This is a genomic window from Inhella proteolytica (genome assembly GCF_016093275.1).
GTDB lineage: Bacteria > Pseudomonadota > Gammaproteobacteria > Burkholderiales > Burkholderiaceae_C > Inhella > Inhella proteolytica.
Genome location: NZ_JAEDAK010000004.1, coordinates 1 through 56,650, shown reverse-complemented (window position 1 = coordinate 56,650; position 56,650 = coordinate 1). Strand labels below are relative to the sequence as shown.

Below are 56,650 nucleotides of genomic sequence, written 5' to 3'. Positions count from 1 at the left end.
CCAGCCACGCCGCGCGGGACGCGGCGTGTCCTTCGATGGGCGTCAGACAGCCCTCAGAGCTGTCCTCGGTCCCATCTCAGCCCTTAACGCACACCACCTGCTTCAAGGTATGCACCACCTCCACCAAATCCTCCTGCGCCGCCATCACCGCATCGATGTCCTTGTAGGCCATCGGGATCTCGTCGATCACGTCGGCGTCCTTGCGGCACTCCACGCCCTCGGTGGCCTTGATCTGATCGGCCACCGTGTAGCGCTTCTTCGCCGCGGTGCGGCTCATCGTGCGGCCGGCGCCGTGTGAGCAGCTCTCGAAGCTTTCGGGGTTCCCCTTCCCTCGCACGATGTAGGAGCGCGCCCCCATCGAGCCCGGAATGATCCCCAGCTGCCCCTTCTTCGCGCTCACCGCGCCCTTGCGGGTCACGAACACGTCTTCACCGAAGTGGCGCTCCTGCTGCACGTAGTTGTGGTGGCAGTTCACCGCTTCGATGTGGCTCTCGAACGGCTTGGTGATGACCTTCTTCACCACGGCGATCAGATTGGCCATCATCACTTCGCGGTTCTTCTGCGCGAAGCGCTGCGCCCAGCCCACGGCCTGCACGTAGTCGCCGAAGTACTGCGCGCCTTCGTCGAAGTAGGCCAGGTCCTTGTCCGGCAGGTTGCGCTGGTGCAGCTCGGCGTCCTTCTTCGCCAGTTCGATGAAGTGGTTGCCGATGGCGTTTCCCACCCCGCGCGAACCGCTGTGCAGCATGAACCAGACGAAGCCCAGCTCATCCAGGCAGACCTCGATGAAGTGGTTGCCGGTTCCCAGGGTTCCGAGGTGCTTGCGGTTGTTGGTGTTCTTGAGGCGCGGGTGCTTCTCGCAGATTTGCTCGAACTCGCCCACCAGGCCGGACCAGATCTGGTCCACCGTCTCGGGCGGGGTGTCCCAGGCGCCCACGTCGCGCGGCCCCGGGGTGCGGCCGTGCGGCACGGCGCGCTCGATGGCGCTGCGCAACGGGGCCAGGTTGTCGGGCAAATCTTCGGCACGCAGGGTGGTCTTGCAGGCCATCATTCCGCAGCCGATGTCCACCCCCACCGCGGCCGGAATGATGGCCTTGAGCGTGGGGATCACCGAGCCGATGGTGGCGCCGATGCCGAGGTGCACGTCCGGCATGGCGGCGATGTGCTTGAAGACGATGGGCAACTGGGCGGCGTTGGCCAGTTGCTTTTGGGCGTCGGCCTCGACAGGGACGCCTTTCGTCCACATCTTGACGGGCACGCCGCCGGCGGGTTTGAGTTCGTTGTAGTTCATGGGGCTCCTTGGGCTTCTTGTGGGATTGTTCTCAGAGAGTCAGGTGGTCGAACACGGCGTCGACCATGGTGGCGATGGCGGTGTGGCCCCAGGGCGGGTGCTGGGCAACCCGGGCCAACAGATCAGCGTCCATCAGCTTGCGCGTGAAGGCGGCCTGGGTGGCAGGGCTTTCCAACCACTCGCGCATCAGGGCCCGGAAGGCTGGGCGGTCACCCGCGAAGGCCGAGCCGATGTCACCGGTGGGCAGGTAGTCCCAGTAGACGGCGTGCACGAAGGCCAAGGTGGACTGCGGGTGCTCCATCGCAGCCCAGTGCTGCAGCAGGGGGCGCACCTCCAGCCCGGCGTAGTCCGCCATCAGCAGCAGGCCGATCGGATCGTCGGCCCGGTACCACTGGCCCTCCCTGCAGGCCTGCCCGCTCATGTGGGCGTCGAAGTAGGCCAGCATGAAGTCGTTCAGTACGGCGCGCTCGGCCTCGGTGAACGAGTCAGCGGGGCAGCAGCCCACCCGGTCCAGCGTGACCTCGATCGAGTGGCGCAGATCGTGCCCCTCGGCCAGCAGCTCCAGCCAGCGCGGCAGCAGGTACTTGATCTCCGCGGCGGGCTGAACCCCCATCGCACCATCGGCGTACTCCCAGAAGTGGCGGGCGCTCAGTTGCTGTAGGGGCAGGCTGCGCATCTCCTGCTCCAGCTCGGGTGGCATGCAGCAGCCCGTGCAGACATTCAGCGGCAGGGTGGGCGCAGAGCGACGCCCGAACACGCGGTAGGCGTTCTGAACGGCAGCGAGAAGCGAGGGCGTGGACATGGGGCTTTGCATGGATCGGTCAGTGGTCACCCCCGGCGCCTGGCCGGCGCAGCCGAACCGTGGTGAAACGGTGCTGCGCCGGCCCGACCGTCCGAGGCTCCGGGCCCCGGCCGCTTGGGTTGCCCTTGTTTGGCAGGGGCCGCCCAGGAGGTGGTTTCGATGCCTTCTTCATTGCAGGAGCTGTGCCAGTCCGGCTCAAGTGCGTCACGAATCTTGTAAGTCATTGATTTGATTTGGTCGTGCCTCCGGTCTCGGTCACTTATCGCCGAGCCAGCTCCAAGGAGGCTATCTATGGAGCTCGTAAACTAGCCAAATGGCTAGCCCGAAAACCGTCGTCATCGGCTTCCTCGGCTCCCAGCTCGACGCCGGCCAGGGTGCCGGGCGCTGGGAGAAGTGGCGGCCGACGCTGTCCATCGTTCAGCACGAGGACATGGCGGTGCAGCGCTTCGAGCTGCTGTATTCGCCCCAGCACCGCAGCTTGGCCGAGTTGGTGGCGGCGGATGTGCACACGGTCTCGCCCGAGACGACGGTGAACCTCGTGGAGATGCCGCTGAAGGACCCCTGGGACTTCGGCGAGGTCTACGCCGCGCTGTACGACTGGGTGCGCGCCTACCGCTTCGACACCGAGCGCGAGCGCTACTGGGTGCACATCACCACCGGCACCCATGTGGCGCAGATCTGCATGTACTTGCTGGCCGAGGCGCGCTTCATCCCAGGCCCCCTGCTGCAGACCTCGCCGCCGCGCAAGCAGAAGGCCGGCAACCCCGGCAGCTACGCGCTGATCGATCTGGACCTGAGCAAGTACGACCAGATCGCCCAGCGCTTCGAGCGCGCGCACGCCGATGCGGTGAGCTTCCTGAAGGCCGGCATCGCCACCCAGAGCCCGCGCTTCAACGCCTTGATCGACGAGGTGGAGCGTGTGGCCGTGCGTTCGAAGGCGCCGGTGCTGCTGATCGGGCCCACGGGCGCGGGCAAGTCGCATCTGGCGCGGCGCATGTACGAACTGAAGAAGGCGCGCCACCAGCTCGCCGGGCCCTTCGTGGAGGTGAACTGCGCCACCTTGAGGGGCGACGGCGCAGCCTCGGCGCTGTTCGGGCACAAGAAGGGCGCCTACACGGGCGCGCAGGCCGAGCGCGCGGGCTATCTGCGCAGCGCCCACCAGGGCCTGCTGTTCCTGGACGAGATTGGCGAGCTGGGTCTGGACGAGCAGGCCATGCTGCTCAAGGCCATCGAGGAAAAGCGCTTCTACCCGCTGGGCAGCGACGCCGAGGTGGAGAGCGACTTCCAGCTGGTGGCCGGCACGCACCGAGACCTGCGCGCCGAAGTGGCCGCCGGGCGCTTCCGCGACGACCTGTTCGCGCGCATCAACCTTTGGACGTACGCGCTGCCGGGCCTGGCCGAGCGCAGCGAGGACATCGCGCCCAATATCGAGCACCTGCTGCAGCTGCACGCGCGCGAGACCGGCCAGGTGGCGCGCTTCAACGTGGAGGCGCGCGAGCGCTACCTGCGCTTTGCGCGCAGCGCCGAGGCTTGTTGGCGCGGCAACTTCCGTGATCTCTCCGCCTCGATCACCCGCCTGGCCACCTTGGCCGAGGGCGGGCGCATCGGCCTGGAGCTGGTGGAGGCCGAGATCGAGCGCCTGCGCTGGCTGTGGCGGCGTCAGAACGAGGCCACGCAGGGGCGTGCCGAGGCCTTGCTGGGCCCTGAGGCCTGGGCGGCGCTGGACCACTTCGACCAGCTGCAGCTGGACGCCGTGCTGGCCGTCTGCGCCAAGGCGCCCAGCCTGAGCGAGGCCGGGCGGCAGCTGTTCAATGTGAGCCGCACCCAGCGCAGCGTGGTGAACGATGCCGACCGCCTGCGCAAGTACCTCGGGCGCTATGGCTTGAGCTGGGAGCGCGTCGCAGGTCGCTGAGCGGGCAGCAGCGCCGTGTGCAGGGAGGCTGCACCCACGCGGCCGCCGGCAGGGTGCAGGCGCGCGAGCAGCTGGCGGGCCAGGCCTTGCACCAGATCGTCCGGCTCATGCGGGGGCGTGGGGTCCACGTCAGGCGGGGGCTGCATCCACATCAGGCTGTTGCCCTCGCTCAGTTCCGCACGGGCCAGCGCCTGGGTGGGCAGCTCCACGCGCGGTGTGACCACCACCCAGGGGCAGGGCAGACCGAACTGGACGTCAAAGTGCTGGGCGGCGGTTTCGATCAGCAGATGCCCCGCAGCACAGACCACATGGCCATCCCAGGTGCCCGGCTTGTGGCGCCCGCCGATGAAGCCGATCACATGGTTGTGGTGCGGGCCGAGGTGCCAGAGCTGGCAGGGCTGCAGCTGGGCGGGCACACCGCAGGCCTGCAGCACGCGCAGGCACACCCCGGCCGTGACGGCGCAGTAGGTCTTGTAGCGGGCCGGAACGACCTGGTACAGGCTGTGCGCCAGGCGGTCGACCAGCGCGACCTGCTCGGGTGTCAGGTGCTGCATGCGCGGCGGGTGGGCGGGCGGGGACGGAGCAAGTCTAGGCATCACGAGGACCCTTGGGTGTCAGCAAACGTGCGGCGCCCTGCGCGGGTGAGGGCGTGGGCTGCCATGCTGGCGGCGCGCGGTCTGGCGTGTGTGACCTTGGCGTCATGAAAGGTAAAGCGGCGGCCCGCCCGCCAGGGCTTTGCGCCCGAGCAAAGCCCCGAGCGGCCCGGCAGCGGCAAGATGCGCCCCCATGACGCAAAGAAGACGATGGTTCGCGCTGCTGGGCGTGCTGGTGCTGCTGGTGGGGGGAGCGTGGGCCTGGTGGGCCCGGCCGGCGCCGGTGCAGTTGGTGGGGGCCACGCGCGGCGAGGCCATCGAGGCCGTGTTCGCCACCGGCAGCGTGGAGCCGGTGCTGCAGCTGCCGGTCGCACCGCGGGTGGGCGGGCGGGTCATCGAGCTGTTGGTGGACGAGGGCCAGGCGGTGAAGAAGGGCCAGCTGCTGGCGCGCCTGGAAACCGCCGAGCTGGAGGCCCAGCTGCAGGAGCTGGCGGCGCGCGAGCGCCAGGCCCAGCTGGCGCTGGACCGTGTGGAGACCCTGGTCAAGCAGAACTTCATGGCCGCCAGCGAGGCCGACCGCACGCGCGCCGAGCGCGACGCCGTGCGCGCGCAGATCGAGCGCGTGCGCGCCCAGCGCGCCTATGCCCTGCTGCACGCGCCGGTGGCCGGCCTGGTGCTGAGGCGTGACGCCGAACCCGGCCAGTTCTTCGCCGCCGGCCAGCCCCTGCTCTACCTGGGTGACGCGCTGAAGCTGCGCGTCAGCGCCGAGGTGGACGAGGAGGACATCCCGCGCGTGCAGCCCGGCATGCCCGTGGTGCTGCGCGCCCAGGCCCTCGGCGCCCAGGTGTTCGACGGCAAGGTGGACAGCATCACCCCGCGCGGCGACCCGGTGGCACGCAGCTACCGCGTGCGCATTGCCCTGAGCGCACCGCCTGCCGCCCTGCGCGTGGGCATGACGGTGGATGCCAACCTGATCGCCGCGCGCCGGGCCGATGCGCTGCTCCTGCCGACCGCCGCCGTGCTGAAGGGGCAGGTGTGGCAGGTGGTGGAGGGGCGGGCGCGGGCTTTGAAGGTGCAGGTGGGGGCGAGCGGCAATGGGCGAGTGGAGGTGCGAACCGGCTTGCCGGCCGATGCGCGGGTCATTGCGAAGCCGGAAGGGTTGGTGGAGGGGCAACGGGTGCGGGTGGCGCCGTGAACGTTGGTGTTCTCTCGTTGCAGCCCGCAGGGGTCTTCAACCCCTGCACCCCGACCCGCATTTCTTTGCTGCGCCAAAGAAACGCGGGGAAAAGAAAGGCGCCAATGCGCACAGTCGCCCTAGGGGCGAACTGTGATGGCGGTGCTTGGGCTCACACTGAGACGAGCCCTCATCTGACTTCGACGGGCAGGACAACGAAGGCGCCCGGAGTACCGGTCGTCCCGGGCACCGCAGACCATCACCCGCTGCGCTCCGAAGAACAGACCCCCAATGAGCACCAAACCCTTCCGTTCGCCGGTTGGGGCTCCATTCATCGCAGAGAGCCCGCAATGGTTTGCGGTGGTCTAGACGGCCGGTACTCCGGCCAGCTTAGCGGGCAGTTTTTCCCAGTCCCAGGAGGGGTGTGGGAGCCCTGTGAGCCAGCCGTGCAATCGCGGCCGGCCCGAGGCCGGCTGCGTGCATTGGCGCCTTTCTTTGCCCTGCGTTTCATTGGCGCAGCAAAGAAATGCGGGTCGGGGCTTGGGGCTGAAGCCCCCAAGGGCTCGTTGCAAGGGGCGCCCAAGTGAGCGTCGTCCTCTCCGTCGCCTGGGCCCACCTCATCGGCCGCAAGCGCCAGACCCTGGTCGCACTCGGCGGTGTCATCCTCGGCGTGGCCTTTTTCCTGGCCACCTCCAGCCTGATGCGCGGCTCCGAGCGCGACTTCCTGCAGCGCCTGGTGGACAACGCGCCGCACATCACCGTCTACGACGAATACCGCGAAGCCCAACCCCAACCCGCCGCGCTGCGCTGGCCCGCCGCCGCGCTGGAGCTGCCGCGCGTCAAGCCGCAGCGCGAGAACCGCGGCATCCGCGGCTGGCCGCGCATGCTGGAGGCGCTGCGCCAGCAGCCCGGCCTGCGCGTGGCGCCGGTGCTCAACGGCGCCGTGGTGCTCAGCTTCGCCGGCCGCGTGCAGGGCGTGCAACTGCAGGGCATCGAGCCCGAGGCGATGCGCGGGGTCTCGACCATCGAGTCCAAGATGACCGAGGGCAATCTGGACAGCCTGAATGCCGACCCGAACGGCATCGTGCTCGGCGCCGGGCTGATGAAGCAGTTCCAGCTGCGCGTGGGTGGCACCGTCAGCGTGGTGGCGGCCTCGGGCCTGGCGCGGCAGATGAAGGTGGTCGGGGTGTTCTACACCGGCAACCAGGGCTACGACGAGGGCCAGGCCTTCGTGAAGCTGCAGCGCGCCCAGGCCCTGCTGGGGCGCGAGAACCGCGCCAACCGGCTGATCCTGCAGCTCGACGACGTGCAGGCCGCCGGCCAGCTGGCGCCGCGCATCGAGGCCGAGTGGGGCTACAAGGCGGTGGCCTGGAGCGAGGCGAATCAGGACATCCTGGCCCTGCTCGTCATCCGCAACCTCATCATGTACACCGTGGTGTCGGCCATCCTGGTGGTGGCCAGCCTGGGCATCTACAACACCCTGAGCACCGTGGCGCTGGAAAAGACCAAGGACATCGCCATCCTCAAGAGCATGGGCTTTCACGCCAACGAGCTGCAGCGCATCTTTTTGCTGCAGGGCGCGGCGGTGGGCGTGGTGGGCAGCCTGCTCGGCCTGGCCCTGGGCGCCCTGCTGATGCATGCGCTCGGGCAGGTGGCGGTGAAGCCGCCCGGCGCGGTGGAGGTGACGAACCTGCCGCTGTACTGGGGGGCCGAGCAGTTCGCGCTGGCGGCCGGCTTCGCCCTGGCTTCGGCGCTGGCGGCGGCCTGGCTGCCAGCGCGCAAGGCCGCCCGCGTGCACCCGGTGGACATCCTGCGGGGGGCAGCGTGAGCAACGGCCTCGCCAGGCCGCTGCGCCGGCGCGCGCTGGCCCGCGTGGCCGTTGCCGCGGCGGCGGGGAGCTGGCAGCCGGGTGGTGCCAACACGTCGGTGCTGGAGGTCGTCTACCCCCGGCTGGCGGAGCGCCCGGTCGATGCCTATGGCTACCGCCTGCTGGAGCTGGCCCTGCAGCGCTCGGGCGAGCCCTTCCAGCTGCGACTGACGGATGCGCCCCTGTCCTCGCGCCGGGCGCGCGAGGAACTGGCCGCGGGCCGCGTGCAGGTGCTCGACGGCGGCATCTCCCGCGAGGCCGAGGCCGCCTTCGACCTCGTGCCCTTTGCCCTGGATCTGGGCCTGAGCGGCCTGCGCCAGCTGCTGGCGCGGCGCAGCCTGCTGCCGGTGCTGGCGGAGGTTCGCACCCTGCAGGATCTGAAGGCGCTTCGCTTCGGTCAGGGCGATGAGTGGGTGGACACGCGCATCCTGCGCGCCGCCGGCCTGCGCGTGGACACCAGCCAGTTCCTGAACCTGTTCCGCATGCTCGAAGCCGGCCGCTTCGATCTCTACCCGTTGGGGGTGGAGGAGATCCATGCGGCACTGCGCCAGCACCAGGCCCTGGCGCCTTCGGCCGTGTTGGTGCCGGGGCTGGCCCTGCACTACCCGCTGGCCCGCAAGTTCATGGTGACGCGCGGCCACACCCGGCTGCGCGAGGCCCTGCTGCGCGGCCTGCAGCAGGCCCACGCCGAGGGCGCGGTGCTGGCGGTGCTGCAGCTGCAAGCCGGCCTGGCGCCGCTGCTGGGCCCCCGCGCCCAGGTCCCGGAGCGCATCGTGCGCCTGCCCAACCCCGAGCTACCCGCGGTCTACCGCCAGGTGCCGGCCAGCGCCCTGCACCCGCTCGTACGCCCGCTCGCCGGGGGGGCGGCATGACGGCCCTGCTGCAGGCCCGCGAGCTGACACGCACGCTGCCGGGCGATGTGCCCGTGACGCTGGTGGAACGCGTCAGCCTGGACATCGAGCGCGGCGAGTTCGTCTCCATCGTCGGCCCCTCCGGTTCGGGCAAGAGCTCGCTGCTCTACCTGCTCGGCCTGCTGGACCGCCCCAGCAGCGGCAGCCTGGTGCTGGACGGCCAGGACACCCATGACCTGGACGACAACCGCCTGGCCGACACGCGCCTGGCCAAGCTCGGCTTCGTGTTCCAGTTCCACTTCCTGCTGCCCGAGTTCAGCCTGCTGGACAACGTGGCGCTGCCGATGCGCCGCCTCGGCCGCCTGAAGGAGCCCGCCATCCGCGCGCGCGCGCACGCCCTGTTGGAGCGGCTGGGCCTGCAGGGACATGGGCACAAGCGCCCGCACCAGATCAGCGGCGGGCAGCGCCAGCGCGTGGCGATTGCGCGCGCGCTGGCCAACGAACCCCTGGTGATCCTGGCCGACGAGCCCACCGGCAACCTGGATTCCGCCAGCAGCGCCAATGTGCGCAGCATCCTGCGCGAGCTCTGCCGCGAGCAGCAAACCACCGTGGTGACGGTGACGCACGACCCGCATTTCGCCGAGGCCGCCGACCGCGTGCTGACCCTGGTGGACGGGCACCTGCAAACCGACCAGAGCCTCTTAGACTGAGCCTTCCCGATCCATGGAGGGCGCCCATGCAGCGTCGTGCCCTGTTCGCGCTGAGCCCCGGCCTGGGCCTGCTGCCGCGCGCGCAGGCCGAACCGCTGGAGGTGGTGTACCCGCGCGTGGATGAACGTGGCGAGCAGGCCTATGGCTACCGCCTGCTGGACCTGGCCCTGCGCAAGAGCGGCCAGCCCTACCAGTTGCACATGGGCGAAGAGACCTTGGGGCCGCAAGGCCTTCGCCGCGCCCTGGGCAGTGGTGCCGTGGACGTGATGGACATGGGTACCGGCCCCGAGCTGGAAGACCGCTACGAGCCGGTGTTCTTCCCCATCGACCTGGGCCTGAGCGGCTGGCGCTGCCTGCTGGTGCGGCACGACCGCGCCGCCGAGGTGGCGGCCGTGCGCAACCTGGCCGGCTTGCGCCGCTTTCGCGTCGGCCAGGGGCCCGGCTGGGCCGATCAGCGCATCCTGGAGGCCGCCGGCCTGGCGGTGGACACGGCCCCGTTCAAGGCCCTGTTCCGCATGCTGCAGGGCGGCCGCTTCGATGTGCTGCCCCTGGGCATCGAAGAGGCGCAGGAGCAGCTGCAGCGCCACCGGGCGCTGGCGCCCGATTGCGAGGTGTTGGAGCGACCCCTGCTGCATTACCGCTTTGCGCGTCTGTATTTCGTCGCCCCCGGCCGCCTGGCCTTGCGCGACGCGTTACAACGCGGGCTGGAGTCGGCATTCGAGGACGGCAGCCTGCGCCGCCTGCTGGCGGCCAGCCCGGGTTTCGCGCGCTGGCTGCAGCGCACCGAGCCCTTGCGGGCGCAGGTGCTGGAATTGCCCAACCCCGGGTTGTCGGCGCGTTTTCGCGCCATGCCCGAGCGCTATTTCGCCCGTCTCTGATGGAGGACTGAATGGCTTCGGCCCACCCCGTATTTCCATCCAACTTCACGCCATTGCAGGGCAGCGCCGCCGACTGCGAATCCTGCGCACGCGGCGATGCGCTCGGTTTTGACTTCCGCTTCGCCTTCCAACCCATCGTGGACCTGGGCACGCGCAGCGTGTTCGCCCGCGAAGCCCTGGTGCGCGGCACCGAGGGCCAGGGCGCCGGCTGGGTGCTGGACCAGGTGCACGACGGCAATCGCTACCGCTTCGACCAGGCCTGTCGCGTCAAGGCCATCAAGATGGCCGCCGAGCAGGGCCTGAGCGAGCGCATCTCGATCAACTTTCTGCCCAACGCCATCTACCGGCCCGAGGTCTGCATCCGCACCACCCTGGCGGCGGCGCGCACCCACGGCTTTCCGTTGGAACGCATCATTTTTGAGGTGACGGAGGGCGAGCAGGTCGAGGACGGCGCCTGGCTGGCCGAGATCCTGCGCGAGTACCGCCGCACCGGCTTCCTGACGGCGATCGACGACTTCGGCGCCGGCTATGCCGGGCTCAAGCTGCTGGCCGATTTCCAGCCCGATCTGGTCAAGCTCGACATGCACCTGGTGCGCGGCATCGATGCCGACAAACCGCGCCGCGCCATCGTGCGCGGCCTGCTGGCCACCTGCGCGGAGCTCGGCATCCAGGTGATTGCCGAGGGCATCGAGACGCGGGCCGAGCGCGATGCGCTGGCCGATCTGGGTGTGCGCCTGATGCAGGGCTACTGGTTCGCCCGCCCCAGCCTGGACGCCGTGGTGGCGCCGCTGGCGGGCAGCTTGGACTGAGCCGGCGCCATCAAAGCGTCAGCGCCAGCACCACCTCGCCGCCGTCCACCTCGCCGGTGGGCGTGAAGCCCAGGCGCTTGTAGAAGGGCTCCGGGCAGCCCGGGCCGGGCACATAGGAGGTCAGCAGGCGCTGGAAGCCGCGTGCGCGCAGCTGCCCGATCACCTGCCGCAGCGCCGCGCGGCCCACGCCCAGGCCTTGGTAGCGCGCGTCCACCATCAGGCGCCACAAGCCGGCCTCTTCGCGGTCCTTGGCCTGCGCGTCGGGCAGGCCGCTGCGGTCTTCCAGCATCACGAAGCCGGCCGGTTCGCCATCCACATAGATGGCTCGGTACCAGGCCTCGGGGTGGAACAGAGCCTGGGCGAGCGAGACCGAGTTGGGCGCCACAAAACCCTGCTGGGCCGGAGCCACCTGCAGCTTGATGATGGCGATCACCGTCTCGGCCGTGATCTCGCGCAGCTCGATGTTCACGGTCGCGGGTAGTTCACCGGAATCCATTCGTAGCCCTTGCCGTCGGCGCGCAGCTTGCCGATGCCCGGGAAGCTCACGTGCGTGACGCCGACGTAGTAGCCGCCCTCGGCCGCGGCCTTGTACTGGCCCTCACGCTGCGGACGCGCGGCCTTCTGGTCGCTGTCGAAGGCGATCGTTACCTCGGGATGGGCGAACTGCACGGCCGCCACATGCATCAGGTCGCCCCAGAGCACCATCTTGTCGGCGCCGGACTCCACCACATAGATGCTGTGGCCGGGCGTGTGGCCGTAGGCGGGCACGGCGCGCACGCCCTTGACCAGCTCGGTGGCGCCATCGAAGGGCTTGAAGCGGCCTGCGTCCAGGTAGGGCTTGAGCACGCGCTGCGCGTTGGCCATGCCGCCGCGGGCGGCCTGCGGGGCCTGCGCCGGGTCGCTCAGCCAGAAGCCGGACTCGCGCTGGTCCGCGCGTACCACGGCGTTCGGGTAGGCGGGCTTGCCGTCCTTGTCGACCAGGCCGTTCAGATGGTCGCCGTGGAAGTGCGTGATGTAGACCTCGTCCACCTGCTCGGGGCTGTAGCCGCTGGCCTTCAGATGCGCGAGCACGCGGCCGGTGGCCTCGCCGCCCTGGCCGGCGTGGCCGGTGTCGATCAGCACCAGCTTCTCGCCGGTGTGCACCAGGAAGGCGTTCACCGAGGTTTCCAGCGGCAGGCCCAGGTAGTGGTGCTGCAGGCGGCGCGCCACCAGGGTCGGGTCGTCGGTCTGCAGCAGCTTGTCCACCGGCAGGCGGAAGAAGCCGTCGTAGAGCGAGGTCACCTCAAAGCTGCCCAGCTTCATCCGGTACCAGCCCGGCGCCTGGCCACCGGCCTGGGGCGGGGCAGCGTGGGCCAGGGTGCTGCCCAAGAGCGGCAGGGCAAGGGCGAAGGCGGCAAGGCTGTGGCGCATGTCTCGGGCTCCGTTCTGGGAAAAGCCGGCAGCCTAACGACAATCGCAAGACCATGTCTTCTGCCACACCGAAACAACGCATCGTCGTCGGCCTCTCCGGCGGCGTCGATTCCGCCGTCTCCGCCGCCCTGCTGAAGCGCCAGGGCCATGAGGTCATCGGCATCTTCATGAAGAACTGGGAAGACGACGACGATTCCGAGTACTGCTCCTCGAACGTGGACTTCGTCGACGCCGCCGCGGTGGCCGAGGTCATCGGCATCGAGATCGAGCACGTGAATTTCGCCGCCGAGTACAAGGACCGCGTATTCGCCGAGTTCCTGCGCGAGTACCAGGCCGGCCGCACGCCCAACCCGGACATCCTCTGCAACGCCGAGATCAAGTTCAAGGCCTTTCTGGACCACGCGATGCGCCTGGGCGCCGACGCGATCGCCACCGGGCACTACGCGCGCCGCCGCGTGCTGCCCAGCGGGGAGTCGCAGCTGCTCAAGGGACTGGACCCGCTGAAGGACCAGAGCTACTTCCTGCACCGGCTGAGCCAGGCGCAGCTGAGCAAGGTGCTGTTCCCGGTGGGCGAACTGCCCAAGACCGAGGTGCGCCGCCTGGCCACCGAATGGGGCCTGCCCAACGCCAAGAAGAAGGACTCCACCGGCATCTGCTTCATCGGCGAGCGGCCCTTCCGCGAATTCCTCAACCGTTACCTGAGCCACGCGCCCGGCGACATCGTCGACGAGCGCGGCCGCAAGCTCGGCCAGCATGTGGGCCTGAGCTTCTACACCCTCGGTCAGCGCCAGGGCTTGGGGATTGGCGGCGTGAAGGAGAAGGGTGCGCCGCGCGGCGGAGGCGAGCACGCCCCCTGGTTCGTGGCGCGCAAGGACCTGGAGCGCAACCGCCTGGTGGTGGTGCAAGGGCACGACCACTCGCTGCTGCAAAGCCCCGCCCTGGTGGCGGACGACTGCAGCTGGATTGCCGGTCGCACGCCCGCCCCCGGGGTTTATGGCGCCAAGACGCGCTACCGCCAGGCCGATGCCGCTTGCCGCTTTGAAGCCGCCCCGGCCGGCTTCGCGCTCGACTTCGAGCAGCCGCAGTGGGCGGTGACGCCCGGCCAGAGCGCCGTGCTGTACGACGGCGAGGTCTGCCTGGGCGGCGGGGTGATTGCCCAGGCCGCCCCGATGACTTCGTGACGAATGGTGTCTGGCCGGCCCGCCCCTAAGCTCGCCGGCTTTTTGAGAGCCTCCCGCCCTTGAGCCCCGCCCCGCGCCGCCCCTGGATCGACCGCTTCACCGAGCCGGCCGTGGCGCTGCGCATGGCCGCACTGGTGATCTGCGCGCTGGAGCTCTATTCGGCCGTGGCCACGCTGGCCGGCGCCGCCACCGAGCCGTATGACGGCCTGATCGCCCAGGCCTGGGCCGCGCTGGGCGGCGCGCCGCGCAACCCCACGCCGCTGATCCTCTCGCTGATGCTGCTGGGCGCCTTCGGCTGGCTGCTGTGGCGCCTGGCGCGGCCGCAGCACATGGACAACCCGCCGCGCCACGCGCTGCGCTGGCTGGTGCTGCTGGACGTGCTGGCCTTCGCCGTCACGCCCGGCCTGCCCTTTCTCGTCACCGCCATGGCCGCGGTGCTGCTGCGCGCGCGCGCCGCGCTGATCTTTGCCGCCCTGCAGGTGTTGCTGGCCCTGGCCAATTACCTCTGGCTGCCCAATGCCGGCCAGCGCGACGAGCAGTTGCACCAGGGCCTGCTCTACGGCGTGACGATGACGGCGATGTCCATGCTGGCCCTGCACGGCCTGGCCTATGGCCTGGGCCGGCTCACGGCCTCGCAGGCCGAGAAGCGCCGCTGGCTGCAGGCCATGCTGGCCGAACGCCTGAGCGCCGAGCGCCTGCACGACGAGCAGCTGCGCTATTCCGAGCGCCTGGTCATCGCGCGCGAGCTGCACGATCTGATGGGTCACCACCTGGCCGCGCTGAACCTGCAACTGCAGCTGGGCGAGGCCCTGGCCGCGCGCGGCGACGCGAACGCCGCCACGCCGGCCCTGGGCAAGGCGCGCGCCGTGGCGCAGCAGCTGCTGGCCGATGTGCGCGCGGCCGTGAGTGCCCAGCGCGACGAGGCCCGCATCGACCTGCGCGCCGCGCTGCAGGCCCTGCAGGCCGGCATCGAATCACCGCGCATCGTGCTCGATGTGGCGGCCGACGCCGTGCAGGACCTGAGCCCGCGCTGTGCCCACGCCCTGCTGCGCTGCGTGCAAGAGGCGGTGACCAACTGCGTGCGCCACGCGCGCGCCCGCCAGGTCGAAGTGGCGATGCGCCTGCTCAGCGTCGAATCCGGCGACCAGGTGCTGGTCCGCATCGAAGATGACGGCGTGGGCGCGCCCCGCCTGCAGGCCGGCAACGGCCTGACGGGCATGCGCGAGCGCGTAGAAGAATTGGGGGGCAGCCTGACGGTGCTGCGCCACCAACCCGGTTTTTGTCTGGAACTGCGCATCCCGCGCCAAGAGAGGCTCTAAGTGCAAGCTGCTGCCCCGAATCCGATCCGAGTGCTGCTGGTGGAAGACCAGCAGCTGGTGCGTGAAGGCCTGAAGGGCCTGCTGGCCCTGTGCGGCGACATCGAGCTCGTCGGCGAGGCCGAGGACGGCGCCAAGGCGCTCGAACTCATCCCCACGCTGATGCCCGATGTGGTGCTGTCCGACATGCGCATGCCGCGCCTGGACGGCATCGGCCTGATCCGCGCCCTGGCCGCGCGCGCGCTGGCCGTGCCGGTGCTGCTGCTCACCACCTTCGACGACCGCGAGGCTTTCGACGAGGCCGTGCGCGCCGGTGCCAAGGGCTTCCTGCTCAAGGCCATCAGCGTCGAGACCCTGGCCCAGGCGCTGCGCGACGTGGCCAGCGGCAGCACTGCGCTGCGCCCCGGCCTGACCGAGCGCGCCACCCGCCCCGGCGCCACCGAGCGCGCCTTCGAGGGCCTGCCCGACCCCGAACCGCTCAGCCCCAAGGAGCTGCAGGTGTTGCGCCTGGTGGCCAGCGGCCGCTCGAACACCGAGATCGCCGGCCTGCTGGGCAATAGCGAGGGCGTGATCAAGAACCACTGCTCGTCGATCTTCGCCAAGATGGGTGTGCGCGACCGCACCCAGGCCGTGCTGCGCGCGATCGATCTTGGTTGGATCTAAGGAACTCCGGCCGCTGACGGCCGGCCTGGCGCTGGCCTGCCTGGCGCCCACGCTGCTGGCCTACAACCTCGCCCCCTCGTCCACGCTGTTCAACCAGCTGCTGGCGCTGGGTGCCTGGGGCGGCGTGCTGCTGCTGGCGCCGGCCGGCTGGCCGGCGCGCGCCAGCCTGGGGCTCAAGCTGCTGCTGGCCGCGCTGGTGGCCTTGCTGGTGGGCGCGCTGCTGGCCGGGCCGCAGGGCCTGCTGAAGGCCCCGCTGGCGCCGCTGCTGGAGCTGAACGTCTTCGTGCTGGCCGCCGCCGCCGTGGCCCTGCTGGGTGCGGCGCGCCTGGGGGTCGAGGGCCTGGCGCTGGGCCTGCTGGCGGCGGGTCTGGCGGGCACGGCCATCGGCGCGGTGCAGGTGTTCGCGCCGGCCTGGGCCGACGGCAGCTGGATCGCCCGCAGCGGCTATGCCGGCCGCGCGGTCGGCAATCTGCGCCAGCCCAACCACCTGGCCACGCTGATGGTGTGGGCGGCCATCGCCGCCGTCTGGCTGGCGCAGCGGCGCGGCTGGCCCTTGCCGCGCCTGCTGGGCCTGCTGGCACTGCTGATCACCACCCTGGTGCTGACGGCCTCGCGCACCGGCCTGTGGTTTGGCGTGCCCCTGCTGCTGCTCTGGGGCCTGCTGGACCGCCAGCTCGCGCGCCCGCAGCGCATTGCTCTGCTGCTCACGCCTGTGCTGGCCCTGCTGGCCTGGGGCGGGCTGCACCTGTGGGCGGAGCTGAGCGGTGCCACTTTCGGCGCCGAGGTGCGGCTGGACAGCGAGGGCGCGGGCTCGCCCTCGCGCATCAAGATCCTGCTCAACAGCTGGGAGCTGCTGAAGCAGCAACCCTGGATCGGCGTGGGCTGGAGCGAGTTCAACCGCGCCTGGACGCTGACGCCCTTCCCGGACCGTCCGATCGCCTTCTTCGACCACAACCACAACCTGCCGCTGCAGCTGCTGGTGGAGCTGGGCGTGCCCCTGGGCGCCCTGGTGCTGCTGCCGCTGACGCTGGCCTTTGCCGCCGCCGTGCGCCTGGCCTGGCGCGCGCGGGGGGGCGATGCGCTGGACCGCCGTGCCGCGCTGATGCTGATCCTGATCGCCGGCGTGCACAGCATGCTGGAGTACCCGCTCTGGTACGCCTACTTCTTGCTGCCCACGGCCTATGCCTTCGGCCTGTGTCTGGCGGCGGAGGGGCAGGACGTCCCGGCCCGCCCGCAGGCGGCGCAGGCCGCCCTGCACAAGGGTGTGGCCCTGGTGCTGCTGCTGGGCAGCCTGTATGCCGTCTGGGAGTACCGCGCCCTCACCGCCATCTATGCGCCGGGGCATGAGGGGGCCTCGCTGCGCGAGCGCATCGCGCGCGGCCAGCGCACCCTGTTCTTCGGTGCCCAGGCCGATTACGCCGCCGCCACCGCCCTCGGTACCGGCCCCGATGCCCTGGCCGCGGCGCGGCGCACCGGGCACCAGCTGATCGACGCGCGCTTGATGATGGCCTGGGCGCGCAGCCTGCACGCCAATGGCCAGACCGACCAGGCCCTGCACCTGGTGGCACGCCTGCGCGAGTTCCGCAGCCCCGAGGGCAAGGCCTGGCTGGCGGAATGCGAATCCAGCCCGGAAGAATGGTTCTGCGCGGCGCCGCCGGCGCCCGTGCCCTGGACCGCGTTCTGAGCCTTCAGACCCGGGTGTCGGCGCTCCCTGAGCGCGCTGCCGCGGGCTGCTCGCCCAGGTAGCGGCTCATGTAACGGTTCAGGTAGGCGGCCAGCCGCGGGTGCTGGCTCTGCGCCACGTTGAAGCGCAGATGGGTGTCGCCCGCGCCATCGGCCATGAAGGTGGCGCCGCGCACCAGCAGGATCTGCTGGCGGTAGGCGTCCTGCACCAGGGCCTCGGGGTCGACGCCGGCGGGCAGTTGGGCCCACAGGAACAGGCCGCCTTCGCCCGGCACCTCGATGCGCAACCCGGCCTGGCGCAGCAGGCCCAGGCTGTGGTGGCGCGCCGCGGCCAGCTTGCGCTGCAGGCGCTCCAGGTGCTTGCGCCAGCGCCCGGCGGCCAGCAGCTCCTGGAACACCAGCTCGTTCAGCGCCGCGCCGGTCAGCACCTGGTGGATCTTTTCGCGCAGCAGGGCGCGCAGCAGCGTGGGCTCGGCCGCCAGGTAGCCCACGCGCAGCGCCGGGCTCACGGCCTTGCAGAAGCTGGAGTAATAGATGACCCGCTCCAGGCCGGAAAGCGCCGCCAGCCGCGTGGGCTGGCCGGGGTGGAAATGGCCCTGCACATCGTCCTCGGCGATCAGGAAGCCGTGCCGCTGCGCCAGCATCAGCAGGCGGTGCAGATGGGCCGGGCTGCTGCCCCAGCCGGTGGGGTTGTGCAGCACGGTCTGCGTGAACAGCAGGCGTGGCTGGTGCACGCGGCAGGCGGCATCGAGCTCTTCGAGGTCGATGCCCTCGGGCCGGCGCGTCACCGGCACGAGCTGCAGGCCGAGCTCGCGCAGGCGGCTGAACATCAGGAAGTAGCCGGGGTTCTCCACCAGCACCGCGTCGCCCGGGCGCAGCAGGGCGCGGCAGATCAGGTCGATCGCATGCGTGCCGCCGAAGGTGGTCATCACGCGTCCGGCATCCACCGCCACGCCTTGCGCGCGCAGCTGCTGGGCCAGGCGCTCGCGCAGCTCGGGCAGGCCCTGGGGCGGGCAGCGCGTGGCCATGCCGGCCGGGCTGTGCGCCAGGGCGCGCGCCACCGTGCTGGCGGGCACGGCGTCCTGCAGCCAGCTGGCCGGCAGGGCGCCGCTGCTGGCCAGCAGCAGGCCGGCGTGCACGTCGTGCGCCTGCTGCGCCAGCCAGACCGGCTCCTGCGCCTCGCCGGCCTCGATGGCCGCGGCATCCGGCATGGGGGCGGCGGCGCGCCGCACGAAGGTGCCGGCCGTGCCCTGGCTGTCGACCAGGCCCGAGGCGGCCAGGCGCTCGTAGGCCAGCACCACGGTGTTGACGCTGACCCCCAGCTGCTGGGCGAGCTGGCGGATCGACATCAAGCGCGCACCTTGCGGCAATTGACCGCTCTGGATCAGGCCGCCCAGGCGCTGCTCGATCTGGTCGGCCAGCGGGGTGCTGATCGTGCGGTCGATGGCAAACATGCGCCCGAGTCTATGAAAGCAGATTGAGCGCCAGCGCCAGCAGGCTCAGGCCCATGGTCAGATTGAAGGCGCGCAGCTTGCGCGGGTCGCTCAGGAAGCGCCGGATGCCGACGCCGAACAGCGCCCAGCTGGAGGCGCAGGGCAGGCCGATCAGCAGGCCCAGGCCGGCGGCCAGCAGGCCGCCCTCGGCGGGGCTGAGACCGCTGGGCAGGAACACCGAGCCGATGGTGATGGCCTTGACCCAGCTCTTCGGGTTCACCGCCTGGAAGGCAAAACCCTGCCAGAAGCTGGCCGGGCGCGGCAGCTCGGCGCCCTGCAGGCTGCCCGCGCCGCTGAGCTTCCAGGCCAGATAGACGAGGTAGAGCGCACCGACGACGCGCAACAGCTCGCGCGCCAGCGGCCAGGCCATGAAGAGATTGCCCAGGCCCAGGCAGCTCAGCAGGGTGAGGACGAAGCCGCCCACGCCGATGCCGAGGATCTGCGGCAGCGCACCGCGGTAGCCGAAGTTGGCGCCCGAGGCCGTGAGCATCACGTTGTTGGGCCCCGGCGTGCTCGACATCACGAAGCAGTAGGTCATCAGGGGCATCAGGTCGGGCATCAGGGCGGGCTTCGCAGGCACATTGCAGGGCCGCCAGAGTAGGCAGCCGCGGCGCGCGGGCCAAGGCACAAGCCGGGCCCAGGCGGCCGAGGCTGTACCCCTGGCCCCACCGGTACAAGACGCCAAGAAAAAGGGCCCGGCAAGCCGGGCCCTGGAGCCTGATGAGGGCGGCGTGGCCTCAGACCACGGTCACATCCGTGACGCCCGCCGCCACGCGCACCCGCTTGACGCTGGCTACCGCCGGCTGGGCCGGGGCCTGGCCGTTGGCGAGGCGCTTGAGCTTCTTGAAGTCGCACAGCAGCTCGGTCTTGCTGAGCGTGACCACCGCGTAGCCCTGGGCATCGCTGTCCACATGCTTGATCCAGGGGTTGTTGACGGTGGGGCCGACGCCGGTGGTGCTGTTGGCGAAGGGGTTGAGGCGCTTGATCACTTCGCTGGCCGGCACCGCGGACATCGGGATGCCCAGCGCCGCGGCCAGGCGGCCGGCGATGGCGCCGTAGAGCGTCATCGCGGCCACCGAGCGGCTGGTGGCGGCCAGACCGGCGATGGTCTGCGCCACGATCGTGCCCATCACCCCGGCCTGCGTTTCATCGAAGGTGTTGATGATGGCGCGCGACAGCGTGGGCGTGGGCGCGAAGGCGGCGGCCGGCACCATGCCGGCCTGGATCGCCGCACCCACCGCGGCCTGGATGGCGGCGGTGTTGCTCAGATCGGTGAGGCCCGCGCCCAGGGCGATGGCGGCACTCAGCATCTGGATGGCGATGCCCTCCACCTCGGCTTCGCTGACAGCCACCAGGGGCTTGAGCGCCGCAAAGGCGGGCGAGCTGGCGGCCTGCAGGAAGTAGGTGAAGTTGCTGTTGCTGGACATGCCGGCGGTGACCAGGTCCACCATCGCCGGCACGGGCGCGGCGGCGTTGTAGTCGGCCATCACCACGCCGGCGTAGAAGGCGTGGATGTCGCCGGTGACAGCCACCACGTTCTTCACGCCCTTGCCCAGCAGCTGCCCCATCAGGTACTTGCGCTCGGTGTTGAAGCCGTCCCACTGGTCCGCGTTCAGGATGAACTTGGTCTTGAAGGCGGCCGGGGCAGTGGGGATCTTGGCGCCATCCACGGCCATCTTCAGCAGCGAGGTCTCGTTGCCCCAGATCTTCCACTGCGAGGTCGAGCTGGTCATGGTCTGCGTCCACCACTGGCGCTGCGAACCACCCAGTACGGTGACGAGGGCGAGCGGGTCGGGCAGGGCGGCGCCGGCGGCAAGCTTCTGCGCCTCAATGCCGTAGAGCGAGGTCTCCGGCACCATGTAGCGCGCCCCGATCTGGCCCAGCGGCTGGCCCGTCAGCGGGCTGGGCGCGGCCTCCGGGATCATGTGGTCGGCGCGGTAGAGGCGCTGGTCGGTCATCACCAGGTGCATCAGCTTCCCGAACTTGAGGTCGCGGTAGATGCGGATGTTGGTGATGCCCTGGCCGGGCTCGAAGCTGAACGGGATGTCGGCCGGCATGTACTCGAACCAGGCCTGGTTGGCGCCCAGGCGGCGGCTCGTCTGCACGGTGTTGTCGGCCACGCCGGTGCTGGCGTTGAAGCTGCCGTTGTCGTAGGTGCTGCGGTCCTGCCAGCAGTCGTCGCTGAACTCGTGGTCGTCCCACACCGCCACAAAAGCGAAACGCTCGTGCACGGCCTGCAGGCGCGGGTCGGTGCGGTAGCGCTTGTAGAGGTAGCGGTAGTCGGCCAGGCCATTGGCGTACTTGCCGCCGCTGGGCAGGGCGGTGCCCTGCGGCAGTTGCAGCAGCGGGTGGCCGGCTTCCACGCCGCCGGTCTGGAAGGCCTCACCCACGGTTTCGTAGATGTAGTCGCCGAGGTGGACGATGAAGTCCACGTCCTCCTGCGCCAGGCTTTCCATGCCGGCCCAGTGGTTGACGCTCCAGTCCTGGCAGGACATGAAGGCGAACTTCAGGCTTGCGTTGTCGGCATCCGCGGCCGGAGCGGTCTTGAAACGGCCGACCTTGGAGCGGGTGTCGCCGGCGGTGAACTGGTAGTAGTACACCGTGTTGGCCTGCAGGCCGCTGATGCGGTGGCGCAGGCTGTGGTCGTACTGGGCGTAGACCGGCACATCGGCCTCGGCGTCCATGGTGCCGCCCAGGGCCGTGGTGGTGCCCACGGCGCTGGAGTTGGCCACCGCCGCGCTGATGCGCAGCTTGACGCTGAAGTTGCCACCGCTGACCGAGGCCACGTCATCGGCGCTGCTGGGCACCACGCGGGCCCACAGCACGGCGCCATCGGGCTTGGGGTCGCCCGAGGCGATGGACTGCGGGAACTTGTGCGCCCCGGTGGCCGCCGGCGTGGCCGGCAGCGGAATGCTGGAGCCCGGGAAGGTGGGCGGCAGCGGCACGATGGGCGTGCCGACATCGCCCCCGCCGCCGCTGCAGCCGGTCAGGCCGCCGACGGCAGAGGAAGCGGTGATAAGAGCGCCAGCCTGGACGGCGCTGCGACGGAGAAAACTGCGGCGATCCATGGGGGCGCCTCCTTAGAACTTGTGGTTCAGCTGCAGGCCGAAGAAATTGGCCTTGCTGGTGTAGTTGCCGCGCACGCGCGCCTTGCTGCAGTTGCAGGGGGTCTCGCCCTCGGCGTCGTCGGTGATGTCCATGGCGGCGTCCTTCACGTCGATCAGGCCGACGGCGAAGTCCACCGTGGTGTTGGCGCCGACGATGAAGTTCGCGCCCAGCGTGGTCCAGGTGCGGTGGGCGTCGGGCAGCACCGGGCTGCGGGTGGCCGAGGGCACGGGCGACTTCTCGCGCGCCACGCCGGCGCGCAGCGTCAGGTCCTTGTGCACCTTCCAGTTCGCACCCAGCGACAGGCGCAGGGTGTCCTTCCAGTGCTCGGGGCTGATCGAGTCGGGCGTGCTGCTGTCGAAGTCGATGCGCAGCTGCTCCAGGCGCGACTGGCGCATCCAGGTGGCGTCGGCCATCAGCGCGAGAGTCGGCGTGATCTGCTGGTAGATGTGGGTGGAGAGCGACTCGGGTGTGCGCACCGAGACCGAGGCGCCGGAGTCGTTGTGGTCCAGCTTGCCGGCGCCGTCGTACGGTGCGGCCTTGATGGCGGCCAGCACGGTGGCGGGCAGGTTGGCGGGTTGGGTCCAGTCGCCATTGCCCTTCAGGCGCTGCTTGACGGGCGAGCGGTAGCTCAGGCCGATGCGCGTGCTGTCTTTGACCGGCTCCCACATCAGCGCGAGGTTGAAGCCGAAGCCCCAGTCCTTGCCGTCGACGGCGATCGAGCCGTCGAAGGCCGGGTTGCCGAACACCTGCGCGGCCTGCTGCTGCAGCTCCAGCGCCAGCGCAGGGGCGCCGGCGGCCGCGGCCTGGCGCGCGGCGCCCAGCAGGCCCAGGGCGTAGGCCGAGGCGTAGGGCACGGCGCGCTTGATCTCGCCTTCCATGTACTGCGCCACCAGGCCGCCGGCGAGCGAGAGCTCGTCCGTCACCTTGAAGGCCAGGTTGGGGTTGAAGGCGATGGACTTCAGCACCACCTTCTGGATGTTGTAGCGGCCGCCCCAGTTCTCGTCGTAATTGAGCTTGGCGCCCCAGGGCACGAAGGTGCCGAAGCCGGCCACCATGCGGTCGTTGAGCTGGTAGCTGGCGTAGAAATGCGGCACATAGGCCGGGCCGGCGGGGCTTTGCACATTGCCGGGCTGCGAGGTGGGGCGCGGCTGCAGGCCCGACTCCGGCGAGGTGATGAAGGAGCCGGCATCGGTGAAGCGCACCTTGGGCTCCACGTAATCGAGCACGCCCGAGAAGCGGATGCCGGACAGGCGGGTCAGGCCGGCCGGGTTCGCAAAGAGGGTGCTGGCGTCGAGCGCCTCGGCGCCGTTCGAGTTGGCGGTGCCTTCGGCCGCGGCCGACTGGGTGCCGAAGCGGTAGCCCGAGGCCTGCGCGGCCAGCGGTGCCAGCAGGGCCAGGCCCAGCGCGCCGACCAGGGGAAGGTGGGACGGGGTTTTCATTTTCTTGACCTCCGGGGACTGAAATCCAGGGCGGTCGATTGTGCGGACGGTGGGCTAGGGTGTCTGCCCTAGGGTGGGTCAGGGAAACCCGCTGGGTGTTAGCCCCGCGCCACAGTGACGAGACTCACATCACAAGGACACAAAGGAGCAGGCTGGCCAGCGCCGCGGGAGCGGCCAGGCGCAGGTGGGCGCGCCAGTCCAGGCGGATGCCTTCCTTCTCCGCCAGGTCCACCACGATCAGGTTGGCGATCGAGCCCACCAGCAGCAGGTTGCCGGCCAGGGTGCTCACCAGCGCCAGCAGCACGCCGGCCTGCTGCGGGTTGCTGCCCAGGTGCGGCAGCAGCAGCATCACCGCCGGCACGTTGGAGACCAGATTGCTGAGCAGCACCGCGATCACCGTCAGCGTGCCCGGCTCGTGCAGGTGCACGCCACGGCCCTGCAGCCAGGTGACGGCCTGCGCGCTCAGGCCCGTGGCCTCGAAAGCGTGGTTGACGACGAACAGGCCGATGAAGAGCAGCAGCAATTGCCAGTCCACAAAGCCCATCACCTCGCTGCTGTGCAGGCGCCGGCTCATCAGGAGCACACCCGCGCCGATCAGCGCGGCGACCTCGCGCGGGAAGTCGCTGAACAGGAACACGCCCATCAGCGCGGTGGCGACGATCAGGCCCTTGGTGGACTGCCAGGCGTCGAAGGCGGGCTCCTGCGCGGCACCGGCCGCGCGTGCTGCTGTGAGCTGCCAACGCACGCCAAACGCCAGCCAGGCCCACAGCAGGCCCAGACCCAGGCCCACCGGCAGCAGGGCCTGGCGCAGGTAGTCGCCAAAGTGCAGCTTCAGCACCGAGCCGATCAGCATGTTCTGCGGGTTGCCGATCAAGGTGGCGGCCGAGCCGATGTTGGCCGCGCAGGCCAGGCCCACGAGCAGGGGCAGGGGGTCCAGGCCGCGGCGCAGGGCCAGGCGCGCCACCACCGGGGTCATGGCCAGGCACACCACGTCGTTGCTGAACACCGCCGAGAGCGCGCCGGCCACGGCGATCAGCGCCGCCAGCAGGGCCGCGGGCGAGAGCGGCAGCGCGGCCACACGCCGCGTCACCTCGGTATAGAAGCCGCCCAGGCGCATCTGCGCCGACACCACCATGAAGGCGAACAGCAGCACCAGGGTGGGCAGGTCCACGGCGCGGGCGGCGTCCTGGATGGTCTCGCCCGCCAGCGGGATGACGGCGATGGCACCGAGCAGTGCGATGCCGGCGCGGTCCAGCTTGAGCTTTGGCAGGCCGCCCAGGAACATGCCCAGGTAGACGACGGCAAAGACGATGACGACGCCCCCATCGAAAGGAGCATGCAGGGCGGGGGCAGACATGGCCGTCATCGTCCCCCAGAATCCAAGCGCCATGGGGAGGACGAAACTGAGCAACACGCTGCTGCTGGCGGCCGCGCTGGCCGTGGTCGGGCCGGCCTTGGCCGATTGCCCGCCCCAGCTGCGCATCAGCTTCAACCACGAAGCCTTTCCGCCCAGCCTGAAGGGCCAGGGCCCGGGCTTCCCGGAGCCCGATCCCGGCTGGCTGGTGCTGGCCACCCGCGCCGCCCTTCAGCAGCTGGGCTGCAAGGCCGAGCTGCTGCGCCTGCCGCACCGCCGCATGGACCTGGAGCTGCAGGGCGGCCAGCTGGGCTTGGGCCTGCTGTTCGGCTACACGCCGGAGCGCGGTGCGTTGCTGGGCTTCCCGCTCGATGCCCAGGGCCGCCCGGATGCGCGTCGCGCCATCGCCACCACCGCGCTGCGCCTGTACGCCTGGCCGCAGCGCGTGCCGGCCCAGGCCTGGAACGGCGAGCGCCTGGCGCCCGGCCTGACGGTGGGCGTGGTGCAGGGCACGACGCAGGACGGCGTGGCGCAGCGGCGCGGCTTCACCGTCGTGCCCATCCGCGGCTTCGACAGCGCGCTGCCAATGCTCAAGGCGCAGCGCTTCGACCTGCTGCTCGTCAACCCCGAGGCCCTGCCCGCCGCGGCACTCGAAGGCCCCGAGGCCCTGGTGCCCGTGGGCCCACCGGTGCAGCGCACGCTCTACTTCGCCGCCAGCAGCCGCGCGCTGCTGGCACGCCACCCGCAGTTCGTGCAGGCCTTCTGGGCGGCGCTGTGCCAGGCCAGCCAGCGCTTGCAGCCCCGTGAAGGCGGCGAGAGCTTGCCCTGCCCGGCCCAGGCGGAGTGATGAGCGCAAGCCCCCAGCCGTACTGGCAGGGCCAAGCCTTGCTGGGTGCCGGGCTGGCGCTGTTCGTCGGCCACAGCGGGGACAACCGGGCGCACCGGCATTTGGCGCACCAGGTCTGCCTGGCGCGGCCCGGCACGGTCTTGCAGCTGGAGATGGACGAGGGCGTGGTGCAAGGCGAGGCGCTGTGGCTGCGCTCTGGCACGCGGCACCGCCTGCTCGGCCACCAGGGCCTGCTGCTGTGGGTGGACCCGACCCACGCGCTGGCGCCGGCCCTGCTGGGGTCGGACCCCGCTGCCTGGGGCCACCTGGAGCCCGCCTGGTCCGCCCGCCTTCAGGCGCTGGCGCTGAACCCGCAGGCCGCGACGCTCATGGCCTTGCTGCCGCCGGCTGCCGCGGCGGCGGACGCCCGGCTGGCGAGCGTGCTGGCGCTGCTGCGCCGGGCACTGGCCGGCGGGGACAAGGGCGAGCGCCAGGCCCTGGCACAGGCCTGTGCGCTGTCCCCCGACCGCTTCTCGCACTGGTTCAAAGCGCAGTCCGGCATGCCCCTGCGCAGCTACCGAAAATGGCTGCGCTTGCTGCTGGCCATCGAGCAGGCGCTGGCCGGCCGCAGCCTCACCGAAGCCGCGCATGGCGCCGGCTTTGCCGACCAGGCGCATTTCGCCCGCACCCTGCGCGAGATGCTGGGTGTGACGGCTTCGATCGCGCTGCGCGGCGTGCGCCTGCTCTGAAGCAGGGCCGCGCGACTGTTTCGTTCAAGCGCGCACGGGGCCGCCAGGCCACCATGGCCGCCCGCCCACTTCCTGTCCCCGCCGTGAACTTGTTGCTGCAACCCAGCCCGCTGCTGGATTTCGACCACCCGGCCATCGAGCAACTGGTGCAAGGCCGTCACTGGCTGTACCTGCCGCCTGCCGAGCGCATCCGGGCGGCCTATGACTTCGTGCGCAACGAGATCGTGTTTGGCTACAACGCCTCGGACGACGTACCGGCCTCGCAGGTGCTGGCCGATGGCCATGGCCAATGCAACACCAAGGCCACGCTCTTCATGGCCCTGCTGCGCCGCCTGGGCCTGCCCTGCCGGCTGCACGGCTTCACCATCGACAAGGCCCTGCAGGCCGGCGCCCTGCCGGCGCCCATCCAGTCGCTGGCGCCGCGCGAGATCCTGCACAGCTGGGTCGAGGTGCAGCATCAGGGGCGCTGGATCGCGCTGGAGGGCCTGATCCTCGACGACCACTACCTCGCCAGCCTGCAACGCCGTTTCGCCCGCCAGGGCGGGCCCTTCTGCGGCTATGGCGCCGCCACGCCGAACCTGCAGACCGTGGCCGTGCAGTGGCGCGGCCAGGACACCTTTATTCAGCGCGAGGGCATCCGCCAAGACTTCGGCTTGTTCAATACCCCCGACGCCTTCTATGCGCAACAGGGCGTGAACCTGCGCGGGCCGCGCCGCTGGCTGTTCGAGCGCCTGCTGCGGCCGCGCATCAACGCCCATGTCGCGCGCATCCGCCGCGGGGAGTGGTGAGGGCACCTGTGCGCAAGCTGTCGTGCAGCCTGCCGGCTGGAGTGCCGGGGGCGTGAATCGGTTTCGAGCGCAGGTCCGCTACCCTGCGCGACTTTCTGAAGCGGGGGGTGGTGTGCGGAATTGGTTGTGCGGCTTGATGGCATGGTGTTGCATGGCTTGGGTGCAAGCGGCCACTGGCCTGCCGGCCGAACTCTTCTTCAAGGAGAGCGAACTGCGCCAGGCGGTGTTGTCTCCCTCGGGCACCAAGCTGGCTTTGAGCTTTGGCGGCGACGGGCGCCGGGTCGGGCTGTTCGTGTTGGAGGTCGATGACACCAGCAAGGGCCATGCCGTGGCTCACTTCTCGGATGTGGATGTCAATGACATCCACTGGGTCAATGACGAACGTCTGATCTTCAGTACCACCGACTTCTCTGCGGGCGGCGGACGCCCCAGCGGAGCGCCGGGGCTGTTTGCGGTGGACGCGAGCGGCGAGAACCTGCGCATGTTGGTGCGCCGTCGCCATGCGCCGATGCAGACCGGCACCCATATCGTCAGCCGCACCTTGGACTGGAACCACGAGCTGCTGATGGTTCCGCAGCCCCGGGCGGCCGAGACCAATGAGGAGGTGCTCATTGCCGAGCTCAAGTTCGGGCTGGACGACTCGGTGAGCTATTACCCGCTCTGGCTCCATACCCGCACCGGTCGTACCCGGGGAGCGGAAGTTCGCGCACCAGGCGAACCGCTCCGTTGGTGGTTTGACGGCCAGGGAGAGGCGCGCGCGGTGATGACCCGCAAGGACCAGTACTTGACCCTGCACTGGCGCGCACCCGGCCAGACCGAGTGGCAGGTGCTGGCGAGTGGCGATGTGCTGCGCATGCCCTTCCTGCCCCACAGCGTGGACGACAAGGGCCAGCTCTACGTGACCCATGGCGAGGGCCCGGAAGGCCGGACGGTCCTGAGCTTGTACGACTTCGCGAGCAAGGCGCCTGGCAAGGTTCTGGTGTCGCTGCAGGGCTTCGACTTCCAGGGGCGCCTGTTGCGCGGTGCGCCGGGTGAGCGGGCCCTGGGCCTGCGTCTGACGCACGATGCCGAGACCACGATCTGGTTCAGCGCGGCCCACAAGCAGTTGCAGCAGAAGGTGGACGCCCAGCTCCCAGGGCGCGTGAATCGCATGAGTTGCCGACGTTGCGATGGCAAGGATGTGGTGGCACTGATCCACTCCTATGCCGATGTCGAAGCGGGTCGGGTTTGGCTCTACCGGGGCAGCCCGCCCCAGGGGCAAACGGAGTGGACGGCGGTGGCCGCCGCGCGCAAGGAGCTGCAGCCCGCCGAGATGGCAACCTTGGATTTGCACCGCATCCGTGCGCGCGACGGGCATGAGCTGCCGGTCTGGGTCAGCACCCCGCGCCGACCCGCGGCCGGCAAGCCGGCGGTGGTGCTGGTGCATGGCGGGCCGTGGGTGCGCGGGTGGTCCTGGACGTGGGAGACCTGGACGCAGTTCCTGGCCTCGCGTGGCTACCTAGTGATCGCCCCGGAGTTCCGTGGCAGTTCCGGCTACGGCGACGCGCACGAGCGCGCGGGCTACAAGCAATGGGGGCGGGCGATGCAGGACGATGTCGCGGATGCCCTGCAATGGGCACGCAAACAAGGCCTGGCGGGCGAGAAGGCCTGCATTGCCGGTGCCAGCTACGGCGGCTACAGCGCTTTGATGGGGCTGGTCCGTCACCCCGAGCTCTACCGCTGTGGTGTGGCCTGGGTGGCGGTCACCGACCTGGAACTGCTGCTGAACGGCTCCGTCTGGATCGATGACGACACCAGCGACCTGGCGCGTCGGCACTCGTTGCCCGAAATGATTGGCGACCCGGTCCGAGACGCCGAGATGCTGCGCGCCCACTCCCCGGTCCACCAGGCGGCGCGCATTCAGGTTCCGGTGTTGCTGGGCTTTGGAGAGGACGACCGCCGGGTACCGCTGGCCCACGGCCAGCGCTTGCGCGCGGCGCTGCAGAAGGCCGGCAATGAGCCCGAGTGGGTCAGCTATCCCGGTGAAGGCCATTTCTGGGCTCTATTGAAGAACCGGGTGGATTTCGCCCAGCGTGTCGAGCGCTTCCTGGAAAGGCATTTGCAGTGAGCACGGTGCAAGGCCCCGCCCTGGTGCTGGGCGCCGGCGGCTGGTTGGGCGCGGCCCTGCTGGCCCAGGTGCTGGCGGCCGGGCATCGCGCGGTGGGCGCGCTGGTGCAGCAGCCCCTGGCCAGCACGCACCGCGGGCTGCTGACGCTCTCGGTCGCGGAGCTGCAGGCGCCCGACGTCGCCACCCGCGGCCGCTGGGCCGGTGCCACCGCCTACCTGGTGCTGGAGCGCTCCGGCCTCACCGGCACGCGCGACGCCGCCTTCGTGGCGCCCGGCGTCGCGCAGCTGCCTGAACTGGGCCGCCAGCTGCGTGCGCTCGGCGTGGCGCGGCTCTTCGTGGTGTTGCCGCATGCGCCCAACAGCCTGCCGGTGGCGCTGCGCGACGGTTTTGCCGATCAGGACGAGCAGGCGCTCAGCCAGCTCGGATTCACCCAGCTGGTGCTGCTGCGCAGCAGCCGCGAGCGCGTGGCGGTGCAGGGCAGCTGGCTGGAGCGCTTTGCCGCGGCCTGGTGGTCGCAGCTGCGCTGGATGCTGCCGGACAGCGAGCGCCCGCTGCGCTCGGTGGCGCTGGCGCGTGTGGCGGTGGCGGCGGAGCGCGTGCTGCGCGAGGCCGGCCCCGGTACCTGGGTGCTGAGCCAGGAGCTGGCCAGCCGCGCCGCCCATGCGCCGCAGGGGGTGGAGGCGGCACTGCGCCTGGAGCTGATGCAGAACAAGGAGCGGGGCCTGGGCCGGTCCGGATAATCCCGGCCCATGTCTTACGTCCCGCTCAAGAACGACGTCTTCCTGCGCGCCGCGCTGCGCCAGGCCACGCCCTACACCCCCGTCTGGCTGATGCGCCAGGCCGGCCGCTACCTGCCCGAGTACAAGGCCACGCGCGCCAAGGCGGGCAGCTTCATGGGCCTGGCCAAGTCGCCCAACTACGCCACCGAGGTGACGCTGCAGCCGCTCGAGCGTTTCCCGCTCGACGCTGCCATCCTGTTCAGCGACATCCTGACCGTGCCCGACGCCATGGGCCTGGGCCTGAGCTTCGGCGAGGGCGAGGGCCCGCGCTTTGCCAAGACGGTGCGCGACGAAGCCTCGCTGAAGGAGGCCGTGTTCGACCTCAACCAGCTGCGCTATGTGGTGGATGCGGTAGCCTCGATCCGCCAGGCCCTGGGCGGCAAGGTGCCGCTGATCGGCTTTGCCGGCAGCCCCTGGACCCTGGCCTGCTACATGGTCGAGGGCAAGGGCAGCGACGACTACCGCCAGGTCAAGACCCTGATGTACAGCCGCCCCGACCTGATGCAGGGCCTGCTGGACAAGCTGGTGGACGCCACCATCCAGTACCTGAACGCCCAGATCGACGCCGGCGCCCAGGCCGTGATGCTGTTCGACAGCTGGGGTGGCGTGCTCAGCCACGACGCTTACCTGCGCTTCGCCCTGCCGGCCTCGCAGCGCGTGCTGGCCGGCCTGAAGCGCATCGGCGCCGACGGCCAGCGCGTGCCGCACATCCTCTTCACCAAGGGCGGCGGCCTGTGGCTGCAGGAAATGGCCGAGACCGGCGCCGACATGCTGGGCCTGGACTGGACCATGGACCTCGGCCGCGCCCGCGCCCTCACGCAGGACCGCGTGGCCCTGCAGGGCAATCTGGACCCGATGTGCCTGTTCGCCCCGCCCGCCGTGGTGCAGGCCGAGGCCATCAAGGTGCTGGACAGCTTCGGCCGCCCCCAGCGCGCCGATGGCAGCTGGGGCGGCCATGTCTTCAACCTGGGCCATGGCATCAGCCAGCACACGCCGATCGAGCAGGTCGCGGCCCTGGTCGAGACCGTGCACAACCACTCGCGCACGCTGCGCTAGTCGGTTAGCGCCCGCTCACTCGGGCGGGCGCGAAATGGCGCGCCGCTACACGAGCCGGGCGTACTTGTCCCCACATTTTGTGGAGCGGGGGCTCCAACCCAGGGTCGGTGCCATGCCCTCGGGCGACCGGGCTAAACCCTTGTCCTGAAAGCGTTTTTTCAGGCGCCCTGGGCGTGAGAATGGGCTTCCGGCCCAGAGCCCGCCCGACCGCCCTGCGGCTGCCCCGCTTTTTCCCACAAACTTATCCACAGGCTGTGGATCGTTCGAAAAACCCAAGCCTGGCGCCACTTTGTGACGGATTCCTCAAACTCCCGTGACGTCGTGCTGAAGGTGGCCGTGCCCACCCCGCAGCACAGCGGCCTGGGTGCGCCGCTGGACTACCGCCACCACCAGGCCCTGCCGCCCGGCAGCCTGGTGCGCGTGCCGCTGGGCAAGCGCCAGGTGCTGGGGGTGGTGTGGGACGGCGAGCCGGACCCCGACCCCGGCGTGGAACTGAAGCCCCTGGCCGGGGTGCTGAATCTGCCGCCCTTGGACGCCGGCTGGCGCGCCCTGGTGCGCTTTGCCGCCGCCTATTACCAGCGCGGCCTGGGCGAGCTGGCGCTGGCCGCCCTGCCGCCCACCCTGGCCCAGCTGGACGACACCCAGCTGGCGCGGCGCCTGAAGCGCCAGCCCGGCGCGCTGGAGGCCGCCGCGCCCGGCGCCGGCCCGGCCCTGCAAGCCGGCCAGCAGGCCGCGGTGGACCTGCTCAGCGCCCAGCTGCGCGGCGAGGTGCCGCCCCAGCCGGTGCTGCTCTGGGGCCTGACGGGCAGCGGCAAGACCGAGGTCTACCTGCACGCCGCCGCCCAGGCCCTGGCCCTGGGGCGCCAGGTGCTGGTGCTGGTGCCCGAGATCAACCTGACCCCGCAGCTGCAGGCCCGCTTTGCGGCGCGCTTCGGGCAGGAGCGCGTGGCCTGCCTGCATTCCGGCCTGACGCCCCCGCAGCGCCTGCGCGACTGGCTGCGCGCGCACAGCGGCCAGGCCGATCTGGTGCTGGGCACGCGCCTGGCGGTGATGGCCTCGCTGCCGCGCCTCGGGCTCATCGTGGTGGACGAGGAGCACGATCCCAGCTTCAAGGCCCAGGACGGCGCGCGCCAGTCGGCGCGTGATCTGGCCGTCTGGCGCGCCGCCCACGGGCGCTTCCCGGTGCTGCTGGGTTCGGCCACACCCTCGCTGGAAAGCTGGCACAACGCGCAGACCGGCCGCTACCGCCGGGTCGATCTGACCGAGCGCATCGGCGCCGCGCCCCTGCCCACGGTGCGCCTGCTCGATCTGGCCAGCCTGCCGCCGCCCAAGGGCCCGGGCGCCACGCCGCCACCGCTCGCTGCGCCCCTGCTGCAGGCCATCGAACAGCGCATCGCGCGCGGCGAGCAGTCGCTGCTGCTCTTGAACCGGCGCGGCTATGCCCCGGTGCTGCACTGCGGCCAGTGCAGCTGGCGCAGCGGCTGCCCGCATTGCAGCGCCTGGCGCGTCTTCCACAAGAGCGACCGCACGCTGCGCTGCCACCACTGCGGCTTCACCGAGCGGGTGCCCAGCGCCTGCCCGGACTGCGGCAACCAGGACATTGCCCCCATCGGCCGCGGCACCGAACGCCTGGAGGAGCAGCTCGAACACCTGCTGCCCCACGCCCGCCTGGCGCGCCTGGACGCCGACAGCACCGCAAAAGCCGGCAGCCTGGAAGCCCAGCTGGCGCGCGTGCACGCCGGCGAGGTGGACGTGCTGGTGGGCACGCAGATGATTGCCAAGGGCCACGACTTCCGCAACGTGACGCTGGTGGCAGCGCTCAACCCCGACAACCTGCTCTATTCAAGCGACTTCCGCGCCCCCGAGCGCCTGTTCGCGCTCTTGATGCAGGCCGGCGGCCGCGCTGGCCGTGCCGGGCACGCCGCCGAGATGTGGGTGCAAACCCACCAACCGCGCCACCCGCTTTACCAGGCCTTGCAGAAGCACGACTTCGTCGCCTTCGCCACCAGCCAGCTCGAAGAGCGCCAGCTCGCCGGCCTGCCGCCCTTCGCGCACCTGGCCCTGCTGCGCGCCGACAGCCGCGAGGAGTTCGTGGCCCGCGACTTCCTGCAGGCCGCCGCCGAGGCCGGCCGCATGCTGGCTCCGGACGCCGACCTGTTCTGGTACCCGCCCGTGCCCCATCCGGTGCCCAAGGTGGCCAACCAGTGGCGCTGGCAGATGCTGGTGGAGAGCCCACAACGCGCGCCGCTGCAACGCGCGCTCGCGGCCTGGGTGCCTGAGCTGCACGCGCTCAAGCGCCAGCACAAGGGGCTGACGCGCTGGGCCATCGACGTGGACCCGCTGGCGATCTGAGCGGTGTAAGGAAACGCGTCTGCGGGCCGACCGCTGGGGCCCTTGTGGTCTCTGGAGTTGCCCATGCGCCGTCTTGCCCTGCTGCTGCTTTGCGGCCTGCTGTCCCTGCCCGCCCTGGCCCAGCTGCAGGGGCGCAGCGCCGATGGCCGCGCCTTTGACCTGGCCGCCCAGCGTGGGCGTGTGGTGATGGTGCACTACTGGTCCAGCGACTGCGCGCCCTGCCGCACCCAGCTGCCCGAGCTGCGCGCGAACCTGCGCGGCTGGAAGCTCAAGCCCTTTGACCTGGTCAGCGTCAGCATGGACGCGCGCGAGGCCGACTGGCGGCAGTTCGAGCAGCTGCAGGCCACCACCCAGCCCGATGCGGCGATGCGTGGCATCTCCCTCTGGCGCCCGGCCAAGGACACGCGTGATGCCCTGCTGCCACGGCGCCCCGCCAAGCTGCCGCTGACCCTGGTGCTCAATGCGCAGGGCGAGGTGGTGCAGCGTTACGAGGGGCGGGTGCCGCCCGAGGCCTGGGACGCCGTGGCCGAGCTGCTGCCCTGAGGCTGCGAACGCAGGCTCAGGGCTTGCCGGGGCCCAGGTGGCGGCGCAGCCAGTTGTGCATCTCCCACTGCACCTGCCCGGCGGCCTCGCGGCTTTGCAGGCTGTGCCCTTCCAGCGGCAGCAGCACCAGGCGCGTCGTCAGCCCCAGGCCGGCCAGGGCCTGGTGCAGGCGCTCGCTCTGCAGCGCCGGGGTGCCGGGGTTGGCGTCCTGCTCGCCGTGGATCAGCAGCAGCGGCTCCTTGATGCGCTCGGCGTGCAGGAAGGGCGAGACCTTCATATAAGTCTCGCGCGCTTCCCAAAGGTTGCGGCGCTCGCTCTGGAAGCCGAAGGGGGTGAGCGTACGGTTGTAGGCGCCGCCGCGGGCGATGCCGGCCTTGAACAGATTGGTGTGCGCCAGCAGATTGGCGGCCATGTAGGCGCCATAGCTCTGGCCGCCGATGGCCAGGCGGCTGATGTCCACGCCGCCGTGCTCGCGCAGCTGCTCCACCAGGGCCTTGGCGTTCATCTGCAGCTGCTCGACGAAACCGTCGTTGACGGTGCGCGAGTCGCCCACCACCGGCATCGTGGCCTCCACCACCACCGCATAGCCCTCCAGTGCCAGCCAGATCGGGCTGCCGGGTGGCGGCAGGCCGTTCAGCTCGCTGTAGGCGGCGGCCTGCGAGGCGAGTTCGGCGTCGGTGAACTCGCGCGGGTAGGCCCAGATCAGCGCCGGGCGCCTCTGGCCTTCCTGGTGGTCCGGCGGCAGCAGCAGCCAGGCGGACATCTCCACGCCGTCTTCGCGCTTGAAGCTCAGGTGCTGGCGCTTGATGGCGCGCCAGGCGGCCGAGAGCTCTCGCGGGGGCAGCAGCGCGCGCCACTGCGCGCCATCGCGCACCCCCGGCTGCGGGGCCTCGTGGGCGCGCTCGACCTGGGTCAGCAGCTGGCGCTCGTCCAGCCAGGCGAGCGGCATTTCCAGCACGCCTTCGGCGGCCTGGAAGACGCGCTGCACGGGCTGGTCCTTGATGCTGTAGCGGTCCACGAAGGGGCGTTCTCCCTTCGGGCTGGCGCCGCTGCCCACGAAGTAGAAGGACTCGCCATCCTTGCTGCCCGCCACCACGCGGCCGCCATGCGGCAGGGTGCGCATCAGCGGCGCGCCGGGGTGGCGGAAGCGCTCGCGCAGCGCGTGCTCGAACAGCAGGCGGCTCTGGCTGCCGTCCAGCGGCAGCAGGTAGGTGCGGGTCAGCGCGCGTGCGCGGTCGGTTTCGGTGAGCAGGGCGTGGCGGCCGTTCTCCAGGAAGCGCAGGCGCGAGAAGCGGTAGGGCATGCGCTGCACCTCCTGGGGCTCGCCGCTGTAGGGCGGCTCCAGGCGCATCACGCGGTCGCGGTAGCTGGCGCGCTGGCTGGGGTTGCCGCCGTCCAGCGCTTCCACCCAGTAGATCGCCGCATCGGCTGTGGGGCTGGCGTAGAACACGCGCGGGCCGGGCAGCACGCCGTCGATGGCAATGCCCTGGCGCGAGGGCAGGCGGGCCAGTTCGCGCAGGCGCCGGCCCTGGCGGTCCAGCAGTTCGATGACCTGCGGAAAATCGTCCCAGGCGAAGGCGCGGCTGAAGGGCCGCACCAGGCGCTCCACCAGGATGGCCTGGCCCTGGCCGGCCACCGCCACCGTGTGGATCAGTCCCGGCTCGCCCACCCGGCGCCAGCCGCCAGAGAGCAGGTTCACCGCCACCAGCTGGGCGCGCGCATGGTGCTCGAACAGGGCTTCGTCGTGCTCGGTGCGCAGCAGGTCGGGCAGCGGGCGCTCGGGGCTGGCGCGGCCCTGGTGTTCCTGCACCTGTGGCCCGGGCAGCGGGGCGGCGGGCGGCGCGCCCTTCGGGGCCGCGGCCAGCACCAGCACCTCGTGGGCGGACAGCCAGGCCGGCTCGCCATCCCAGAGCACGCCGTTCAGGCGCAGGCCCTCCACCCGCTGCACGCCGCCGCCGGCGCTGCTGCCCCACCAGAGCTCGGTGGCCTGGGCAGTGCGGCGCTGCAGCAGGAAATGCTTGCCGTCGGGGGCCCAGGCAAAGCTGTGCCAGGCACCGCCGCTGGGCAGGGCGATGCGGCGCTCCGGCGCCTGGGCCGGCAGCAGGGGGCGCAGGCGCAGGCCCTGCAGCGCGGCGCTGCCGGGCGGGGCGGAGAGGCTGCCGGCCGCGAAGCGCACCCCCGCCAGGCGCAGCAGGGGCTGGGCCAGCTCGGCCAGCGGGGTGTAGCGGCGCGTCTCGATCTGCGCCAGCCAACGGCGGTCGGGCGAGATGCTGGCGCGCGCCGGCAGCGTGGCATCCAGCGCCGCCCGGGTGGCGGCCGGCGGCTGCCGGTAGGGTTCGGCGGCCTGTGCCGGCAGCCAGGCCAGCAGGCAGAGCAGCAGGGCGGCGGCCTTCATCCGCGCAGCCACCAGGCCAGCAGCGGCAGGCTGCCCAGGGCGAGGAGGGTGGAGGTCAGGATGGCGCGCGACACCAGCGCATTGTCCGCACCCACACGTTCGGTCAGCAGCGCCACATTGGCGGCGCAGGGCAGCGCGGCCACCAGCAGCAGTACCGCCACGGCCTCGCCCCCGAGCAGCCCGAGCTGCTGCGCGCTCCAGGCCAGGGCGCCCACCAGCAGCGGGTGGGCCAGCAGCTTGATCAGCGCCAGCCCGAGCGCCTCGCGGTGCGCCTGGCGGCGCTCGCCGTGCGTCTGCCCATGGGCCGCCAGCTCGGTGCGGCGCAGCGCCAGGCCGAGCGCAAACAGCGCCGTGGGCGACGCCGCCTGTGCCAGCAGGGCCAGGCTGCGCTCCAGCGGGGCCGGCGCCTGCAGCTGCAGGGCGCCGGCCAGCAGGCCCAGCGCGATGGCCCAGGCCAGCGGGTTGCGCAGCGCCGGGCGCAGGGCCTCGCGCCAGGGCGGGCGGCTGCCATCGGCCGCACCGGCCTGGGCGCCCTGGCCGGCCAGGGCCAGACACACCGTGCTGGTGAACAGCAGGTCCACCGCGATGGTGGCCACCACCGGCGCGGCGGCGGTCGGCCCGAGCAGGGAGCCGATCAGCGGCACGCCCAGGAAGCCGCTGTTCGGAAAGGCGGCGGCGAGCGTGGCCATGCCGCTGTCCAGCCGGCTGCGGCCGTGGCGGCGCAGCCAGCGCCAGGCCAGGCTCAGCAGGGCCAGGCTCGCCAGCCCATAGACCGCCAGCAACGCGGCCACATCGGCCTGTTGCACCAGTTCGCGGCCCAGCCGGAACAGCAGCGCCGGCAGGGCGAAGAAGAGCACGAAGGTGTTCAGGCCGGGCAGGGCGTCCAGCCCCAGCCAGCGCAGGCGCGCGGCGCCATAGCCGGCCAGCACGAGCAGGAAGAAGGGCAGGCAGTGGCCGACGATGCTGAGCACGGGGCGCAGTATCCAAGTGTTGCCCTGCCCGGTCGGCCGGCCGCGCGCCTAACATCGGCCCCTGCGCTCCCAGCTGCCGCCCATGACCAAGTCCAACGTCGATTTCGATCTCAATGCCTCGGGTGCCCAGGCGGGCGACAAGCTCGGCGTGTGGCGCCTGGAGCAGGCGCTGGCCGAGGTGCCTTCGGGGCGCTGGTGGCTGGCCCAGCACAGCCTGAGCCACCAGGGCGCCTGGGTCGTGGTCTATGCGCGCCCCGAGGATGCCGCCGCGGTGCTGCTGCGTATCGCGCAGACCGAGGGCCAGCCCTGGCAGCACCCAGACATCACCTGGCCGCTCGACTCCGGCCTGACGAGCGAGGGGCGGCCCTATGTGGTGTTCCCGCTGTCTGAAGGGGAGCCGCTGCTGCTGGCGGTGCGGCAGGCCTCGCTGCGTCGGCGCCTGGAGTGGGTGGTGCAGCTGTGCGAGCTGCTGCTGATGGCCGAGACGGCCGGCTTCGGTCTGGTCGAGCTCGACCCCAGCCTGCTGTGGGTTGGCCCGCAGCAGCAGCTGCGCCTGATGGCCCTGGCCCTGGTGCGCGCCGACGCCAAGGCTCAGCGCATGGGCAGCCTGCAGGGTCAGCTCTGCCACGCGGCACAGGCCATGGCTTGCCCCGAGGCCCAGGCGCGCGCGCCCGGCGTGGCCAGCAGCGGCGCAGCGCAGGTCTATGCCGTCGGCATGGTGACCTGCCTGCTCGTCAATGGCCGGCTGCCGCAGCAGGCCGAACCCGCCAATGCCCCGGTGCAGGCGCTGAGCCAGTGGCTGGCCCTGAAGCCCGAGGCGCGTGAGGCCCTGGACGAACTGCTGCGCCGCGCCACCGCGGCCGACCCCAAGCAGCGCCCGGCCGACCTGGGTGAGCTGGCCGAAGCCGTGGAAGGCTGGCTGGACGCCAGCGCCGGCATGGCCAGCACCGAAGCGGCCGCGCTGGACGCCGTGCAGCGCAAGCAGCGCGCCGAGGCGCCGACGATGCGCATGCCGCTGGACGAGGCCAAGACGATGCCGCCGGCCGAGCCCCCGAGTTCGGCCACCCTGCCACCCAAACGCTCTGCCAAGACCCTGCCGCCGCCCAAGCAGCCATCCAATCGGCCGTCGGCCGGGCCTGCGCCGGCCCCGGTCGCTGAACCGGAGCCGCCAGGGCGAGCGGCCCTCTGGTGGGTGGGCGGCGCCGTGGTGGTGGCGGGTCTGGTCCTGCTGGTCTGGCTGCGCTGATGCAGGCGCTGCAGGCGCGTCGGCGGCGGCGCTCGACCCGCCGCGTGGAGGACGATTCCCAGGCGGAGGCGCGCTCGGCCGGGCACTTGCCCGCGCATCTGCGCCGCACGCCGATGAGCCTGCGCATCGCGCTCGGCGTGCTGGGGCTGCTGTGCCTGGCGATGGCGCTGGCGCTGGCCAGCCAGTACCCGCTCGGCGTCGCCCCGGCGATGGTGGGCGTGCTGCTGGCGGCCTTGCTGGCGCGCTATTTCTGGGCCCCCTGGCCGGGCTGGATGCTGGCGCTGGTGCCGCTCATTGGACTCGCGCCCTGGACGGGCTGGCTGTGGCTGGAGGAGCTGGACCTGCTGGTGCTGGCCAGCGCGGCCGGCGGCTATCTGGCCTGGAGCGGCCCGAATCGCCAGCGCCCGCCCGCGCCGCAACCCCCGTGGCGGCACGAGCTGCGTTGGAGCGGGCCAGTCAAGCTGGCCTTGCTGGGCTGGGTGGTGTCGGTGGCGGTGGCCGCCGCGCTGGGCCTGCAGGACGCCGGAGCCGGGCTGGGCTGGTTTGACGGCTACCTGGAGCCCGGCTTCAGCTTGCGGCCGGCCAAGACCTTGCTGGCCCTTTTGCTGATGCTGCCCCTGTGGCTGCGCGCGGCGCGCCGCGCCCCGCAGGCCCTCACGCCCAGCCTGCTCGTCGGCATGGCGCTGCTGATGCTGGGCGTGGCCTGGGGCGCATTCGCCGAGCGCCTGGCCTTCACGGGGCTCACCAACTTCAGTGCCGACTACCGCACCACCAGCGGCTTCTGGGAAATGCATGTGGGCGGTGCCGCGCTCGACGGCGCGCTGGCCCTGAGCCTGCCCTTCGTGCTGGTGCTGGTGCTGCGCCAGCAAGGGGTGAAGCGCTTCAGCTTGGCCGTGGCGCTGCTCGGCTTTGGTCTGTACGTCTGGTTGACGACCTTTTCGCGCGCGCTCTACCTGGGCGTGCTGCTGGGCCTGGCGCTGACGGCGCTGCTGGCCTGGCGGCAGCGCCAGCACCTGCGCCGTGGCGTGGCCGACCCCGCCTCCAGCTGGCTGACCGGCCAGGTGCCGAGCGACGCCGATCTGCCCCGCGACCCCTGGCCGGGCCGCGTGGGAGCCCTGGCCATGCTGGGCGTGGCCGCCTGGGTGTGCTGGCAGCTCTTTCCCAGCAGCGGCTACCGTGGGCTGATCGGGGTTTGCGGCGCCATGGTGGCGTTGCTGTTCCAGCCGCCCACCCTGCAACGCGCCGAGACGGCCCAGCGCGCCCTGGTGACGGGGCTCGGGCTGGTGCTCGCCCTGGTGCCTGCCGGCCTGTGCGCGCTGCTCGCCTTGGCCTTCGACAAGTCGGCCTACCTCTCCTATGTGCTGGCCTGGTGCAGCAGCATGGTGCTGGCGCATTTGGCCTGGCGTGCGCCGGGCCTGTGGCGGCGGCCGCTGGCGGACGCCCTGCGCGCCGCGGCCTGGTTCTGGACCCTGGCGATGACCGCCCTGGTGGCCTGGAACTGGGGTGGCGATGCCGCATTGCAGGCCGCCTGGCTGCCCCTGATCCTGCTGGCAATGCTCTGGCCGATGACGCAGGGTGGCAGCCTGGGTAGCCTGCTGGCCACCCTGAGCTGGCGCACCCGGGTCGGGGCGGCCGGTTTGCTGCTGGCCGTGGGCGCGGTGGTGGCGGCTCTGGGCGGCGGTGCCTACATGGCCGAACGCTTCAGCACTGGCGCGCAGGACTTCCAGGGCCGGCTGACCCATTGGGAGCGTGCGCTGGCCATCGTGCAGGCCCGGCAGGCCTGGCTGTTCGGGGTTGGCGCCGGGCGCTTCGTCGCTCAGGCCCAGAACAACGCGGCGGTGGACGAACGCGTGGGCGACTACCGCTGGGCCGGCGGCGCCGCCGGGCCTCGGCTGGTGCTGGCTGCCGGCACCCACACGCAGGGACATGGCGAGCTGTTGCGGCTGACGCAGCGCGTCAAGGATGCCCCCGCTGGCCTGAAGCTGGTGCTGGAGGCGCGTGCCATCCAGCCCGTTCAACTGCATGCCGAGCTGTGCCAGAAGCATCTGCTCTACGAGGCCGCCTGCCGCGCGGCCGAGCTGAACGTGGACAAGGTCGACTGGAGCTGGCAGCGCTACGAACTGAACCTGGGCGGTGCTGGTGAACTGGCGGAGCGCGGCTGGCCGGCGCGCGAACTGGTGTTCGCCGTGGCCCTGGCCACACCGGGTCAGAAGATCGAGCTGCGCAAGCTCTCCCTGCGTGGCAGCGACGGGGTCGAGCTGCTGCGCAATGGCGACTTCAGCCGCGAGCTGGCGCATTGGTTCCCCAGCAGCGACCGCCACCACATGCCCTTCCACATGAAGAGCCTGCCGCTGCACCTGCTGTTCGAGCAGGGGCTGGTGGGCCTGGGGCTGGCCACCAGCCTGTGGCTGCTGGCGCTGGGCCGGCTGAGCCTGGGCGCGGCGCGCGAGCACCCGCTCGCACCGGCCTTGGCCGGCGCGCTGCTGGGCTTCGCCGTCGTCGGGCTGTTCGACAGCCTGGTCGATGCGACGCGCATCGCCTTCCTCTACTACCTGCTGCTGGCCCTGGCCCTGGGCCTGCGCGCACCGCCGCCGGTGGTGGCACCGCTGCCGGCCAAGCCGTGAGCGCGGTCGGTCTGAACGCCGCCCAGATGGCGGCCGTCAACCATTTGCATACGCCCTGCCTGGTGCTGGCCGGCGCGGGCTCGGGCAAGACGCGCGTCATCACGCACAAGATCGTGCGCCTGCTGCAAAGCGGGCTGCGACCCGAGCAGATCGCCGCCATCACCTTCACCAACAAGGCCGCGCAGGAGATGCGCGAGCGCGCCAAGGAGCTGGTGGGCGGCAAGGCGGCGGCCAAGCTGACCATCTCGACCTTCCACGCGCTGGGCGTGCGCTTCCTGCGCGAGGAGGGCCCGCTGCTGGGCCTCAAGCCGCAGTTCTCCATCCTCGATAGCGACGATGTGACGGGCCTGATCCGCGACTGTGCCAGCACCACCGATGCCAAGCTGCCCAAGATCTGGCAGTGGCAGATCTCGATGTGGAAGAACGAGGGCCTGGACGCCGCTGGCGCCCTGGCCGTGGCCGAGAGCGAATCCGAACGCCAGGCCGCGCTGATCTTTCAGGCCTACAGCGAGCGCCTGGCGGCCTTCCAGGCGGTGGACTTCGACGACCTGATCGGCCTGCCGCTCAAGCTCCTGAGCACGAACGCGGAGGTGGCCGCGCGCTGGCAGCAGCGCTACCGTCATGTGCTGATCGACGAGGTGCAGGACACCAATGCCGTGCAGTACGCGCTGCTCAAGGGCTTGGTGGGCGCGACCGGCATCTTCACGGCGGTGGGCGACGACGACCAGAGCATCTACGGCTGGCGCGGCGCCACGCTGGAAAACCTGAAGAGCCTGCAGACCGATTACCCGGCGCTGCAGGTGATTGCGCTGGAGCAGAACTACCGCTCCACCAGCGCCATCCTGCGTGCCGCCAACCATGTGATCGCCGCCAACCCCAAGCTGTTCGAGAAGAAGCTGTGGAGCGACCTGGGTGAGGGCGAGCCGGTGACGGTGCTGGAGTGCGACGACGAGGTGCACGAGGCCGAGCGCGCCGTCGCCCGTCTCGTCGCCAAGAAGAACGCCGATGGCGCGAACGGCAAATGGAGCGACTGCGCCATCCTCTACCGCGCCAACCACCAGGCCAAGCTGTTCGAGCAGGCGCTGCGCCGCGCCCAGGTGCCCTACAAGGTGAGCGGGGGCCAGAGCTTCTTCGAGCGCGCCGAGATCAAGGACCTGTGCGCCTGGCTGCGTCTGCTGGTGAACCCCGACGACGACCCGGCCTTTCTGCGTGCCGTCGCCACTCCCAAGCGTGGTATCGGTCACCAGACCCTGGCGGCGTTGGGCCAGTTCGCCGGCGCGCGCAAGACCAGCCTGTTCGAGGCCCTGTTCCAGGAGAGCCTGGACACCGTGATGAGCCCGCGCCAGTTGCACGGCCTGCACGAGTTCGGCCGCTACGTGAACGACCTGGCCGGGCGCGCCCGAGATGCGGTGGGCGGCGCTGCAGCGCGCACCCTGGCGATGGCCTGGCTGGAGGAGATCGGCTACGAGTCCCATCTGATGGACGGCGAGGACAGCGAGAAGACCGCGGCGAACCGCTGGAGCAATGTGCTGGACTTCGTCGACTGGATGGCGCGCCGCTGCGGCGGCGAGGGCACCGACCGCGAGGAGGCCACCTTGCTCGACGTGGCCCAGACCCTGAACGTCATCCTCAGCCTGATGGAGCGCGGCGACGACCAGGACCAGTTGGTGCTTTCGACCCTGCATGCCTCCAAGGGCCTGGAGTGGCCGCATGTGGTGCTGGCCTCGGTGGTGGAGGGCCTGCTGCCCTTCCACTCCGACGACGACCCCATCACTCCCGAGCGCCTGGCCGAGGAGCGTCGGCTCATGTATGTCGGCATCACGCGCGCGCGCCGCACCCTGGCGGTGAGCGTGCTGCGCCGGCGCAAGAAGGGTCGCGAGATGCTGATGGCGCGGCCCAGCCGCTTTGTGGAAGAGATGCGCCTGGGCGAAGGCGGCCCCAAGCGCGACCCGCGCGCCGAGCTGCTGGCGCTGAAGGCGCGCATGGCCGCCGAGGTGGCAGCGCGGGAGGCCAGCGCCCCAAAGGAGAAACCGTGATCCTCTTGGTCCTGGCCGCGCTCTGCGGCGCCGTGTTCATTGCTGCCGATCTGGCCTTGCTGCCCGCAGCACTGCGTTTTGCCGCCAAGCCGGCCGCCACCCTGCTGCTGATGGCCTGGGCCTGGCCGCGCGGGGCGCAGCAGTTCCTGCAGCGGCGCTGGCTGCGCGTGGGCCTGGTGTTCTCGCTCGGCGGCGATGTGGCGCTGCTCTGGCCCGAGCAGGGCTTTCTGCCGGGCCTGGTGAGCTTTCTGCTGGCGCACCTGGCCTTCATCCGCAGCATGACGACGCAGTCCCGCTTCGGGCGCCCGCCCTGGCCCTTTATTGAGTACGCGGGTCTGGCCGGCCTGCTGATCGGTCTGGTGCTGTGGCCGGGCCTGCCGGCCGATCTGCGCGCGTCCGTGCTGGTCTATGTGGCCGTGCTGGTGGCCATGGCCGGCCAGGGGGCGGCCTGGTGGTTGCAGGCGCGCAGCCCGGCAGCGGGCTTTGCTGCGCTGGGGGGCGCGGCCTTCCTGGTGTCGGACAGCCTGATCGCCATCGACCGCTTCGCCGGCGGCGTGCCGCTGGCCACGGTCTGGATCCACAGCCTGTACTGGCTGTCGCTCGCGCTGATGATCAGCGCGCTGCCTTCGCGCCTCGCAAGGTGGCGCTGATCTCATGCGCCAGCGCCAGGCCGTCCACCGGCTTGTGGCGTACCGGCAGGCCGGCGGCCAGCAGGGTCTGCACCCGCTCCGGCGTGGTCTCGCCGGTGATGACCCAGGCCGGCGCTTCGCAGCCCTGGGCGCGCAGGGCCTCCAGCGCGTCCAGGCCGGTCACCTCGTCGCGCAGCCGGTAGTCCAGCACCAGGGCCTCGGGCTGCCACTGCGGGCTCAGGCAGCTCAGCGCCTCGGTGACGCCACTGGCCGTGCGCACGCTCCAGCCCAGGGTCATCAGCAGCTCGGCCAGCGCGTCGCGAATGGCCACCTCGTCGTCCACCACCAGCAAGCGGTGCCCGGGCCCGCCCGGCGTGGTGCTGCCGGCCAGCGCGGCGGGCGCGTGCGTAGCCTGTGAGCTGCCCAGCGGCAGCCAGAGCGTGAAGCAGCTGCCCTGGCCGGGTTGGCTCTCCAGCCGCAGCTCCAGCCCCAGCAGGTTCACCAGCCGGCGCACGATGGCCAGGCCCAGGCCCAGCCCCTGCGCGCGGTTGCGGCCGGAGTTGTTGATCTGGAAGAACTCCTCGAACACGCGCTCCTGCAGCTCGGGTGGAATGCCCGGGCCGCTGTCCTGCACGCACAGCGCGGCGCGCTCGCCTTCGCGCAGCAGCATCAGGCAGATGCGACCCTGGGCGGTGAACTTGAGCGCATTGCTGAACAGATTGCTGAGGATGCGGCGCAGCAGGGCGGGGTCGGTGTACACACGCAGCGGCTCGCCTGGCGGCAGCTCGGGCAGCACGCAGTCGAAGGCCAGGCCCTGCTGGCTGGCTTGCGGCGCGTAGTCATCGGCACAACGGCGCAGCAGCTCGACCAGGTCCACGTCCTCGGCCTGCACGGCCACGGCGCCGGCGTCCAGCTGCGAGACCTCCATCAGGCTGTTCAGCAGCGCCTGGCTGTCCTGCAGCGCGCGGCGCAGGCCTGCACCCACCTGGGCCAGGCGTTCGTCCTTCTGCTGGCTGGCCAGGGCCTGCACGGTGGCCACGTGGTAGCTCAGGGCGGTCAGCGGCTGGCGCAGATCGTGGCTGGCGGCAGCGAAGAAGCGGGTCTTGGATTCGCTGGCGCGCTCGGCGCGGTCGCGTGCGGAGCGCAGCTCGTCGGCCAGGCGCACCAAGCGCACCTGGGCCCGGCCCTCGCCGTGCACATGGCGCACCAGCACGCCGAACATCAGCACCAGCAGCCCGGCCACGATCAGACCCTCCTGCGTGCCGCGTGCCAGCCAGCCCAAGCCCAGGCTGCCGCCATAGATGGCCACCCACAGCAGGTAGGCGCGCACATCGCCGGCCACCGTGGCCACGGCGCCGGCCGCGTTGCCCACCAGCACCATGGTCAGCAGGTAATGCCAATGGCTGTGCGGCTGCAGGAAGACCAGCACGAACAGGCCGGCGTGCACGAGGCCCAGAGCGGCCAGCACCGTCGTCATCTGGCGCAGGATGCGGCCCGGCGCCCAGCCGGCCGCCAGCCCATGTTCCAGCAGCAGGCTGCGGCCCCACAGGCCCAGCGTCATCACGCCCAGGTAGATCCAGGCACCCCAGCCGGCCCCCGCCTGGTAGGCCGCCCAGGCCACGGCCAGGTCCACCAGGAAGCGCGGGCCGCGCACCTGGCGCACGCCCTCGCGCAGCAGCAGCAGGCGCTCGGCCTGCAGCTGTTCCAGCTGGGCCGGGTTCAGCGCGCCGTCTTCAGCTGGCGCCGTCACTGCGCGCCCGATGAGCGGCCTCACCGCGGCTGCGCACCTGCAGCGCCGCCAGGATGGCCCGCACATGGCTCTTGACCGTGGTGTCGCCGATGCCGAGCAGGCGGGCGATCTGCTTGTCGGACTGGCCGCGCATCAGCTGCTCCAGCACGTCGATCTGGCGCGGCGTCAGGCTGGGGTAGAGCAAGGCCAGATCGAGCGGTGGCAGGCCGGTGCGTGCCGGCGCGGCCGGCGGGGTGGAAGGCTTGCCGCCGGACAGCACGGTCTGGAGGGTGTCGATCAGCTCCTGCGCGCCGGCCGACTTGCGCACATAGCCGGCCACGCCGAGCTCAAGCGCCCGGCGCATCACCGGCTCGCGGTCGTCGCCCGAGACCACGATGATGGGCGCGTGGCAGCCCTGGGCGCGCAGGGCGCTGATGGCGGCCGCACCGTCGCTCTGTTCGAGCCACCAGTCCAGCAGCACCAGTTCGTAGGGGATGGATTGCACGAGTTGCCGTGCGGTGTCGAGGTCGCGGGCCTTGTCGAGCGAGAGCTCGGGCATCACCACCTGCAAGAGCATTTCCAGCGATTCACCGATCAGCTGGTGGTCTTCGATCCAAAGGGCGCGCATGCGTAAGCTTAGAAATGAATCGGGCCGCGGAACGCGGCCGTTCCGCAGCCCGACCGCCCCCCGTTCCCCCTGAAGGCCTCGTTCGAGGATGACAGCGCTGGCGGGGACTTTAGGGGGCTGCGCGACATTCTCTGCTCCTTCGTAAGAAGGAGCGTCTGCGGGTGCGATGCTCTGCGCCTTTTCGCACGGGGGTCTGGACATGCGCTGGCTGTGGTTGGGTTGCGCGGGCGTTCTGCTGGGGGGCAGCGCCGGTCTGTGGGCGTTCGGGCGCACGGACCCGGTGCTGCCGGGGCTGGACCGCACGCTGAGCCAGGCGCTGGCGGCCTGGCAGGAGCGCACGCCGGACCCCGACTGGCGCAGCCGCGCGCAGGCCTGGCGTGCGAATCTGCAGCACCCGCTCCTCACCCAAGCCCTGCAAGCCAGCTGGCCGCCGCCCGCGCTGCCAGAGCGCGTGCCCCAGGGCCGCTGGGTCCGGGTGACCGATGTGGCCGCCCTGCGGACGGCCTTCGACCAAGCGCAGGCCGGCGATGTGATCGAGCTGCAGGCCGGCGACTACCCGATCGCCGCCTACCTGCAGACGCCGCGCGCCGGCCGTGCCGACGCCCCGATCGTGCTGCGCGGCCGCCCCGGCGCGCGCCTGCTGGCGCAGGGCGTCATGGCCCTCAAGCTCACGCAGCCCTACTGGGTCATCGAAGGCCTGCACATCGAGGGGCGATGCCGCAACGCGGCCGATTGCGAGCATGCGATGCAGGTGGCGGGCGACGCCCACCACAGCCTGATCCAGGCCAACCGCCTGCTCAACTTCAATGCCGCCATCAAGGTCAATGGCGAGCGTGGCCGCTGGCCGGATCACGGCCGGGTGCAGGGCAATTGGCTGGAGAACCAGGCCCCCCGCCCGGGCGACGCGCCGACGGTGGCCTTCGACCTCGTCGGCGCCTCCGCCTGGACGGTCGAGGACAACACCGTGCTGGGCTACGCCAAGGGCGGCGGGGACCACATCAGCTACGCGCTCTTCATGAAGGGCGGCGGCCAGGGCGGGCGCTTCCTGCGCAACCGGGTGGTGTGCGCGCCGCGGCCGGGCTTCGAGCCGGGCGGCTTCCAGATCGGCATTTCCTTCGGCGGCGGGTTGACCGATCCCAAGCTGATGCGCCCGAACGTCGCCGGCTACGAGCACCTGGATGGGCTGGCCGAGGACAACACGGTCTTGAACTGCAACGACAGCAGCTTCGACGTCAACCAGTCCGCCGGCGTCGTGCTGCGCGGCAACCGCTTCCTGGGGGGCGGTGGCGTCACGGTGCGGGGCAAGGAAGCCAGCGCCCATGCCGAGGCCAATGTGGGCAGCGCCGCCTTGCACGCGCGCCGCGGCAACCGGCTCAGCGTGGCCAGCCACCAGCGCTGGCGCCCCGAGACCGAGGACGCGCAGGCCGCGCTGGAGCAGCTGCCGCAGTCGCCGCCTACATCCCCTTGAACAGGTGCGTGTAGCTGCGGCTGACTTCCAGCTTCTCGTTCACGCCCTTCACCGAGACCAGCTGACGGCCGCGGAAGTCGCGTCCGATGCCGGTGATGGCCTTGACGTTCACCAGCGTGCTGCGGTGGATCTGCCAGAACAGATGCGGGTCGAGCTCGTCCACCAGCTCCTTGATGGGCTTGCGGATCAGGGCTTCGATCTGCTCGGTCTGCACTCGCGTGTACTTCTCGTCCGAGATGAAGAACAGCACCTCGGCCACCGGGATCATGCGGATTTCCTGGCCCACGGTGGCTTGGATCCATTCGAGGTAGCGCGGCACGCCGCCGGGCTGCAACTTGGCAGAGAGGGAGTGCAGCAGCTGTTGGATCGGCTGGGCCGGGGTGGCGCCGGCGGCATCGTCTGAATCGCGCGCGGCCAGGCGCTTCTTGATGCGTTCCGCCGTCAGCTGCAGGCGCTCGCGCTCGGCGGGCTTGAGCACGTAATCGGCCACGCCCTGCTCGAAGGCCTCGACGGCGTACTGGTCGTAGGCGGTGATGAAGACGATCTCGGGGATGCGCCAGTCGTCCGTCTCTTCCAGCTGGGCGATCTGCTTGGCCGCCTCGACGCCCGTCAGGCCCGGCATGCGGATGTCCAGCAGGCACAGATCGGGCTTGTGCTCCTTGGTCAGCTCTACCGCCTCCAGGCCATTCTTGGCCTCGGCCACGATCTCCAGCTCCGGCCAGACCTCGGCGAGGCGGGCGCGCAGTTGCTCGCGCATCAGGCGTTCGTCGTCGGCAAGGATGGCGCGGATGGGCATGGCAGGCTCCTGGGGTCGGGCCGCGACTTTATGCGCTGGCCGGCCGGGCGGGTTGCTTGCGCTTGAGCAGCCAGACGATCAGCAGCACCGGCAGGGCCAAGGGGGCGAGCAGCAGGGCCGAGGTGCCGGCCAGCACCACCGCCACCAGGCCCAGGCTGAACAGCACCGCCAGCACCGGCACGCCGACGCCGACCAGCAGCACCAGGGGCAGCACCACCACCAGGGTGAAGCCCAGGGCCACGGCCGCGGCAATCAGGCCCAGCACGCCATGTTCGGCCTCCAGGCCGCCCAGGTGCACGAAGTCGCTGATGTCTTCGCCATCCACCACCACATGCCAGCTGCCGGCCTGCGAGAGCCCTTCCTGGGCCAGGCCCACCAGCACGCCACCCATCACCAGGCTGGCCACGAGGACGGCCAGGCTCGTCCAGGCCAGGAACTTCAGGAACTTGCTCATTTCGTTTCTCCTTCGGCTTCGTTGCTCTTGTAGGGCACGCTGATGCGGATGAGCGTGCCGCAGGGTTGGTTCTCGGCCACCGTCAGGCTGGCCTTGTTGCCGTACAGCAGCTGCAGGCGTTCGCGGGTGTTGGCCAGGCCCACGCCGGTGCCGCTGGTGGCGGCGCGGCCGAAGCCCAGGCCGGTGTCGGCCACTTCGACGACGAGCTTGCCGTGCTCGATGCGCGCCCGCACCGCCAAGGAACCGCCCTCGGGCTTGGGTTCCAGGCCATGCTTGATGGCGTTCTCCACCAGGCCCTGGATGATCATGGGCGGGAACTCGGCGCTCAGCAGGCCGTCCGGCACGTCGATCTCCACCTGCAGGCGCTCTTCCATGCGCACCTGCAGGATCTCCAGGTAGGGCCGCACCACCGCCATCTCGCGCCTCAGGTCGCGCAGGCCCGAACCGCTGCCGTTGGCTTCGCGCATCGTCGGCATGGTGGCGCGCAGCAGGGCGATCAGGTTCTTCTGCATCTGGCTGGCCCGCTTCGGGTCCACCTCGATCAGGTGGTCGATCGACGCCAGGGTGTTGAACAGGAAGTGCGGCTCCACCTGGGCCTGCATGGTGTTCAGGCGGGCCTCGACCAGCTGGCGCTTGAGCGCCTCGGCTTCGGCGGTTTCCTCGGCGGCGGCGGCCTTGGCCTCGGCCTCGGCGCGGCCCTTGTAGGTGGCCTTGATGAGCGCGCTGGCCAGCAGCAGCAGCACGGTCAGGTCCATCAGGAAGTCGCCGAACTGGATCACGCGGGTGCGCTTGCGGCTTTCGCGGCTGGCCTTTTCCCAGGCCTTGAGCACGCGGCGCTTTTCCTGCTCCCAGCGGCGCTTCTCGGCCTCGTACTGGCGGCGGGCGGCTTCCTTGGCCTTGTCGCTGGCCTCGCGGGCGGCCTGCTCCATCTCCTTGCGGATTTCTTCCGTCACCTCGGGGGGCAGGCGGATGTCGAGCACGGTGTTGGGGCTGGACGCGGCCCCGCTGGCGGCCGGCTGGCCCGGGGTGACGATGCGCAGGCCATCGGGGCTGATCTTGACCTCGGCGGCTTCCTCGGTCTTGCCACGCAGGCCGAAGCGCACGCCTTCGCGGCCGATCTTGACTTCAAAGTGCTCGGGGGCGCTGGCGCTGACCTTGGCGGGCTCAGGGGTGTCCGTGTCCTCCGGCTCGGCGGCGGCCTCCGGCTTCGCCTCGGGTTCGGGCAGCTCGGGCATTTCCGGCAGGTCGGGCGGCGGCAGGCTCGGGCCTTGCTCTTCGACCGTCTCGGTGAAGCGCCAGGTGAAGGGCGGCAGTTCGGTGACGATCTTCACGCCGATCAGCGTCAGCAGCGCATAGGCCGTGAAACGCCACCAGCTCAGGCGCACCAGCCAGCCGGCATAGCCGTGGAAACCCTTGATCGAGGCGGCCAGCCAGCGGCTCAGGCGTTCGCGCCAGACCGGATCGGTGATCCAGGCGGGGATTCGGGGGGCCTTGTACTGCGTCATGGGGCGGACTGTAGGGAGTCCGCCCGACTGGGTCGCGCGTGGCGCGATGCACCGGCCGGATCAGCTGACGACCTGCACGGATCTGCGACAGGCCGGCGCAGGGGGATCAGGTGGCCGCCGCGGATCCGGCTCTGCTGGTCCGCCAGCGGCGCCCCCTGGGGGGAGGCGCCAGGAGGCGCCTCGGGGGGGTCAAGGTTGCTTGATGGCTTCGACTTGGATGACCAGGCGCACGCTGTCGGGGATGCCAGGCAGGCCGTAGCCCATGCCCCACTGGCTGCGCTGGATGGTGCCGACGAAGTCGCCGCCGCAGGCCTGGGCCTTGAACATCGGGTGGTCGAAGCAGTTGTAGTTCTCGGCCGTGAAGGTCACCGGGCCGGTCTTGCCCAGCAGGGTCAGCTGGCCGGAGACGGACTTGACCTTGCTGCCGTCGAACTCGAACTTGTCGCCCACAAAGGTGGCGGTGGCGAACTTCTCGATGTCGAAGAAGTCCTTGCTCTTCAGGTGGCCGTCGAAGCGGGCGGTACCGGTGTTGATGGAGCTCATGTCCACCGTGATCTCGGCGCGGCCGGTCTTGGCGGCGGGGTCGATGGTGATGCTGCCGTCCTTCTTGTCGAAGCGGCCGCGGTTCGTGCTGGTGCCGAAATGCTTCGCCTCGAAGGTGACGAAGGTGTGCATCGGCTCGATCTTGTAGGTGGCGGGCTGGGCGTGGACGGCACCGGCGGCTACCAGCGCGGCCAGCAGGGAGAGGGACTTCTTCATGCGGGTGTTTCCTTGGGTTAGAGCGGCGCCATGCCGCTGAAGGGGAACTTGAAGCGCACCTGGACCTCGTCGGCCACGATGCTGGTGTCGGCCCATTCACCGGTGCCGATCTTCCAGTCCTTGCGCTTGAGGGCGAAGCTGCCGGTGGCCGTGCTGATGGCACCGGCCTGGGCCAGTTGCAGGGGCACCGTCATGGCCTTGCTCTGGCCTTTGAGGGTGAACTGGCCTTGCATCTCGAACTTGCCGCCGCCCAGGGGCTTGACGGACTGGGCGACGAATTTGGCCTCCGGGAACTTGGCGGCATCGAACCACTCGGGCTTGACCAATTCGGCATCCACCTCGGGCGTGCCCACGGCGGCGCTCTTGGTGTGCACGGTCAGCGCAATCTTGGCGGCCTCGGGCTTCTTGGGGTCGAACTGGAAGGCGTCGAGCTTGAAGCTCTTGAAGCGGCCTTCCACCGGCACGCCCATCTGCTTGCTGGTGAAGACGATCTCGGCGCCCTGCGGCAGCAGGGTTTGGGCCCAAAGCGGGGAGGCGGGCAGGAGGGCAGCAAGCACTGCGGAGCGGATAAGACCTGATTTCATTCAGAAGGGTGTGAAGTGAGCCGTTGATTTGGGGGCAGCGCGGAACCGGCTTTGCCGGGCCGCTGCTGCCGCCCCCTTGAGGGGGAAGCGGCGCAGCCGCTTCGGGGGTGGGTCAAAACCTCATGCGGTCGAGCAGGCGGTCGCGGTCGACGAATTGGTGTTTGATGGCGGCAGCGGCGTGGGCCAGGATCAGCAGCAGCAGGCTCCAGGCGGCCAGCTTGTGCAGGCCTTTCAGGGCCTCGGCCAGCTCGGGGTTCTTGCCCACGAAATCCGGCAGCGGCAGCACGCCGAACCACACCACCGGAAAGCCGGCCGCATTGCTGTAGGCCCAGCCCAGCAGAGGCACGGCGAACATCAGCAGATAGAGCAGGCCATGCACGGCGTGGGCGGCGCGCGCCTGCCAAGCCGGCATGGGCAGATCGGGCGGCGGGCGGTGGCCGGCGCGCCAGGCGGTGCGCAGGATCACCAGCAACAGCAGCGTGATGCCGGCCCATTTGTGCCAGTTGATCAGCTTCAGGCGCTGCAGGCCCATGGGCAGATCGGACACATACAGGCCCATGCCGATGGCGCCCAGCAGGCCGATGGCCATCAGCCAGTGCAGCAGCACAGCCGGGCGGGAATAGCGGTGGGGAGAGCTTTGCATCACGGCTCCAGTGTCAGCGCGCGGGCGGCAGCCTAGGCGCAAGCCGGCTGACGATGGGTTTCAATGGGTTTGAACGATCGCCGGCTGCCAGCGCGAACCGGGTTGTACGTTCGCGCGGCCCACATCCCCTTGGTAATGGGCCAGCACGCGGCGGTCCATCACCCGGAACCACAGCGGCGGCAGCCAGGCCAGCACCAGCAGGCCGGCATAGCCGCTGGGCAGTTGCGGGGCGCCCTCGAAGTGGCGCAGCACCTGGTAGCGCCGGCCCGGGTGGGCGTGGTGGTCGCTGTGGCGCTGCAGCTGGAACAGGAAGAGGTTGGAGACGCGGTGGCTGCTGTTCCAGGAGTGCTCGGGCTGCACGCGCTCGGGCCGCCCTTGCGCATCGGGCTGGCGCTTCAGGCCGTAGTGCTCGATGTAGTTCACCACCTCGAGCAGGCTGAAGCCGTAGAGCGCCTGCAGCAGCAGGAAGGGCAGCAGCAGCGGCCCGAAGGCGGCGAGCAGCCCGCCCCAGAGCAGCACCGTCATCGCCCAGGCCTGCAGGCATTCGTTGCGCCAGTGCCAGAGCCCCAAGCCGCGCCCGGCCAGGCGCGCACGCTCCAGCGCCCAGGCGCTGCGGATGCCGCCCAGCACCGTGCGCGGCCAGAAGGCCCAGAAGCTCTCGCCCAGGCGGGCCGAGGCCGGGTCCTCGAAGGTGGCCACGCGGCGGTGGTGGCCGCGGTTGTGTTCGACGTAGAAATGCCCGTACCCCACCGGGGCCAGCGCCACGCGCGCCAGCCAGCGCTCCCAGCGCGGGTGCTTGTGGCCCAGTTCGTGCGCGGTGTTGATGGCCACGCCATTGATGCCGCCCACACTCAGGATCAGCCCCAGCCACACCCAGGGCTCGGCCGCGTGCTGCACGGCCAGCGCGCTGCCGTGCACCAGCAGCGCGAACTGCAGCGGAATGAAGGCCACCAGCAGGGCGCGGTACCAGGGGTCGGCCGCCAGTGCGCCTTCGGCTTCGGGCGGCAGGTTGCGGCGGTCGGTGCCCACCAGCGCGTCCAGCAGCGGGATGCCTACATGCATCACCAGCGCGGGTACATACAACCAAGCCACCTGGCCGTGCTGCTCGAAGCGCCACAGGTTCAGCCACACCAGGCCGGGGAACAGCCCGGCCAGGGCCCAGAGCCAGCGGTTGGGGTCGCGCCAAGGGGTGGATTGCATGGCCTGCATGCTGCGAGCCGCACCGCCGCTTGGCAAGGGTGCGAACGAGAATCCCCGCCGCCATGAACGAGATCGAACTGCGCTTCCACGTCCCCGCCGATCAACTGCCCGCTGTGCACCGCTGGCTGGACGCCCGCCGCCCGGCCGAGCGCCTGCCGCTGGCGGCGATCTACTTCGACACTGCGGATCGGACCCTGGCCCGCGCCGGCATCGGCCTGCGCCTGCGCCAGGAAGGGCCGCAGTGGGTGCAGACCTGCAAGGGCCCGGCGGAGGACGGCATCACCCGGCTGGAGCACAACGCCGCCGCCGGCACGGCCGAACCGCAGCTGGACCTGAGCCGCCACGCCGGCCACCCGCTGGGCGAGCGGCTGGCGGCTCTGGGTGAGCGCGGTGGCCTGGATTTGCGCCCGGTGTTCGAAACCCGCATCGAGCGCGCCCAGCGCGCCTCCCGCGTGCCGGGCGCCCAGCTGGAGCTGGCGCTGGACGTGGGTGAACTGCGTGCCGGCGAGGCGCGCCTGCCCGTGCACGAGCTGGAGCTGGAACTGGCCGGCGGAGACGTCAACGCCCTGCTGGCCTACGCCCATGGCCTGGTGACGCGACTGCCGCTCAGCCTGGACCTGCGCAGCAAGGCCGAGCGCGGCGAGAACCTGGCGCGCGGCCTGCTGCGAAGCCCGCCCCGCAAGGCCAAGCCCCTGGCCCTGCGCAAGGACATGACGGCTGCCGCCGCCTTGCGCGCCCTGCTGCTCAACGGCTTCGACCAGGTGGCGGCGAATGCCAGCCAGATCGGCAGCGGCGACTGGACCGACGAGCACCTGCACCAGCTGCGCGTGGGCCTGCGCCGCCTCAAGAGCGGCCTGCGCCTGTTCCGCGGCCTGGGGCCCACCGCGCGGCACCCGGCCTGGCCGGCCTTCGAGGCCCGGGCCACCGCCTTGCTCAAGGCCCTGGGCCCCCTGCGCGATGCCGCGCTGCAGCCCGCGCAGCGCTGGCCGGCGCTGGCCCAGGCCCTGGCCGAGCAGGGGCTCCGCCTGCCCGCAGCAACCCCCGGCCCCACCCGCGCGGCCCCCGCCCTGGCCCTGGTGCGCGCCCCGCAAACCCAGCAATTCCTGCTGGAATGGCTGGGCTGGATGCACTGGCTGGACCAGCAGCCGGCCGACGCCACGCCCTGGCCGCTGCGCGCCCGGCTGCGCCGCTGGCGCCAGCGGCTGCAGCGCCAGGCCCAGGGCGTCGCGGCGCTGGACGCCGAAGCCCGCCATGCGCTGCGCCTGCGTCTCAAGCGCTTGCGCTACGGCTTGGAGTGGGCCGCCGGCCTCTACAAGCCCAAGGCCTTGGCGCGCCGGCTCAAGGCCCTGGCGGCGGCGCAGGATCAGCTGGGCGAGCTGTGTGACCTGGAGCTCGCGCTGGCCGGCCCGCTGGCCCCCGGCGACGCCGCGCAGGCCCTGGCGCGCGGCTGGTTGCTGGCGCGCCGGCAGGCCGTGCTGGCGTTGCGCCTGCCCAAGCCCTGATCAGCCCTTGCCGGCCAGGAACTCGCCGTAGGTGCGCGCGCAGTCCGCCGGCGCTTCCATCATCGGCAGGTGGCCGATGCCCTCCAGCAGGCGCACTTCCGCCTGCGGCAGCAGGGCCTTGAGCAGGGCGGCGCCGGAGGCGTCGAACACCTGGTCCTGCCGGCCCCAGAGCGCCAGCACCGGCAGGCGCAGGCCGGCCAGGCGTTGCTGCAGCAAGTAGCGGTCGGCCACATGCTCGCGCCACAGGCGCAGGTTGGAGCTGGCGCGGGCCACGGCCTCCTGGCGCGCCGCCTGCAGCACCGGGTAAGGCAGCCAGGGCCGGCGCGCGAACAGGCGTTGCAGCAGGGTGTCGAACTCGGCCGCGGTGCGCGCCAGCAGCGGCGCCTGGCCGGCGTCGATCAACCGGTCCACCGGGCTGGGTCGGCTGCTGCGCAGGCCGTGCGGGGCGCCGATGAAGGCCAGGCTGGCCACGCGCTCCGGGTGGCGTTGCGCAAACAGCGCCGCCAGTGCGCCGCCCATCGAGCTGCCGGCCAAGTGGGCGCGCGCGATGCCCAGGGCGTCCAGCAGCGCGGCCAGGCGCTCCAGTTGCTCGGCGTAGCCGTAACGCTGGCTGTCCAGCCGTTCGCTCTGCCCGAAGCCGGGCAGGTCGGGCACGATCAGGCGGCGTCGGCCGGGCAGGGCGCGGGCGAAGTCCACCCAATGGTCTTTTTCAGCAAACAGGCCGTGCAGCAGCACCACCGGCGTGTCGTCGGGGTCGTGCTGGCGTGAGCTCAGCAGCTGCAGCCGGTGCCCGGCCACCTGGAGCTGGCTGGCGCGCAGCCCGGCGGCCCAGCGGTTCAGATGCAGCAAGGCCGGGCGCGACCAGCGTGGGTGGCGCCACCACAGGGAGGCTCCGCTGGCCAAGGTGGCCGCCAAGCCGCTCAAAAGAATCCAAAGGGCCATCGGGGGCTCCGCCAAAGGGCATCGGGTCAGAATGCGCGGCACTCTAGGAAGGCCGGCGTGACGCACCCGTGACGGGCTCGCCCCCGCCACGCCCCTCCCCACCATGGCAAGTCAGCAGCTGCAACTGAACGGACGGCCCCAGGTCTGCCCGCCCGACGGCGCGGCGGTGCCCCTGTCTGCGCGCGAGGCCGCGCTGCTGGCCTGGCTGCACCTCGAAGGCCCGACGCCGCGCAGCCGCCTGGCTGGCCTGCTCTGGCCCGCGGGCACCGAGGCGCAGGCGCGCGCCAACCTGCGCCAGGCCCTGGCCCGGCTGCGCCGCGGCGCGGGCGAGCTGGTGGTGGACAGCGAGGGCGTGCTGGCGCTCGCTGCCGAGGTGGTGGTGGCCGACGACGCTCCGGGCCTGCTGCTCGGTACCGTCGACACCGATGCCCTGCCCGAGTTCGCCGACTGGCTGGCCACGCGCCGCGAGGAGCAGCAGCGCCGCCAGGAGCGCGACGCTGCCGCCCAGGGCCAGCGCTGCCTGGCCGCGGGCGACCTGGACGGCGCGCTGGCCGCGGCCGATGCCCTGCTGGCCGCGCAGCCCGAGAACGAATCCGGCTGGCGCCTGCGCATGGAGGCCCTGTACCTGCGCGGCGACCGCGCGGCCGCCATCGCCGCCTGGGACGCCTGCCGCCTGGCGCTGCGCCAGGCCTTCGGCATCGCGCCCTCGGCCGCCACCAACGAGCTGGGCCGGCTGATCCTGGCCAGCGAAGCCGCCGCGGCCACGCCCGCCGCGCTGCCGCCCGCCCTGCCCGCCGCGCTGCGCCGC

At 71.1% G+C, this 56,650-nt stretch carries 48 protein-coding genes; 26 read left to right on the top strand and 22 right to left on the bottom strand.

What is annotated here, in order from left to right; all coding sequences use genetic code 11:
- Positions 1-76: 76 nt before the first annotated feature.
- Together I7X39_RS07155 and I7X39_RS07150 are read right to left on the bottom strand one after the other, a co-directional pair.
- Entirely contained in the window at positions 77-1,288 is a 1,212-nt protein-coding gene (locus I7X39_RS07155; RefSeq protein WP_198110297.1) for an RtcB family protein, read from the bottom strand.
- A gap of 31 nt (positions 1,289-1,319) precedes the next feature.
- Positions 1,320-2,090 (bottom strand): hypothetical protein, encoded by a 771-nt coding sequence (locus I7X39_RS07150; RefSeq protein ID WP_198110296.1) that lies wholly within the window; start codon positions 2,088-2,090, stop codon positions 1,320-1,322.
- Between the two features lie 313 nt (positions 2,091-2,403).
- On the opposite strand from I7X39_RS07150, the gene rtcR reads away from it, so the two are divergent.
- A complete protein-coding gene (gene rtcR, locus I7X39_RS07145; RefSeq protein ID WP_198110295.1) occupies positions 2,404-4,002 on the top strand; it encodes an RNA repair transcriptional activator RtcR in 1,599 nt (532 codons plus the stop codon).
- Here the strand turns inward: rtcR and I7X39_RS07140 are convergent.
- Positions 3,966-4,556 carry a hypothetical protein gene (locus tag I7X39_RS07140; protein WP_198110294.1) on the bottom strand — a complete coding sequence of 197 codons (591 nt, stop codon included), beginning with the start codon at positions 4,554-4,556 and terminating at the stop codon, positions 3,966-3,968. The two genes, rtcR and I7X39_RS07140, sit on opposite strands and share 37 nt — an antisense overlap.
- A gap of 232 nt (positions 4,557-4,788) precedes the next feature.
- Here I7X39_RS07140 and I7X39_RS07135 point away from each other — a divergent pair, with 232 nt between their 5' ends.
- From I7X39_RS07135 to I7X39_RS07110, 6 genes are all read left to right on the top strand, one after another.
- Complete coding sequence (locus I7X39_RS07135; protein ID WP_198110293.1) at positions 4,789-5,790, top strand: efflux RND transporter periplasmic adaptor subunit; 1,002 nt, start codon at positions 4,789-4,791, stop codon at positions 5,788-5,790.
- 562 nt (positions 5,791-6,352) lie between these two features.
- Positions 6,353-7,597 (top strand): FtsX-like permease family protein, encoded by a 1,245-nt coding sequence (locus tag I7X39_RS07130; protein WP_198110292.1) that lies wholly within the window; start codon positions 6,353-6,355, stop codon positions 7,595-7,597.
- On the top strand, positions 7,594-8,508 hold the full coding sequence (locus I7X39_RS07125; protein ID WP_198110291.1) for a transporter substrate-binding domain-containing protein: 915 nt from the start codon (positions 7,594-7,596) through the stop codon (positions 8,506-8,508). Before I7X39_RS07130 ends, I7X39_RS07125 begins: the two co-directional genes overlap by 4 nt.
- Positions 8,505-9,197, top strand: coding sequence for an ABC transporter ATP-binding protein (locus I7X39_RS07120; RefSeq protein ID WP_198110290.1), 693 nt, complete (start codon positions 8,505-8,507; stop codon positions 9,195-9,197). Before I7X39_RS07125 ends, I7X39_RS07120 begins: the two co-directional genes overlap by 4 nt.
- A 26-nt stretch (positions 9,198-9,223) precedes the next feature.
- Positions 9,224-10,075, top strand: coding sequence for a substrate-binding periplasmic protein (locus I7X39_RS07115; protein ID WP_198110289.1), 852 nt, complete (start codon positions 9,224-9,226; stop codon positions 10,073-10,075).
- Positions 10,076-10,086: 11 nt separating this feature from the next.
- On the top strand, positions 10,087-10,884 hold the full coding sequence (locus I7X39_RS07110) for an EAL domain-containing protein (protein WP_198110288.1): 798 nt from the start codon (positions 10,087-10,089) through the stop codon (positions 10,882-10,884).
- Between the two features lie 10 nt (positions 10,885-10,894).
- Here I7X39_RS07110 and I7X39_RS07105 read toward each other — a convergent pair whose 3' ends face one another.
- Both I7X39_RS07105 and I7X39_RS07100 read right to left on the bottom strand, forming a co-directional pair.
- On the bottom strand, positions 10,895-11,380 hold the full coding sequence (locus I7X39_RS07105) for a GNAT family N-acetyltransferase (RefSeq protein ID WP_198110287.1): 486 nt from the start codon (positions 11,378-11,380) through the stop codon (positions 10,895-10,897).
- On the bottom strand, positions 11,350-12,294 hold the full coding sequence (locus I7X39_RS07100; protein ID WP_198110286.1) for an MBL fold metallo-hydrolase: 945 nt from the start codon (positions 12,292-12,294) through the stop codon (positions 11,350-11,352). Before I7X39_RS07100 ends, I7X39_RS07105 begins: the two co-directional genes overlap by 31 nt.
- 53 nt (positions 12,295-12,347) lie before the next feature.
- Here I7X39_RS07100 and mnmA point away from each other — a divergent pair, with 53 nt between their 5' ends.
- From mnmA to I7X39_RS07080, 4 genes are read left to right on the top strand one after another with little or no spacing between them, the layout of a single operon-like run.
- Positions 12,348-13,475 (top strand): tRNA 2-thiouridine(34) synthase MnmA, encoded by a 1,128-nt coding sequence (gene mnmA, locus I7X39_RS07095; protein WP_198110285.1) that lies wholly within the window; start codon positions 12,348-12,350, stop codon positions 13,473-13,475.
- 59 nt (positions 13,476-13,534) lie between these two features.
- Positions 13,535-14,794, top strand: a complete 1,260-nt coding sequence (locus I7X39_RS07090; protein WP_198110284.1) for a sensor histidine kinase — start codon at positions 13,535-13,537, stop codon at positions 14,792-14,794.
- On the top strand, positions 14,795-15,454 hold the full coding sequence (locus I7X39_RS07085) for a response regulator transcription factor (RefSeq protein WP_198110283.1): 660 nt from the start codon (positions 14,795-14,797) through the stop codon (positions 15,452-15,454).
- Positions 15,441-17,138, top strand: a complete 1,698-nt coding sequence (locus I7X39_RS07080) for a PglL family O-oligosaccharyltransferase (RefSeq protein WP_198110282.1) — start codon at positions 15,441-15,443, stop codon at positions 17,136-17,138. The genes I7X39_RS07085 and I7X39_RS07080 overlap by 14 nt, the downstream gene beginning before the upstream one ends.
- Positions 17,139-17,142: 4 nt before the next feature.
- Here I7X39_RS07080 and I7X39_RS07075 read toward each other — a convergent pair whose 3' ends face one another.
- The 5 genes from I7X39_RS07075 to I7X39_RS07055 form a co-directional block, all read right to left on the bottom strand.
- Positions 17,143-18,591, bottom strand: a complete 1,449-nt coding sequence (locus I7X39_RS07075) for an aminotransferase-like domain-containing protein (protein WP_198110281.1) — start codon at positions 18,589-18,591, stop codon at positions 17,143-17,145.
- 10 nt (positions 18,592-18,601) lie between these two features.
- Positions 18,602-19,189 (bottom strand): LysE family translocator, encoded by a 588-nt coding sequence (locus tag I7X39_RS07070; RefSeq protein ID WP_198110280.1) that lies wholly within the window; start codon positions 19,187-19,189, stop codon positions 18,602-18,604.
- A gap of 178 nt (positions 19,190-19,367) precedes the next feature.
- Positions 19,368-21,698: an alkaline phosphatase D family protein gene (locus tag I7X39_RS07065; protein WP_198110279.1), complete on the bottom strand. Its 2,331-nt coding sequence runs from the start codon at positions 21,696-21,698 to the stop codon at positions 19,368-19,370.
- A 12-nt stretch (positions 21,699-21,710) separates the two neighbouring features.
- Positions 21,711-23,177 (bottom strand): OmpP1/FadL family transporter, encoded by a 1,467-nt coding sequence (locus I7X39_RS07060; protein ID WP_198110278.1) that lies wholly within the window; start codon positions 23,175-23,177, stop codon positions 21,711-21,713.
- Between the two features lie 124 nt (positions 23,178-23,301).
- Positions 23,302-24,534: an SLC13 family permease gene (locus tag I7X39_RS07055; RefSeq protein ID WP_198110277.1), complete on the bottom strand. Its 1,233-nt coding sequence runs from the start codon at positions 24,532-24,534 to the stop codon at positions 23,302-23,304.
- Positions 24,535-24,565: 31 nt separating this feature from the next.
- Between I7X39_RS07055 and I7X39_RS07050 the strand changes: the two genes are divergently transcribed.
- The 8 genes from I7X39_RS07050 to I7X39_RS07015 all read left to right on the top strand — a co-directional run bounded on the left by I7X39_RS07050 (position 24,566) and on the right by I7X39_RS07015 (position 33,731).
- Positions 24,566-25,378: a transporter substrate-binding domain-containing protein gene (locus tag I7X39_RS07050; RefSeq protein WP_198110276.1), complete on the top strand. Its 813-nt coding sequence runs from the start codon at positions 24,566-24,568 to the stop codon at positions 25,376-25,378.
- Positions 25,378-26,106 (top strand): AraC family transcriptional regulator, encoded by a 729-nt coding sequence (locus I7X39_RS07045; RefSeq protein ID WP_198110275.1) that lies wholly within the window; start codon positions 25,378-25,380, stop codon positions 26,104-26,106. The genes I7X39_RS07050 and I7X39_RS07045 overlap by 1 nt, the downstream gene beginning before the upstream one ends.
- Before the next feature lie 83 nt (positions 26,107-26,189).
- Positions 26,190-26,894 (top strand): transglutaminase-like domain-containing protein, encoded by a 705-nt coding sequence (locus I7X39_RS07040; RefSeq protein WP_310739887.1) that lies wholly within the window; start codon positions 26,190-26,192, stop codon positions 26,892-26,894.
- Positions 26,895-27,045: 151 nt separating this feature from the next.
- Complete coding sequence (locus I7X39_RS07035; RefSeq protein ID WP_198110273.1) at positions 27,046-29,001, top strand: alpha/beta hydrolase family protein; 1,956 nt, start codon at positions 27,046-27,048, stop codon at positions 28,999-29,001.
- Positions 28,998-29,741 carry a hypothetical protein gene (locus I7X39_RS07030; RefSeq protein ID WP_198110272.1) on the top strand — a complete coding sequence of 248 codons (744 nt, stop codon included), beginning with the start codon at positions 28,998-29,000 and terminating at the stop codon, positions 29,739-29,741. Before I7X39_RS07035 ends, I7X39_RS07030 begins: the two co-directional genes overlap by 4 nt.
- Before the next feature lie 9 nt (positions 29,742-29,750).
- A complete protein-coding gene (gene hemE, locus I7X39_RS07025; protein WP_198110271.1) occupies positions 29,751-30,836 on the top strand; it encodes a uroporphyrinogen decarboxylase in 1,086 nt (361 codons plus the stop codon).
- Positions 30,837-31,157: 321 nt separating this feature from the next.
- Positions 31,158-33,188, top strand: a complete 2,031-nt coding sequence (locus I7X39_RS07020; protein WP_310739886.1) for a primosomal protein N' — start codon at positions 31,158-31,160, stop codon at positions 33,186-33,188.
- A gap of 63 nt (positions 33,189-33,251) precedes the next feature.
- Positions 33,252-33,731, top strand: coding sequence for a TlpA family protein disulfide reductase (locus tag I7X39_RS07015; protein ID WP_198110270.1), 480 nt, complete (start codon positions 33,252-33,254; stop codon positions 33,729-33,731).
- A 16-nt stretch (positions 33,732-33,747) separates the two neighbouring features.
- Here the strand turns inward: I7X39_RS07015 and I7X39_RS23660 are convergent, their stop codons facing one another.
- Positions 33,748-36,138: a S9 family peptidase gene (locus I7X39_RS23660; protein WP_198110269.1), complete on the bottom strand. Its 2,391-nt coding sequence runs from the start codon at positions 36,136-36,138 to the stop codon at positions 33,748-33,750.
- Positions 36,123-37,097, bottom strand: coding sequence for an AEC family transporter (locus I7X39_RS07005; protein ID WP_198110268.1), 975 nt, complete (start codon positions 37,095-37,097; stop codon positions 36,123-36,125). The genes I7X39_RS23660 and I7X39_RS07005 overlap by 16 nt, the downstream gene beginning before the upstream one ends.
- An 82-nt stretch (positions 37,098-37,179) precedes the next feature.
- On the opposite strand from I7X39_RS07005, the gene I7X39_RS07000 reads away from it, so the two are divergent.
- The 4 genes from I7X39_RS07000 to I7X39_RS06985 are packed head-to-tail and all read left to right on the top strand — an operon-like array spanning position 37,180 to position 43,653.
- Positions 37,180-38,343 carry a protein kinase family protein gene (locus I7X39_RS07000; protein WP_198110267.1) on the top strand — a complete coding sequence of 388 codons (1,164 nt, stop codon included), beginning with the start codon at positions 37,180-37,182 and terminating at the stop codon, positions 38,341-38,343.
- On the top strand, positions 38,343-40,967 hold the full coding sequence (locus I7X39_RS06995; RefSeq protein WP_198110266.1) for a hypothetical protein: 2,625 nt from the start codon (positions 38,343-38,345) through the stop codon (positions 40,965-40,967). Before I7X39_RS07000 ends, I7X39_RS06995 begins: the two co-directional genes overlap by 1 nt.
- A complete protein-coding gene (locus tag I7X39_RS06990; RefSeq protein WP_310739885.1) occupies positions 40,964-43,003 on the top strand; it encodes a UvrD-helicase domain-containing protein in 2,040 nt (679 codons plus the stop codon). The genes I7X39_RS06995 and I7X39_RS06990 overlap by 4 nt, the downstream gene beginning before the upstream one ends.
- On the top strand, positions 43,000-43,653 hold the full coding sequence (locus tag I7X39_RS06985; protein WP_198110265.1) for a lysoplasmalogenase: 654 nt from the start codon (positions 43,000-43,002) through the stop codon (positions 43,651-43,653). The genes I7X39_RS06990 and I7X39_RS06985 overlap by 4 nt, the downstream gene beginning before the upstream one ends.
- Here the strand turns inward: I7X39_RS06985 and I7X39_RS06980 are convergent.
- Positions 43,616-45,382 carry an ATP-binding protein gene (locus I7X39_RS06980; RefSeq protein ID WP_198110264.1) on the bottom strand — a complete coding sequence of 589 codons (1,767 nt, stop codon included), beginning with the start codon at positions 45,380-45,382 and terminating at the stop codon, positions 43,616-43,618. The genes I7X39_RS06985 and I7X39_RS06980 overlap by 38 nt on opposite strands.
- Positions 45,366-45,989: a response regulator gene (locus tag I7X39_RS06975; RefSeq protein ID WP_198110263.1), complete on the bottom strand. Its 624-nt coding sequence runs from the start codon at positions 45,987-45,989 to the stop codon at positions 45,366-45,368. Before I7X39_RS06975 ends, I7X39_RS06980 begins: the two co-directional genes overlap by 17 nt.
- Positions 45,990-46,155: 166 nt before the next feature.
- On the opposite strand from I7X39_RS06975, the gene I7X39_RS06970 reads away from it, so the two are divergent.
- Positions 46,156-47,457 carry a chondroitinase-B domain-containing protein gene (locus tag I7X39_RS06970; RefSeq protein ID WP_198110262.1) on the top strand — a complete coding sequence of 434 codons (1,302 nt, stop codon included), beginning with the start codon at positions 46,156-46,158 and terminating at the stop codon, positions 47,455-47,457.
- On the opposite strand, the gene I7X39_RS06965 is transcribed toward I7X39_RS06970, so the two are convergent.
- The 7 genes from I7X39_RS06965 to I7X39_RS06935 form a co-directional block, all read right to left on the bottom strand.
- Entirely contained in the window at positions 47,444-48,253 is an 810-nt protein-coding gene (locus I7X39_RS06965; protein WP_198110261.1) for a LytR/AlgR family response regulator transcription factor, read from the bottom strand. The genes I7X39_RS06970 and I7X39_RS06965 overlap by 14 nt on opposite strands.
- A gap of 28 nt (positions 48,254-48,281) precedes the next feature.
- Entirely contained in the window at positions 48,282-48,707 is a 426-nt protein-coding gene (locus I7X39_RS06960) for a hypothetical protein (RefSeq protein ID WP_198110260.1), read from the bottom strand.
- Positions 48,704-50,212, bottom strand: coding sequence for a histidine kinase (locus I7X39_RS06955; RefSeq protein WP_198110259.1), 1,509 nt, complete (start codon positions 50,210-50,212; stop codon positions 48,704-48,706). Before I7X39_RS06955 ends, I7X39_RS06960 begins: the two co-directional genes overlap by 4 nt.
- Before the next feature lie 189 nt (positions 50,213-50,401).
- Positions 50,402-50,971: a YceI family protein gene (locus I7X39_RS06950; protein WP_198110258.1), complete on the bottom strand. Its 570-nt coding sequence runs from the start codon at positions 50,969-50,971 to the stop codon at positions 50,402-50,404.
- Positions 50,972-50,988: 17 nt separating this feature from the next.
- Positions 50,989-51,528, bottom strand: coding sequence for a YceI family protein (locus I7X39_RS06945; RefSeq protein ID WP_310739884.1), 540 nt, complete (start codon positions 51,526-51,528; stop codon positions 50,989-50,991).
- 139 nt (positions 51,529-51,667) lie between these two features.
- Complete coding sequence (locus I7X39_RS06940) at positions 51,668-52,198, bottom strand: cytochrome b (RefSeq protein ID WP_198110256.1); 531 nt, start codon at positions 52,196-52,198, stop codon at positions 51,668-51,670.
- A 60-nt stretch (positions 52,199-52,258) separates the two neighbouring features.
- Positions 52,259-53,407, bottom strand: coding sequence for an alkane 1-monooxygenase (locus tag I7X39_RS06935; RefSeq protein ID WP_198110255.1), 1,149 nt, complete (start codon positions 53,405-53,407; stop codon positions 52,259-52,261).
- A 53-nt stretch (positions 53,408-53,460) separates the two neighbouring features.
- Between I7X39_RS06935 and I7X39_RS06930 the strand changes: the two genes are divergently transcribed.
- Positions 53,461-54,900 (top strand): CYTH and CHAD domain-containing protein, encoded by a 1,440-nt coding sequence (locus tag I7X39_RS06930; RefSeq protein ID WP_198110254.1) that lies wholly within the window; start codon positions 53,461-53,463, stop codon positions 54,898-54,900.
- Here the strand turns inward: I7X39_RS06930 and I7X39_RS06925 are convergent, their stop codons facing one another.
- The gene (locus tag I7X39_RS06925) at positions 54,901-55,842 is read right to left on the bottom strand and encodes an alpha/beta fold hydrolase (protein WP_198110253.1); all 942 of its coding nucleotides are present in this window, start codon (positions 55,840-55,842) and stop codon (positions 54,901-54,903) included.
- Positions 55,843-55,945: 103 nt separating this feature from the next.
- Here I7X39_RS06925 and I7X39_RS06920 point away from each other — a divergent pair.
- Positions 55,946-56,650: AfsR/SARP family transcriptional regulator (locus tag I7X39_RS06920; RefSeq protein WP_310739883.1), on the top strand; the 705-nt coding region annotated here is incomplete at its 3' end.

Bases quoted from the DNA above. Each gene is read 5' to 3' on its own strand.
- I7X39_RS07155 (WP_198110297.1), bottom strand. From the start codon at position 1,288: ATGAACTACAACGAACTCAAACCCGCCGGCGGCGTGCCCGTCAAGATG.
- I7X39_RS07150 (WP_198110296.1), bottom strand. From the start codon at position 2,090: ATGTCCACGCCCTCGCTTCTCGCTGCCGTTCAGAACGCCTACCGCGTG.
- rtcR (WP_198110295.1), top strand. From the start codon at position 2,404: ATGGCTAGCCCGAAAACCGTCGTCATCGGCTTCCTCGGCTCCCAGCTC.
- I7X39_RS07140 (WP_198110294.1), bottom strand. From the start codon at position 4,556: ATGCAGCACCTGACACCCGAGCAGGTCGCGCTGGTCGACCGCCTGGCG.
- I7X39_RS07135 (WP_198110293.1), top strand. From the start codon at position 4,789: ATGACGCAAAGAAGACGATGGTTCGCGCTGCTGGGCGTGCTGGTGCTG.
- I7X39_RS07120 (WP_198110290.1), top strand. From the start codon at position 8,505: ATGACGGCCCTGCTGCAGGCCCGCGAGCTGACACGCACGCTGCCGGGC.
- I7X39_RS07115 (WP_198110289.1), top strand. From the start codon at position 9,224: ATGCAGCGTCGTGCCCTGTTCGCGCTGAGCCCCGGCCTGGGCCTGCTG.
- I7X39_RS07110 (WP_198110288.1), top strand. From the start codon at position 10,087: ATGGCTTCGGCCCACCCCGTATTTCCATCCAACTTCACGCCATTGCAG.
- I7X39_RS07105 (WP_198110287.1), bottom strand. From the start codon at position 11,380: ATGGATTCCGGTGAACTACCCGCGACCGTGAACATCGAGCTGCGCGAG.
- I7X39_RS07100 (WP_198110286.1), bottom strand. From the start codon at position 12,294: ATGCGCCACAGCCTTGCCGCCTTCGCCCTTGCCCTGCCGCTCTTGGGC.
- mnmA (WP_198110285.1), top strand. From the start codon at position 12,348: ATGTCTTCTGCCACACCGAAACAACGCATCGTCGTCGGCCTCTCCGGC.
- I7X39_RS07075 (WP_198110281.1), bottom strand. From the start codon at position 18,591: ATGTTTGCCATCGACCGCACGATCAGCACCCCGCTGGCCGACCAGATC.
- I7X39_RS07070 (WP_198110280.1), bottom strand. From the start codon at position 19,189: ATGCCCGACCTGATGCCCCTGATGACCTACTGCTTCGTGATGTCGAGC.
- I7X39_RS07065 (WP_198110279.1), bottom strand. From the start codon at position 21,698: ATGGATCGCCGCAGTTTTCTCCGTCGCAGCGCCGTCCAGGCTGGCGCT.
- I7X39_RS07060 (WP_198110278.1), bottom strand. From the start codon at position 23,177: ATGAAAACCCCGTCCCACCTTCCCCTGGTCGGCGCGCTGGGCCTGGCC.
- I7X39_RS07055 (WP_198110277.1), bottom strand. From the start codon at position 24,534: ATGTCTGCCCCCGCCCTGCATGCTCCTTTCGATGGGGGCGTCGTCATC.
- I7X39_RS07050 (WP_198110276.1), top strand. From the start codon at position 24,566: ATGGGGAGGACGAAACTGAGCAACACGCTGCTGCTGGCGGCCGCGCTG.
- I7X39_RS07045 (WP_198110275.1), top strand. From the start codon at position 25,378: ATGAGCGCAAGCCCCCAGCCGTACTGGCAGGGCCAAGCCTTGCTGGGT.
- I7X39_RS07035 (WP_198110273.1), top strand. From the start codon at position 27,046: ATGGCTTGGGTGCAAGCGGCCACTGGCCTGCCGGCCGAACTCTTCTTC.
- hemE (WP_198110271.1), top strand. From the start codon at position 29,751: ATGTCTTACGTCCCGCTCAAGAACGACGTCTTCCTGCGCGCCGCGCTG.
- I7X39_RS07015 (WP_198110270.1), top strand. From the start codon at position 33,252: ATGCGCCGTCTTGCCCTGCTGCTGCTTTGCGGCCTGCTGTCCCTGCCC.
- I7X39_RS07000 (WP_198110267.1), top strand. From the start codon at position 37,180: ATGACCAAGTCCAACGTCGATTTCGATCTCAATGCCTCGGGTGCCCAG.
- I7X39_RS06995 (WP_198110266.1), top strand. From the start codon at position 38,343: ATGCAGGCGCTGCAGGCGCGTCGGCGGCGGCGCTCGACCCGCCGCGTG.
- I7X39_RS06975 (WP_198110263.1), bottom strand. From the start codon at position 45,989: ATGCGCGCCCTTTGGATCGAAGACCACCAGCTGATCGGTGAATCGCTG.
- I7X39_RS06970 (WP_198110262.1), top strand. From the start codon at position 46,156: ATGCTCTGCGCCTTTTCGCACGGGGGTCTGGACATGCGCTGGCTGTGG.
- I7X39_RS06965 (WP_198110261.1), bottom strand. From the start codon at position 48,253: ATGCCCATCCGCGCCATCCTTGCCGACGACGAACGCCTGATGCGCGAG.
- I7X39_RS06960 (WP_198110260.1), bottom strand. From the start codon at position 48,707: ATGAGCAAGTTCCTGAAGTTCCTGGCCTGGACGAGCCTGGCCGTCCTC.
- I7X39_RS06955 (WP_198110259.1), bottom strand. From the start codon at position 50,212: ATGACGCAGTACAAGGCCCCCCGAATCCCCGCCTGGATCACCGATCCG.
- I7X39_RS06950 (WP_198110258.1), bottom strand. From the start codon at position 50,971: ATGAAGAAGTCCCTCTCCCTGCTGGCCGCGCTGGTAGCCGCCGGTGCC.
- I7X39_RS06940 (WP_198110256.1), bottom strand. From the start codon at position 52,198: ATGCAAAGCTCTCCCCACCGCTATTCCCGCCCGGCTGTGCTGCTGCAC.
- I7X39_RS06935 (WP_198110255.1), bottom strand. From the start codon at position 53,407: ATGCAGGCCATGCAATCCACCCCTTGGCGCGACCCCAACCGCTGGCTC.
- I7X39_RS06930 (WP_198110254.1), top strand. From the start codon at position 53,461: ATGAACGAGATCGAACTGCGCTTCCACGTCCCCGCCGATCAACTGCCC.
- I7X39_RS06925 (WP_198110253.1), bottom strand. From the start codon at position 55,842: ATGGCCCTTTGGATTCTTTTGAGCGGCTTGGCGGCCACCTTGGCCAGC.